Source organism: Niastella populi (genome assembly GCF_002078015.1).
Classification (GTDB): domain Bacteria; phylum Bacteroidota; class Bacteroidia; order Chitinophagales; family Chitinophagaceae; genus Niastella; species Niastella populi.
In genome coordinates, this window is sequence record NZ_LWBP01000199.1 from 230,687 (window position 1) to 288,357 (window position 57,671).

Annotated in this window: 46 protein-coding genes (2 of these 46 running past the window's edge); 22 read left to right on the forward strand and 24 right to left on the reverse strand. The window is 46.2% G+C overall.

Translation table 11 applies throughout. The features are described 5' to 3' along the window. The 5 genes from A4R26_RS22495 to A4R26_RS22515 form a co-directional block, all read right to left on the reverse strand. On the reverse strand, window positions 1-156 hold the 5' end (the start) of the coding sequence (locus A4R26_RS22495) for a PAS domain S-box protein (protein WP_081168743.1). The gene continues 3,222 nt to the left of window position 1, outside the view; the window shows 156 of its 3,378 coding nt (coding positions 1-156); it begins with the start codon at window positions 154-156; its stop codon lies off the left edge, out of view. Between the two features lie 336 nt (window positions 157-492). Beyond that, on the reverse strand, window positions 493-2,628 hold the full coding sequence (gene fusA2 / locus A4R26_RS22500; RefSeq protein WP_081168745.1) for an elongation factor G2: 2,136 nt from the start codon (window positions 2,626-2,628) through the stop codon (window positions 493-495). 251 nt (window positions 2,629-2,879) lie between these two features. Further along, window positions 2,880-3,260 carry a hypothetical protein gene (locus tag A4R26_RS22505; RefSeq protein ID WP_081168747.1) on the reverse strand — a complete coding sequence of 127 codons (381 nt, stop codon included), beginning with the start codon at window positions 3,258-3,260 and terminating at the stop codon, window positions 2,880-2,882. A gap of 266 nt (window positions 3,261-3,526) precedes the next feature. After that, entirely contained in the window at window positions 3,527-4,084 is a 558-nt protein-coding gene (locus A4R26_RS22510) for a hypothetical protein (protein WP_081168749.1), read from the reverse strand. 16 nt (window positions 4,085-4,100) lie between these two features. Continuing rightward, a complete protein-coding gene (locus A4R26_RS22515; protein ID WP_081168751.1) occupies window positions 4,101-4,340 on the reverse strand; it encodes a hypothetical protein in 240 nt (79 codons plus the stop codon). Window positions 4,341-4,435: 95 nt separating this feature from the next. Here A4R26_RS22515 and dnaG point away from each other — a divergent pair, with 95 nt between their 5' ends. Continuing rightward, window positions 4,436-6,445 carry a DNA primase gene (gene dnaG / locus A4R26_RS22520; RefSeq protein WP_081168753.1) on the forward strand — a complete coding sequence of 670 codons (2,010 nt, stop codon included), beginning with the start codon at window positions 4,436-4,438 and terminating at the stop codon, window positions 6,443-6,445. A gap of 213 nt (window positions 6,446-6,658) precedes the next feature. Here the strand turns inward: dnaG and A4R26_RS22525 are convergent, their stop codons facing one another. The 7 genes from A4R26_RS22525 to rpsO all read right to left on the reverse strand — a co-directional run bounded on the left by A4R26_RS22525 (window position 6,659) and on the right by rpsO (window position 15,513). Then, window positions 6,659-7,111, reverse strand: coding sequence for a hypothetical protein (locus A4R26_RS22525; RefSeq protein ID WP_081168755.1), 453 nt, complete (start codon window positions 7,109-7,111; stop codon window positions 6,659-6,661). Window positions 7,112-7,742: 631 nt separating this feature from the next. Further along, window positions 7,743-9,545: an RICIN domain-containing protein gene (locus A4R26_RS22530; RefSeq protein WP_081168757.1), complete on the reverse strand. Its 1,803-nt coding sequence runs from the start codon at window positions 9,543-9,545 to the stop codon at window positions 7,743-7,745. A 574-nt stretch (window positions 9,546-10,119) separates the two neighbouring features. Then, window positions 10,120-10,941 (reverse strand): M48 family metallopeptidase, encoded by an 822-nt coding sequence (locus tag A4R26_RS22535; RefSeq protein WP_081168759.1) that lies wholly within the window; start codon window positions 10,939-10,941, stop codon window positions 10,120-10,122. Window positions 10,942-11,254: 313 nt separating this feature from the next. Further along, window positions 11,255-11,908, reverse strand: a complete 654-nt coding sequence (gene plsY / locus A4R26_RS22540; RefSeq protein WP_081168761.1) for a glycerol-3-phosphate 1-O-acyltransferase PlsY — start codon at window positions 11,906-11,908, stop codon at window positions 11,255-11,257. Window positions 11,909-11,987: 79 nt separating this feature from the next. Beyond that, window positions 11,988-12,803, reverse strand: a complete 816-nt coding sequence (gene prmA / locus A4R26_RS22545; protein ID WP_081168763.1) for a 50S ribosomal protein L11 methyltransferase — start codon at window positions 12,801-12,803, stop codon at window positions 11,988-11,990. A 117-nt stretch (window positions 12,804-12,920) separates the two neighbouring features. Further along, entirely contained in the window at window positions 12,921-15,068 is a 2,148-nt protein-coding gene (gene pnp, locus A4R26_RS22550; protein WP_081168765.1) for a polyribonucleotide nucleotidyltransferase, read from the reverse strand. A gap of 172 nt (window positions 15,069-15,240) precedes the next feature. Then, the gene (rpsO, locus tag A4R26_RS22555) at window positions 15,241-15,513 is read right to left on the reverse strand and encodes a 30S ribosomal protein S15 (protein WP_081168767.1); all 273 of its coding nucleotides are present in this window, start codon (window positions 15,511-15,513) and stop codon (window positions 15,241-15,243) included. A gap of 440 nt (window positions 15,514-15,953) precedes the next feature. Here rpsO and A4R26_RS22560 point away from each other — a divergent pair, with 440 nt between their 5' ends. Further along, window positions 15,954-17,039, forward strand: a complete 1,086-nt coding sequence (locus tag A4R26_RS22560; RefSeq protein WP_242674990.1) for a glycosyltransferase — start codon at window positions 15,954-15,956, stop codon at window positions 17,037-17,039. Between the two features lie 3 nt (window positions 17,040-17,042). Next, window positions 17,043-18,164: a glycosyltransferase family protein gene (locus A4R26_RS22565; RefSeq protein ID WP_081168769.1), complete on the forward strand. Its 1,122-nt coding sequence runs from the start codon at window positions 17,043-17,045 to the stop codon at window positions 18,162-18,164. Here the strand turns inward: A4R26_RS22565 and A4R26_RS22570 are convergent. Further along, window positions 18,145-18,834: a cell division ATP-binding protein FtsE gene (locus A4R26_RS22570; protein WP_081168772.1), complete on the reverse strand. Its 690-nt coding sequence runs from the start codon at window positions 18,832-18,834 to the stop codon at window positions 18,145-18,147. The genes A4R26_RS22565 and A4R26_RS22570 overlap by 20 nt on opposite strands. Window positions 18,835-19,404: 570 nt before the next feature. Here A4R26_RS22570 and A4R26_RS22575 point away from each other — a divergent pair. Further along, entirely contained in the window at window positions 19,405-20,184 is a 780-nt protein-coding gene (locus A4R26_RS22575) for a hypothetical protein (protein ID WP_081168774.1), read from the forward strand. A gap of 70 nt (window positions 20,185-20,254) precedes the next feature. Here A4R26_RS22575 and A4R26_RS22580 read toward each other — a convergent pair whose 3' ends face one another. Next, window positions 20,255-21,418: an alpha-hydroxy acid oxidase gene (locus A4R26_RS22580; protein WP_081168776.1), complete on the reverse strand. Its 1,164-nt coding sequence runs from the start codon at window positions 21,416-21,418 to the stop codon at window positions 20,255-20,257. A 245-nt stretch (window positions 21,419-21,663) separates the two neighbouring features. Between A4R26_RS22580 and A4R26_RS22585 the strand changes: the two genes are divergently transcribed. The 3 genes from A4R26_RS22585 to A4R26_RS22595 all read left to right on the forward strand — a co-directional run bounded on the left by A4R26_RS22585 (window position 21,664) and on the right by A4R26_RS22595 (window position 24,028). Next, on the forward strand, window positions 21,664-22,488 hold the full coding sequence (locus tag A4R26_RS22585) for a LysR substrate-binding domain-containing protein (RefSeq protein ID WP_242674991.1): 825 nt from the start codon (window positions 21,664-21,666) through the stop codon (window positions 22,486-22,488). 74 nt (window positions 22,489-22,562) lie between these two features. Continuing rightward, window positions 22,563-23,564, forward strand: coding sequence for a YeiH family protein (locus tag A4R26_RS22590; RefSeq protein WP_081168778.1), 1,002 nt, complete (start codon window positions 22,563-22,565; stop codon window positions 23,562-23,564). A 23-nt stretch (window positions 23,565-23,587) separates the two neighbouring features. Next, window positions 23,588-24,028 (forward strand): hypothetical protein, encoded by a 441-nt coding sequence (locus A4R26_RS22595; RefSeq protein ID WP_081168780.1) that lies wholly within the window; start codon window positions 23,588-23,590, stop codon window positions 24,026-24,028. A 17-nt stretch (window positions 24,029-24,045) separates the two neighbouring features. On the opposite strand, the gene A4R26_RS22600 is transcribed toward A4R26_RS22595, so the two are convergent. The 8 genes from A4R26_RS22600 to A4R26_RS22635 form a co-directional block, all read right to left on the reverse strand. Then, on the reverse strand, window positions 24,046-24,804 hold the full coding sequence (locus tag A4R26_RS22600) for a ThuA domain-containing protein (RefSeq protein WP_081168782.1): 759 nt from the start codon (window positions 24,802-24,804) through the stop codon (window positions 24,046-24,048). Between the two features lie 174 nt (window positions 24,805-24,978). Beyond that, entirely contained in the window at window positions 24,979-25,872 is an 894-nt protein-coding gene (locus tag A4R26_RS22605; RefSeq protein ID WP_081168784.1) for a DUF1338 domain-containing protein, read from the reverse strand. 254 nt (window positions 25,873-26,126) lie between these two features. Further along, window positions 26,127-27,185: a saccharopine dehydrogenase family protein gene (locus A4R26_RS22610; RefSeq protein WP_081168786.1), complete on the reverse strand. Its 1,059-nt coding sequence runs from the start codon at window positions 27,183-27,185 to the stop codon at window positions 26,127-26,129. A gap of 454 nt (window positions 27,186-27,639) precedes the next feature. Beyond that, window positions 27,640-29,322, reverse strand: a complete 1,683-nt coding sequence (locus A4R26_RS22615) for an amidohydrolase family protein (RefSeq protein WP_107685882.1) — start codon at window positions 29,320-29,322, stop codon at window positions 27,640-27,642. 1 nt (window position 29,323) lies between these two features. Further along, window positions 29,324-30,109 carry a uracil-DNA glycosylase family protein gene (locus A4R26_RS22620; protein ID WP_081168790.1) on the reverse strand — a complete coding sequence of 262 codons (786 nt, stop codon included), beginning with the start codon at window positions 30,107-30,109 and terminating at the stop codon, window positions 29,324-29,326. A 661-nt stretch (window positions 30,110-30,770) separates the two neighbouring features. Continuing rightward, a complete protein-coding gene (locus tag A4R26_RS22625) occupies window positions 30,771-32,432 on the reverse strand; it encodes a glycoside hydrolase family 43 protein (RefSeq protein WP_081168791.1) in 1,662 nt (553 codons plus the stop codon). A gap of 302 nt (window positions 32,433-32,734) precedes the next feature. After that, window positions 32,735-32,989 carry a hypothetical protein gene (locus A4R26_RS22630; RefSeq protein WP_081168793.1) on the reverse strand — a complete coding sequence of 85 codons (255 nt, stop codon included), beginning with the start codon at window positions 32,987-32,989 and terminating at the stop codon, window positions 32,735-32,737. Window positions 32,990-33,053: 64 nt separating this feature from the next. Beyond that, on the reverse strand, window positions 33,054-33,524 hold the full coding sequence (locus A4R26_RS22635; RefSeq protein WP_081168795.1) for a DUF5991 domain-containing protein: 471 nt from the start codon (window positions 33,522-33,524) through the stop codon (window positions 33,054-33,056). Between the two features lie 473 nt (window positions 33,525-33,997). Between A4R26_RS22635 and A4R26_RS22645 the strand changes: the two genes are divergently transcribed. The 9 genes from A4R26_RS22645 (at window position 33,998) to A4R26_RS22685 (ending at window position 45,844) form a co-directional block, all read left to right on the forward strand. Next, window positions 33,998-37,027 carry a SusC/RagA family TonB-linked outer membrane protein gene (locus tag A4R26_RS22645; protein ID WP_081168798.1) on the forward strand — a complete coding sequence of 1,010 codons (3,030 nt, stop codon included), beginning with the start codon at window positions 33,998-34,000 and terminating at the stop codon, window positions 37,025-37,027. 131 nt (window positions 37,028-37,158) lie between these two features. Then, window positions 37,159-38,628, forward strand: coding sequence for a RagB/SusD family nutrient uptake outer membrane protein (locus tag A4R26_RS22650; RefSeq protein ID WP_081168800.1), 1,470 nt, complete (start codon window positions 37,159-37,161; stop codon window positions 38,626-38,628). Between the two features lie 116 nt (window positions 38,629-38,744). Next, window positions 38,745-38,912, forward strand: coding sequence for a hypothetical protein (locus A4R26_RS35120; RefSeq protein ID WP_165760380.1), 168 nt, complete (start codon window positions 38,745-38,747; stop codon window positions 38,910-38,912). 214 nt (window positions 38,913-39,126) lie between these two features. After that, window positions 39,127-39,981: an MBL fold metallo-hydrolase gene (locus tag A4R26_RS22655; protein ID WP_081168909.1), complete on the forward strand. Its 855-nt coding sequence runs from the start codon at window positions 39,127-39,129 to the stop codon at window positions 39,979-39,981. Window positions 39,982-40,368: 387 nt separating this feature from the next. Further along, window positions 40,369-40,902, forward strand: a complete 534-nt coding sequence (locus tag A4R26_RS22665) for a T9SS type A sorting domain-containing protein (RefSeq protein WP_081168804.1) — start codon at window positions 40,369-40,371, stop codon at window positions 40,900-40,902. Between the two features lie 102 nt (window positions 40,903-41,004). Beyond that, window positions 41,005-43,830, forward strand: a complete 2,826-nt coding sequence (locus A4R26_RS22670) for a beta strand repeat-containing protein (RefSeq protein ID WP_081168806.1) — start codon at window positions 41,005-41,007, stop codon at window positions 43,828-43,830. A gap of 6 nt (window positions 43,831-43,836) precedes the next feature. Then, window positions 43,837-44,220: a hypothetical protein gene (locus A4R26_RS22675; RefSeq protein ID WP_081168808.1), complete on the forward strand. Its 384-nt coding sequence runs from the start codon at window positions 43,837-43,839 to the stop codon at window positions 44,218-44,220. A 520-nt stretch (window positions 44,221-44,740) separates the two neighbouring features. After that, a complete protein-coding gene (locus A4R26_RS22680; protein WP_081168810.1) occupies window positions 44,741-45,115 on the forward strand; it encodes an HYC_CC_PP family protein in 375 nt (124 codons plus the stop codon). A 156-nt stretch (window positions 45,116-45,271) separates the two neighbouring features. Continuing rightward, a complete protein-coding gene (locus A4R26_RS22685; RefSeq protein ID WP_081168812.1) occupies window positions 45,272-45,844 on the forward strand; it encodes a hypothetical protein in 573 nt (190 codons plus the stop codon). Between the two features lie 188 nt (window positions 45,845-46,032). Here A4R26_RS22685 and A4R26_RS22690 read toward each other — a convergent pair whose 3' ends face one another. Further along, the gene (locus A4R26_RS22690) at window positions 46,033-46,530 is read right to left on the reverse strand and encodes a hypothetical protein (RefSeq protein ID WP_081168814.1); all 498 of its coding nucleotides are present in this window, start codon (window positions 46,528-46,530) and stop codon (window positions 46,033-46,035) included. 280 nt (window positions 46,531-46,810) lie between these two features. Beyond that, window positions 46,811-47,413, reverse strand: coding sequence for a DinB family protein (locus A4R26_RS22695; protein ID WP_081168815.1), 603 nt, complete (start codon window positions 47,411-47,413; stop codon window positions 46,811-46,813). Window positions 47,414-47,701: 288 nt separating this feature from the next. Here A4R26_RS22695 and A4R26_RS22700 point away from each other — a divergent pair, with 288 nt between their 5' ends. From A4R26_RS22700 to A4R26_RS22725, 6 genes are all read left to right on the forward strand, one after another. Then, a complete protein-coding gene (locus A4R26_RS22700; RefSeq protein ID WP_081168816.1) occupies window positions 47,702-48,277 on the forward strand; it encodes an RNA polymerase sigma-70 factor in 576 nt (191 codons plus the stop codon). A gap of 33 nt (window positions 48,278-48,310) precedes the next feature. After that, window positions 48,311-49,765: a PD40 domain-containing protein gene (locus tag A4R26_RS22705; protein WP_081168817.1), complete on the forward strand. Its 1,455-nt coding sequence runs from the start codon at window positions 48,311-48,313 to the stop codon at window positions 49,763-49,765. A 230-nt stretch (window positions 49,766-49,995) separates the two neighbouring features. Continuing rightward, on the forward strand, window positions 49,996-51,057 hold the full coding sequence (locus tag A4R26_RS22710) for a FecR family protein (RefSeq protein ID WP_081168818.1): 1,062 nt from the start codon (window positions 49,996-49,998) through the stop codon (window positions 51,055-51,057). A gap of 320 nt (window positions 51,058-51,377) precedes the next feature. Beyond that, a complete protein-coding gene (locus A4R26_RS22715; protein ID WP_081168819.1) occupies window positions 51,378-54,908 on the forward strand; it encodes a SusC/RagA family TonB-linked outer membrane protein in 3,531 nt (1,176 codons plus the stop codon). A gap of 19 nt (window positions 54,909-54,927) precedes the next feature. After that, window positions 54,928-56,808: a RagB/SusD family nutrient uptake outer membrane protein gene (locus A4R26_RS22720; RefSeq protein ID WP_081168820.1), complete on the forward strand. Its 1,881-nt coding sequence runs from the start codon at window positions 54,928-54,930 to the stop codon at window positions 56,806-56,808. Between the two features lie 112 nt (window positions 56,809-56,920). After that, window positions 56,921-57,671: the start of a VCBS repeat-containing protein gene (locus tag A4R26_RS22725; protein ID WP_081168821.1), read on the forward strand. 2,609 nt of this gene lie beyond the right edge of the window; only the first 751 of its 3,360 coding nucleotides appear in the window; the start codon lies at window positions 56,921-56,923; its stop codon lies off the right edge, out of view.

Consider the following 57,671-nt stretch of genomic DNA (forward strand, 5'->3'; position numbering starts at 1 on the left):
CGAATGCAATATGATACTGATGGTAGTGTGCAGTAGTTGCGGCCACGTTGCCGGTACTCCCGCCGGGCTGGCCGACCAGTTGGTCGACCTCATCAGTTGCCCTGCTTCACCGCCACCTGATATAAATTCTGGTTTATCCAAGGCGTTCACCTCCATACAAAAAATGATTTGTGCACAGGGCGCTGACCGGCTTTACATTCGTTTTTTAGGTTATAACAGCGTTCAGGGCCCTTTTCCATTACTCATTGAAAATAGCAGATATTCATGAATTCAGGTAAAATTTTTAATAACCTGCATGGGCAACGCTTACAAAAGCACATCGATGTTTTTATTGGAAAGAAAATAGCCACCCGGAGGTAGCTATTATTTATACTAGGGCCAGGTTGGTTCAAAAAGTCAATGTGCTGATTTGCTAATGTGCTAATGAGATGAAATCGCCAACCGCCATCTGCCATCTGTATTCAATTAGCACATTATCACATTAGCAAATTATTACACCAGTTCTTCCTTCGCCGTTTTTGAGTAATCGTCTATCAGCCTGCGCTGCTCATCGAACGGCACGGCAACATAGTCGTAAAACCTCATAGTGAACTTGGCGCGGCCCTGGGTTATCGACCTCAGGGATGAGGAATACCCGTCCATTTCGGCCAGCGGCACCTTGGCGATCACTTTCTGGAAATGGCCCTGGGTATCGATACCTTCCACTATGGCCCGCCGGCTTTGCAGATCGCCCATAACGGCGCCGGTCAAATCGTCGGGACATAACACATCAACCTGGTACACGGGTTCCAGTATCTGCGGGTCGGCCTGCTGAAAAGCCTGTTTAAAGGCCATTAAACCGGCTATTTTGAAAGAAATATCATTACTATCAACCGGGTGCATTTTGCCGTCGTAAACCGATACCCGAACGTCACGAACATACGACCCGGTCAGCGGGCCTGTGTGCATTTTCTCCATAACACCTTTTAAGATCGAAGGCTGGAAGCGATTGTCGATCGCGCCGCCCACAATACAGTTAAAATAAACGAGTTTACCGCCCCAGTCAAGATCATGCACATCGCGGCCGCGAACGGTCAATCCGTGCGGATCGGGCATGCCTTCATGCCAGGGCTCTATCCGCAGGAACACTTCGCCAAACTGGCCGGCGCCCCCGCTCTGCTTTTTATGGCGGTAGTTGGCTTCGGCCATGCGGCGAATGGTTTCGCGGTATGGGATGCGTGGTTTTACGAATTTTACTTCTACTTTATGTAAATGCTCTATTTTCCATTTGGCCACCGCAAGGTGCATATCGCCCTGGCAATGGATCAGCGTTTGTTTTAGTTCCTGCGATACTTCCACTATCAGTGTGGGATCTTCTTCCTTCAACTGGTGCAATGCCTGTGACAGTTTTTCCTCTTCCCCTTTCTTCAGCGTTTCTATGGCCACCGACATATTGGGTGGTGGAAATTCAATGGCAGGCAGTTCGTAATTCTTTCCCTTTACATGCAGGGTATTGTTAACATGCGTGTTTTTAAGTTTAAGCGTGGCGCCTATATCGCCGGCAACCAGTTCGCTGATGTTCGTGCGTTTATTTCCTTCTACCGAAAACAACTGGTTCAGCTTTTCTGTAACGCCGGTTGATTCGTTCTCCAGTTCCATACCGCTTTGAACGGTGCCTGAGTATACTTTAAAGAACGACAATTCGCCAACGTGCGGCTCACTGATGGTCTTGAAAATAAAGATGCAGGCCGGACCGCCGGCTTCGCAGGGCAATGGTTGTCCGCCCTGTGTTTTTTGCGCCGGCATTTCATTGGCGCTGGGACAAACGTTATCTATAAATCCCATCAGGCGGCCACTGCCCATATTCCTTTCTGCCGAAAGACAGAATACGGGGAACAGATCGTGATTGATCATGGCTTTTTTCAAACCGCTTTTCATTTCATCTTCATCCAGCTCGCCCTTGTCGAAGTATTTTTCCATCAGCGTTTCGTCGTTGCTGGCCACCGCTTCAATAAGTTCCTTGTGCAGTTCATCGGCGCGTTCCCGTTCATCGTCGGGTATGGGCAGTTTTTCGGGTTTACCGCCCGTGTCTTTGAATTTATACATGGTCATGCGAAGCACATCGATGATCTCGTGAAAGCCGGCGCCCTGTTGCCGCGGATATTGCACCACAGCCACCTTGCCGCCAAAATGGGCTTTGGCTTCGCGAATGGTTTTTTCGAAATCGGCATTGTCTTCATCGAGCTTATTCACCGCAAAGATCATGGGCGTTTTAAACTGTTCGGTGTAATCCCAGATGATGTCGGTGCCCACTTCAACACCCATAACGGCATTGAGCAGCATAACGCCGGTATCGGCTACCCTGAGGGCCGAGATCACTTCGCCAACGAAATCGTCGTAACCGGGTGTGTCAATGATGTTGATCTTATAACCCCGCCATTTGGTGTGCATTAATTTGGAGAAGATGGAGTTACCGCGTTCCTGTTCCAGTTCGTGGTAATCACCGATGGTGTTTCTTTCGGCAATGGAGCCGCGGCGGGTAATGAGGCCTGCTTCATATAGCATGCATTCCGCCAACGTGGTCTTGCCGCAGCCGGCGTGGCCCAGCAAGACTACATTCTTTACGTGTGAGGTATCAAATTCAGCCATAGCAAACAATTTTTTAAAATGAAGAATAGGTAGTTTTAAAAGGTATGGATGCGGTCCTTCAACTACGCAAGGACTTTTCGGCTGTATTCAGGGGAATGAGAAAAAACGGTATTACGTCTGTGAGGTACGAGGTTAGAAGTATGGGGTAAGAAGTTTGTGAGTTTTCCTGCTTCCTACTTCGTACTTCTCTTGCATAACTATTCATAGCCTGCTTCAGAACGAAAGCAGGTTTACATTATTTACTCTACTTTTTAGGCTATATGGCTCGCAAAGTGCGAGAACTCCTGCTTTACATCGTGCAGGGTATTTTCCAGTTGCTGATAATCGTTGAATAATTTTTCGTGATCGGAGGTCGTGTCGTCTGCCAGTTGCCCATTTGTTTCAGCCATTTCCGTGTTGAGCTTACGGTGGTGATGTTTGATGGCTTGCTTGAGGTCGTGAATGTTAATGAGCTGAATGTGGAACTGATTGTCGAGGTGTTCAATTTCCAGGAGGATGTCTCTGTTGGTTTGGTGCCCGGCAAGATCCTGGAGGCGATGTTTAAGTTGACCGAATTCATCTCGGTAAGAACGCAATGTCTCCCTCCAGGCATTGCATTCTCTTGATAGCTGTGCGATATCAGTAGTTACCATGGGAGAAAATTTATAAATGAAGAAATAAAAGAGCTTCTATTATAGTTGGTCGGTAAGGTGTACGACGGAGTGGTAATCTAATTTAAGAAACATTTGCCGAATAAAATGGGGAAAGGACATAAAAATTATAAACCGGTTGTTAACGGCGGGGAACCGGTTTCTGCTCTTTATTTTTAGCCATGGCGCTAAAGAATATATACAAATTTCTGAAATTCACCAGGTTGCCGGGGGGTAAGTTTTTGAGGATCTCAAGGCTTTGTATGCTGTTAAGGGTTGCACGGCAGGCTTTGGCCCGATTGAATATCCTTTTCAAGTTTTGACAGCTTTTCGATGGTATTCAGTTTTTTTTTATACCTGCCAATACCTAATTTAATTGAAAGTGTGGCCACCAGCCTGAGAAAAAAAATATAAACCCTGAACCGGCAAAAAGGTATTGCTTTGAAAAGCGTTAAATAACATTCTTTGATCTTCTCTTTATACTGGCCAGGTATGGAACCATTTTGAGGATCTGACGTTAACTTTTCTGAAGTGTATAACAATTTTGACGGCAGGCTTCTAACAGTACTGAATTTTATAAGTTCGGGATGGAGGAGATCGAAATATTTGATAATGGCATTTAAACTCATTAAGAACTGCTGATACTTTATGGCTTCTTCAAATGAAAGCTGTGTTTTAACATTGGCAGAAAGAAATATTGCCACCTCGGTTCGTAACTCGCGGAATTTATGTATTGACTGGCCTACGTAATAAACCCTGATAAAAGTAACGTACTGATAAATAAAGAATACGGTAAGGATAATTAATATGCTTATGAATAACCACATAGAATACTGTTTTAGTTTATTTCTTACGGTACCCGATTTCTTCACTGATCATGAATATAAACCTGTCAGAAAGCTTCTGTTCCCTGTCGACAAGCCTTTTTATTTCTTCATTTTTCGCTTTCAGCACTTTCCTAAACCACAGGAACTGCAGGATCAATGTTGCAATTACGAGGGTTAATACCAGGCCGATATAAGGCCCGTAATAGTGAACGATTTCAGATAAGGTTGGCAACCTCGCACTTAATCCTTCCTTCATTTTTACCCAAACATATTATTTTTTTTAATGCCTCTTTCCCTCATCCTCCATTTCTTGTCCAACATCAATTTCCAAATTATTAAATTTGCCAATCAATGATCAGTCAGCAAACCATACAGCAGATTTTAAGCCGCATAGATATAATTGAAATTGTAGGCGGTTTTATAAAATTGAAGAAGAGAGGCGCTAATTACCTGGGGCTTTGCCCGTTCCATGGTGAAAAAACACCTTCTTTCACCGTTTCTCCGGCCAAGGAGATCTATAAGTGTTTTGGCTGCGGCCGCAGCGGTAATACCATCAGCTTCATTATGGAGCATGAGAAGTATTCCTATGTGGAAGCCCTGCGCTGGCTTGCTGCAAAGTATAATGTTGAAGTGGAGGAAACAGCCGTCAGCCCCGAAGTTAAGCAACAGCAGATGGTGGCCGACAGCCTTTTCATCCTGAATAATTTCGCCCGGCAGTACTTCTCTAAAAACCTGTTCGAAAGCGAGGAAGGCCAGGCCATTGGTTTAAGCTACCTCAAAGAACGTGGTTTCAGGGAAGAGATCATGGAGCGCTTTCAACTGGGGTATTGTTTGCAAACCCGCGATTCCTTTGCGCAAACCGCGCTTGCCGCCCAGTACAGTATCGAGAACCTGCAAAAGAGCGGATTGGTAGTGGTGCGTGACGATAAACCGCTGGATAATTACCGCGGCCGTATCATTTTCCCGGTGCATAACCAAACGGGCAAGGTGATCGGTTTTGGGGCCCGCATCATTGGTAAAAGCGACCGGGCGCCCAAATACATCAACACGCCTGAGAACGAAGTATATATAAAGAGCAAGATCCTGTACGGAACATACTTTGCCCGGCAGGCCATCGATAAGTTCGATGAATGTTTACTGGTTGAAGGGTATACCGATGTGCTTTCACTGCACCAGGCCGGCATAGAGAACGTAGTGGCTTCGGGCGGTACTTCGCTTACCATGGACCAGCTGCGGCTTATAAAGAAGTACACCAATAACCTCACCATCATTTATGACGGCGATGCCGCCGGCGTAAAAGCCGCCCTGCGTGGTTTGGATATGGCCCTCGAAGAAGGCCTGAATGTAAAGCTGGTATTGATCCCCGATAAGGAAGACCCCGATAGTTATGTAAATAAAGTGGGCGCAGCCAGCTTCCGCGATTTTATCGATAAGAATAAAAAAGACTTCATCTTATTTCAACTCGAAGTACAGATGAAGGATGTGGGCAACGATGCCAGTAAAAAAGCAGCGGTAGTGACCCACGTAGCCGAAACCATTGCCAAGATCAACAAGCTCGAAGATTTTACCAAACAGCAGGATTATATCAAAAAGTGCGCTGAACTATTGCGTATAGAAGAGGGCGGACTGGTTAACCTGGTGAATAAATTCATCAGGGAAAAAGTGGCTAAGGACGAAGCGAAACATCAACAGCAACCTGCAGATTTCGGCCAGTATTATGAAGATAATGCAATGCAGGGCGAAGCTGGCAATTACAGTGATGAAAGCTTCAATCTCATCTTCAAACATGAAATGCAGGAAAAGGCGCTTTTGAAAATTTTGCTTGAACATGGCATGACGCCCTGGGACCATCAGCAAAAAATAGCCGAGTATATCTTCAATGAGGCCATCGTTGAAGAAATGCTGGAGAATCAAACGATCGCAAAGATCATGAAGATGTATAAGGATATGATGGCCAGTAACCAGGAGCCAACCGATAAAGACTTTATATTCTCCCAGGAAAATGATATCAGTACGCTGGTGGTAAGTTTATTGAACTCACCATATGAATTAAGCGAACGCTGGCAGGCTGAAGCGCAGCAATTCTCTTCACTGGAACAGGGCTTTAGAAAATACCTGAACATGGAATACAAGCACAAGCCCCTGACGAAAGAGGAGAAAACGTATAAAGATGATGTAATATCCACCTTGCAGCACCTGAAGCTGAAAAAGATAAAACACCTGATGGAACAAAACCTCGGCGACCTGGAAGCCAATAATTCTTACGAGAAGTTTCTGGAATTATTACCACCGCATCTGCACATCAAGGAAATGGAAATGGAGATCACGAAGATGACGGGTATAGTATTTAAAAAGCTTTAAAGGCAAAAGAGAGATAGAAAGCCTGAAATTAATCAGCGACTCCGGATTTTAGCCATTTGCGTGTAGCGTTAAGCGTTCGGCGTTGAGCCCTCCCTTTTAACGAATTAACCCCGCTCCGGACTTCATCCTGGCGGGGTTAAAAATTAATTTAATTTGCTGTCGTGATGAGACAGTTTACATGCTTAGTTAAAAATGCACGGGAAAATGTTGATCTTAATTTACCATTGCAGGCGCAGGAGCAACTGATCTCTTTCTGCCACCAGCACTGGCTTTTACTGTGGGGGTGGCCCTGTTGAACCGGACAGCGGTCCATACATGGTCTAAAGCCACTTCACCAGCGTTATCAAAGCCGGCGTTTTTTACGCCATCCCAACTGCATCCCCTGCTGAGGTCGGTAGCAATTTTTGAAGTGCTTTTTGGATAAGCAATCCAGAACTTGCTTTCTTCCTGGAGGGCGGGAAGAACATCCCTTAAAATGCAGTTTAATTGATTTTCGTTTACTGCGAACACCAGAGCAAAGTCAATCTTACGGGTTTTTAACAGTGGTGTTACATTTTTGGCAAACGATAATTTGGCAAATTGCTTCTCAATAGAGGAAGGCAAACCCTGAATTAAAACGTTCTTTTCTTCCTGTAATTGAAGCTTTTCTAACAAATTTTGCGACATGCCGAAGGTTTTTGTAATAAGCTTTTCAGGTTATAAAAAATAGACGGGATTGCAAAGGTATGAAATGTTGTTCACGGGATAAAAAAAAAATAACAACATTGGTGCAGCGTATTAAAATCTGCACCAAATGCTGTTAAAATTTATAGGATGGGTTTAATCTAAAACCGTCAGCCTCAGGCTGCAAGCCGTTATCGCCTGCAAATACCGAGGTTATAAAAAATATTGGTGAACAGGTGTAGCTAAAGTGTTTTGCCACTCAAAAAAACCGCTAAACCCCTTCATATAATGAATTGTATTATGTGTACTAATGACAAAAATGACATTCCATCAGCTTGCAACACCGCCTGAACTTAAAGCTGTATACTTCATCTCGCCTCAGGCTTTAAACTTTAACCTTTAGCCTGCATTGTATTAGCGTGCGGCGTGCAGCTGTATTTCCCTGTATTTGTATTCGCTTTAGGCTTTGGGCTTTCTCCTTTCGCCTGTATTTGTATTCGCGTGCAGCTTGCAGCCGTATTTGTATTCACTTAGAACTTTAAACTAAGAACTGCGAACTATGAACTATAAACTGCGAACTGCGAACTATGAACTATAAACTGCGAACTGCGAACTATGAACTGTGAACTATGAACTATTCCAGATTTATCTTCCTGAAACGGTGACTATCATTATCGGTAACATTGGTGTTCACTGCAAATAATGTCCATTGCTGACGGCTTTTGCCTGTATAACCGGTTTGCAATACTGCCGCGCCATTGTTAGCCGAACCGGCAAATACGTCAAGCACTTTGCCGCTTGCTTTATTAACCAGTTTGCATTCGCCTTTATTACCAACTTCGATTAATCGCCACAGTTGGCTGTCATTCTCTTTTGTATCTTTTAAACAGATCTGAACATGTTCTTTGGTTCCGCCCGGCACATCGAGGGCGCGACCGCTTACCATACTGGTGATGCGGTACCACCCCTCCCCTGCATAATCGAAACGCCAGCACTGACAGTTCAACCCGCTCCAGGCCGTTTGGGTAACCTTAGCCAGTTGATTGCCCGAGCAATTGCGGGTGTTCAATACTTTTTTACTGCTCACATTGGTAATGCGGTAAACGCCATTGGCAACGGTCATGAATTTTATTTCCTTTCCATCCTCTATCGTTTCTTTCTGCATAACGAAGTCGGCATACTTGTGCCAGTTCCAGTATTTACCGGGGTCTGTATGGGTTTGACCATTGAAATGCTGATGTCCTTTTATACTGAAAGCTGCCGACAGCAGGTGGGCCCCGGCCGAAGCAGCGCCGCGGTAACAGGTTGTTTCATCGATGGAACGCCGGGCACAGATATCACGCACCAATGCAGCCGAAGAGCGGTATAGTTTGTCTGTGTACCATTTATTACCGTTCTGAATATATCCTTCATGTTCGATCCCTATTGTATAAGCATTGGCATTTTGTGCATGCAATGCCATATCGCCTTCTTTCACCATTTGCGTTATTTGTCCATCGCCCGACCGTACAATGTAATGCGATGATCGGTGTGCGCCGCTATTCCTGAACCAGGAAATAGTGGCGGCATAACTTCCCTGCGTAGTATGAATGGTTACATGGGTGATCTTGCTGCCATTGCGCCCGCTTTGGTAATTGCTGTTGTTTGCTTTTACGTACAGCGCCGGCTTATAATCTGCCTCCGTTACTACAGCCTCATGAGTGCTGACTGCAGTTTCTACATGCGTAGCCGGGATGATAGCGGTGGTAAAGGGTTGCACCGTTTTGTTATTGCCGTATGCAATGCTGTCCTTCTCTACGTTGATCTCGATGGCCGGTGATCGTAGTTTTTTCAATAAAGGCGCCGGGAAGATCTGTTCCATCCCGATCTTAACCGGCGCTCTTTTCAGCGAAGCGGTAGTAAACCCGTTTCGCAAGTGATCATATATATCATATTTGTACAGGGCCAATGCATACCTGTTGATCACCGAACTGTCGTTGGGAAACTCAGCCAGTTTATCAAATATCTCCGCAAACGCTTCCGGGCTGAGCTTTACATCAATTTGTTTGAAGCTGGCTTCACGGCTCAGGAACTTGGCTACCGCAAGGATCTGTAACCGAACATCTTTGTTGTATTGCTCAGGTGTAATGTTGCTGCTGTTGCAAACCGTTAGCAGGTTGTTTTTGAAATAACCGCGGCCGTTCTCAACAAGTGCGAACAACCCATACCGTTGTGGCATCCCGGTGCAGTTACCGGCATCGGTTGCAGACGGCTGCAGGTTCGTCATGCGTGAGGCAGAATAAGCTGCCGCTTCCAGTACGCCGTTCGGAATGTTTGGATAGCGCCAGTAAGCCTCTTCAAAATATGTTTCCAAACCTAAAATGGTTTGTTGTGCCTGTACCAGCAAATGAAACATGATTCCCACGGTAGTTAGTGCAAGCAATTTCAGCTTTCTCATAAATACACGGGTTTATTTTATACTAAGTTTTAAGTAAACTTTCCTGCTTTATAGATGATGGTTTGGTTACACTTTTATAACGGCGGTGTGCCGCAATCGCCCTTAACGAATGCAAGATCTTACTGCAAACTGTTGGCATTGCCAATAGCAGACCCGGTAATCATTGCCGATTAACGATTGACGATTTACGATATAGCGGATATATGGACCTTTCCGACGGTGCTGTTATTCTAAGATCCGGTGTGGGGTAAACGTACCGGTAGTGTAAAACGGGTAAGATAAATCAGACGATAACCGCGTATACATATAACAGCTTGTTCAGGCTAAGATGCTGTTGCGAAATTACAGGGGGGTAGAAAACAAGCTATGTGCCACTTTTATGATTACAAATCATAAAAAAGGTTAGAAAGCAGTTAGATTATGCACATTCAGATAAACTGTATGCGATTATTACGGAAAACCATAGTAAATATACCCGGCAGACCCATTCATAAGAAAACTTGCAGTATTTTTTCGGAACATAAAAAAAGCGCTCCCACAAAGTGGAGCGCCCTGGTAATATTATAAAAAACCACTATTTGCCAACAGGTTTGTAGTATTTCATAGCTTCAGGCATCAATTCACGCAGCCTGGCTATACGGGTATCTTCGGCCGGGTGGGTGCTCAGGAACTCTGGTGGTTTAGACCCTCCTGAGGCGGCCTTCATTCTTTCCCATAAAGGAATAGCTTCCTGTGGATTGTAACCGGCCATTGCCGAGAATATAAGGCCATAGCGGTCGGCTTCCAGCTCCTGTTTACGGGAAAAAGGCAATAAGGCGCCTACATTGCTGCCGATACCATAGGCGCTCAGCAGAATGTTCTGCGCAGCGGCGCTTTTATTGGCAATGGCAGTTTGTAAGGCCACACCGCCCAACTGCTGCAGCGAAGCCTGGCTCATTCTTTCATTACCGTGTTTGGCAAGGGCGTGGGCAATTTCATGGCCAACCACCACCGCCAGCGCGGCTTCGTTCTGTGTAATGGGCAATAAACCGGTATATACTACGATCTTACCGCCGGGCATACACCAGGCATTCACTTCTTTCGAATCAACCAGGTTGTATTCCCATTTATAGCCCTCCAGTTCTTTTGTCAGGCCTTTCTGGGAATAATACCGATTGATGGCCTGTACAAGCCTGGCGCCTACCCTGCGCACCATTTCAGCGTCTTTATTGGCGCTGGCGCTTACTACTTTATTCTCGGTTAAAAACTGCTGGTATTGCTGGGCGGCCATTGACTGAATGTCGGCTTCATTGTACAACGATAATTGATTCCTGCCTGTAATTGAGTTCTGCGAGCAGGAAGCTATGCCTGTTGCCAAAACAGCGGCAAACATAACTTTATACATGACTTGTTTCATTTCCTTGTGTATTTACTTCATTTTATTTAAACAATCCTTATACCAACCTGTTCGGTGAAACAACAAATTCCTGTGTTGACCGCAGAATGTAACTCATTCTTTTACAAACTTATAAAATCAAAGCAATACCATCAAATTAAGAAAATCAACAAGGTTATTTTTAAATAATAACAATTATTGATGTGTAGGTGGGAATTAATTGCCACAAATAGCCTACCGCCCGCTTACCGTGTAACGGCAAACTGAACAACTGAACAACTGAACAACTGAACACTGAACAACTGAACAACTCAGGAATGCCTATGAATTATGTCTATTTACTGCGTCTCCGTTCTTTACGGCGATCGCGGTACTTTAAGATAGGCACTTTGCTTTCGCTGCCGCGCAATAAACGGGTGATGTTCTTTTGATGAGTGAGCACTACCAGCAGGGCCACAGCAATGGCAAAAGCCCTGTACAATGGTTCTTTTTCATTGAAGATGACGAGAATGAAAACCGCGAAGGCTATGCTGGCTAAAATAGAGCTGAGTGATACAAACCGGGTAAGGTACAATACCACCAGGAAAATGCCCACACACAGTACAGCCACCAGGGGCTGAATGGCGAGGATCATTCCAAACAGGGTGGCAACTCCTTTTCCGCCCCGGAAATCGGCCCAGATAGGGAATATATGACCCACTACGGCGGCCAAACCAAGACCAACCATAAAGTTGGTTCTTTCCAACTCGCTGTGCGTATAATATGGGAGAAGAATGTATAAACTGGTAGCGGCTACGCCCTTGAGCATGTCAATGATCATGACAAATGTGCCCCAGCGGGAGCCTAAAACACGGAAAGTATTGGTAGCACCGGCATTTCCACTGCCGTAATCACGGATATCGATTCCAAAAAATGCTTTACTAACCCAAACTGCTGTTGGAATAGAGCCGATCAAATATGCTATTACAATGAGTAAAGCTTCTTTCATTGAATAGTTGGTTGAAGTTAGATAACGAAAATATGGAAAAAAAGTTAATTAATTGATAACTATAAGGTTCCCGGAGTTATTATTTTTTAAACAGCAGGCACATCCAGTCGCCTTTTGCCTTATAATCAATCACTCTCAATCCATTGTCTTTTGCGCACTTTTCAATATCAGGCCTGTCACCCGTTAAAAGTCCACTCATAATTACAACGCCACCCAGTGTTAAATGTTGTTTAATTCCGCCCATATTTGCCAGTAAAACATGTTTATTGATATTGGCCAATATGATGTCGAATTCGGTAGGCATTTGTAAGCTGTCTGCCCGTGAAAGTGCAATGTTCGAACAGTGATTAAGCGCTATATTTTCTTCGGCATTGGTGATGCTCCATTCGTCGTTGTCGATAGCTGTAACACTGCCGGCACCCAGCCGTTCGGCCAGTATTGCCAGTACGCCGGTGCCGGTTCCGAAATCAAGTACGTTCTTTCCCTTAAAATCGTATTGCTGCATGTTTTGGATCATCAGGTGCGTGGTGGCGTGATGACCGGTACCGAAGCTCATTTTAGGCGTAATGATAATTTCATGCTGCACCTTTTCCAGCGGCGCATGAAAATGGGCGCGGATACCACAAAAATCATCGATGACCACCGGTTGAAAATGCTGCTCCCACTCCGCATTCCAGTTCCTCGGCGCTATCACCTCTTTGGTTATGGCCGTACCGGTACCTGCAACCAGTTGGTAAGTGTCTGCTTCGTTGTATTGGTCGTCAGGGATATAGGCAGAAATATGATTCACGCCTTCTTCAAAACCTTCGTAATTAAGTTCTGTAAGTTGCGCCAACAGTATCTCCTGTTGTTCCTTTGTTACCGGTTGAAATTTGATATGAATATAGTTCTGCATTTACGTTAACTCGTTGACAAGTTAACTAGTTAACGGGTTAACTCGTCAACTAGCTTAAATAAAAGAAGGTCTGCATTTTCATTACAGACCTTCTTTATATTTCAATAGTTTGAATTACTATGCTGTCGGCCCTTCCGGTTTCTTTCCTTCAGGTTTTGGCATCAGGATCTTACGGCTCAGTTTGAACTTGCCGGTCTTGTGATCGATACCGATCAGTTTCACTTTCACCTTCTCGCCTTCTTTCAGCACACCTTCCATTGTTTCCAGGCGTTTCCAGCTTATTTCACTGATGTGTAACAAACCTTGTTTGCCAGGCAGGAATTCAACGAATGCGCCGAACTCTTTAATGCCTTTAACAGTGGCTTCGTATACCGAACCTACTTCAGGAACGGCAACAATGCCTTTGATCCAGGCAACAGCTTTGTCAAGCCCTTCTTTGGCCGGACTAAAGATGCTGACCTCGCCGTAGTTACCAACTTCTTCAATGTTGATGGTAGCGCCGGTTTCGCGTTGAATTTCCTGAATGATCTTGCCCTGGGGCCCTATCACCGCACCAATGAATTCCTTGTCGATAAACAATTTCTCCATTCTCGGTGCATGAGGTTTCACCTCGCTTCTGGCTTCGCCGATGCTCTCATACATCGCTTCAACGATGTGCAGGCGGCCTTTACGGGCCTGCTCCAGCGCTTCACGCATAGTGTTCATGCTTAAGCCATCGATCTTGATATCCATTTGCACCCCGCAAATACCATCGCGGGTACCGGTTACTTTAAAGTCCATATCACCAAGGTGATCTTCATCGCCAAGGATGTCGGTAAGAATGGCGTATTTGCCATCGCTTGCGCGGGTGATCAATCCCATAGCCACACCACTTACGTGTTTTGGAATGGGTACACCGGCATCCATCAACGCCAGTGAACCGGCGCAAACAGTGGCCATGGAAGAAGAACCATTCGATTCAAGAATATCGCTCACGATACGAACCGTGTAAGGATACTCATTGCCGGGCATCATTTTCTTCAGCGAACGCATGGCCAGGTTACCGTGACCAACTTCGCGGCGGCCGGGGGCGCGCATCATTTTCACTTCACCGGTTGAGAATGGCGGGAAGTTATAGTGTAAAATGAATTTTGTGTAATCAGACACAGCCGCGCTCTCTACCAGCAGTTCATCCAAAGGCGTACCTAAGGTAACAGTGGTCAGCGACTGCGTTTCGCCACGGGTGAACAGCGCAGAACCGTGTGGTGAAGGCAGAACGTCTACTTCCATGTTGAGCGGACGAACCTGGTCGAGCTGACGGCCATCCAAACGGATACGGTCGTCGAGGATCATGTTACGAACCACTTCCCATTGCAGATCGTCGAAATATTTTTTAGCCAGCTTTTTCACATTGTCTTCCACTTCTTCGCCGAGGCTGGTGATCAGTTCATCTTTCAATGCATCGATAGCATCGCTTCTTTCGTGTTTTGCAGAAGCAGAGCGGCTGATCTGGTAGATCTTATCCTTTGCAAAGTCGGCCACTTTTTGTTGCAGCTCGGCATCCTGCTCGGGTTTTGTATATTCCCTTTTGCCGGTTACCCCTTTTTTAGCCCGCAGTTCTTCCTGTGCTTTGATCTGAACGCGGATGGCGTCGTGAGCAATTTCCAGGGCCTTTACCAGGTCTTCTTCGGCACATTCTTCGGCTTCACCTTCCACCATCATCAGGTTTTTGTCGGTAGCGCCAATGATGAAATCCATATCGGCCTTTGCCAGCTCGGTACGGCTGGGGTTAACTACGAACTGACCCTCGATGCGGGCAATACGCACTTCAGAAATGATCTCCTTAATGGGAACATCTGAAACGGCAAGCGCCGCAGAAGCAGCCAGGCACGCGAGTGCATCGGGCATTACTTCCTTATCGCTTGAAACAAGTGTAATCAATACCTGAACATCGCATAAATAATCTTCAGGGAAAAGCGGGCGTAAAGCACGGTCGATCAAACGGCTTACCAGTACTTCATAATCGCTCAGTTTACCTTCGCGTTTGAAGAACGAACCGGGAATACGGCCGGCAGAAGCAAATTTTTCATTGTAATCAACTACCAGGGGAAAGAAAGATTGTCCTTCTTTAGGCTCTTTGTTGGCAACAACAGTGGCCAGAATTATACAATTGCCCTGGCGAACTGTAACGGCTCCGTCGGCCTGACGGGCCAGGCGGCCGGTTTCAATAGAAACCTCGCGTCCGCCCCCTATATCAAAAGTTACGCTAATTGGTTGAGAGAGCATACTAAAAATGTAGTTTAATGGTCGCTATTAAAGCCTGCAATAGGTGGGATGTAGCGCCGGCAATAAGCAGCAACCGGTTATTTAAAACAACAAGTTCAGAAAAAAAGTATAGCAAAAACAACTATTCCCAACCGGAAAACAGTTGGGAATAGTTGTTTATTATAATATAAACTTATTTTCTGATTCCAAGTTTTTCGATTAAAGCACGGTAACCTTGCAGGTTATGTTTGCTCAGGTAAGTGAGCAGGCGCTTACGTTGACCCACCAGTTGCATTAAGCCACGGTGAGTAGAGAAATCCTTCTTATTTTGTTGAAGGTGTAAAGAAATACTGTTGATGCGTTCTGTCAACAACGCAATCTGGCCCTCAGTGGAACCTGTGTTTTTAGCATTGCCACCATATTGTGCAAATACGCTCGAAACTTTCTCTTTAGTTAAATAAGGCATCTCAATTTTTTTAAAAACATCCAGAAATTATCTTCTTAATTTGGCGGCAAAGGTATGTAAAAATTATAATTGAGTGGAATTTTTTAGAAAGAAAAACCTGTTTTTGCCTGTTTTACAGTACTGAAATCAAGCAGTTTGTGGTTTATGGTTTGTAGTTTCTGGTTGACTCCTCATTTTGAGGCTCGCCTTCAATTGTTTAGACTCAAAAAATGATAAAACATAAACCGATTGCCTTATTTTGAGGCTCGAAATTACTCAGAGATCTGAAAGAAAGAACTACAAACAACAAACCACAAACAATAAACAAGTGCTATTTTGAGGCCCGAAATTAGTTATACATTCCAAAATTGAACGAACCATAAACCATAAACTATAAACCATAAACGCTAACTAATTATCTGTCAGCTACATATAGTAAAAAAGTTACCCTTACAAACCCAATGAAACGGCTTGTTTTCGCAGTTACAAATGATCTTAATTACGATCAGCGGATGATTCGCATTTGCACATCTCTGGCCGAAGCCGGTTATGCGGTAACCCTCATCGGCCGGCGATGGGGCAACACCCCGGCCCTGGTGCCCCGCCCTTTCGTTCAAAAGCGGCTGTTTTGTTTTACCCGCACCGGCAAATTAAGTTACCTCGAATACAACCTGCGGCTGTTTGTCTATTTATTGTTCAAAAAAGCAGACGCGGTTTGCGCCATCGATCTCGATACCATTCTCCCCTTTTATTATATTTCCAAACTAAAACGCCTTCCCCGCGTTTATGATGCACACGAGCTGTTTTGCGAAATGAAGGAAGTGGTTACCCGGCCGGCGGTATACCGGGTTTGGAAATGGGTAGAAAAACATACCGTTCCTCATTTTAAATATGGCTATACCGTAAATGAGGCCATTGCCGCGGAATTTAACCGGTTATACCAGGTGCAATACGATGTGGTACGAAATGTGCCCGTGCTGCACCCGATCGCAATACCCGATAAACAGGAAAAATATATTTTGTACCAGGGAGCGGTGAACGAAGGCCGGAGTTTCGAAACGCTGATCCCCGCAATGAAATATGTAAATGCCCGGTTGATCATTTGTGGCGACGGCAATTTTATGGAGAATGCCCGCCAACTGGTGCAGGAACATGGGTTACAGGAGAAGGTTATATTCAAGGGTAAAATATTACCTGCCCGGTTAAGACAATACACATTGAATGCCTGGGCGGGGGTTACGTTGTTTGAAAATAACGGCATGAACAATTATCATTCACTTGGTAACCGGTTCTTCGATTACCTGCATGCCGGTTTGCCGCAATTGTGTGTGAATTACCCGGCTTATTCAGCAATAAACAATCGGTACCAGATCGCTGTTCTTATTAATGATCTGTCGCCCGAAGCAATAGCCGGGGGACTAAATGAATTATTAAATAACATAAAATTATATAACCAGTTGCAACAAAATTGCTTACAGGCCCGTGAAGCCATTAACTGGCAGCAGGAAGAAAAAAAGCTATTGGAGTTCTATAAAAACATATTCTAGCCAGTGGAAAAGCATGTACATATCATTTCATTCGACGTACCCTACCCGGTTGATCATGGCGGCTATTTCGACCTTTTTTATAAACTGGTAGCGCTGTATCAGCAGGGCATCCGTATCCATTTACATTGTTTTGAACACAAACGCAGCCAGCAGGAGGAACTGGAGCAGTATTGCGCCGAAGTTTTTTATTATCCGCGTCAGTGCGGTCACAAAGGTTTCTCCCATAAACTGCCTTACATAGTAGCATCCCGCACCAATGCAGAACTGGAAGAAAGGTTACTGAAGGACAGTCACCCCATTTTGCTGGAAGGTGTACATTGTACCTACCTGTTACAGGACGAACGTTTCAACAGCCGCAAAATGGTGCTTCGCCTGCACAATGTGGAATATAAATACTACAAACAGTTATTCCATTCAAGCCATTCCCTCTTCAAAAAAATGTATTACCTGAATGAGAGCAGGCTGCTGAAACAATACGAAGAAAGTATTGCCAATAAAGCGCTGGTACTGGCCGTATCGGAACAGGATTCAAACACCTACCGGAAAGAATTTGGCGCAAAACAGGTAGCTACCCTGCCGGTTTTTTTACCATTTAGTGAAATTTCGGCGCCTGAAGGCGTAGGCTGCTTTTGTTTATACCATGGCAACCTGTCGGTAAACGAAAATGAAGAAGCGGCCATTTGGCTAATAAAGAAAGTGTTCAACGATCTGAAGATCCCACTGGTGATCGCAGGCAAGCATCCTTCACCCAGGTTACAGCGTATAGCCAATAAGTATGGTAATGCCTGCCTGGTGGCAGATCCATCTGAACAGGAAATGCAGGATATGATCGGCAAGGCGCAGATAAACATACTGCCATCCTTCAACGTAACAGGAGTTAAGCTGAAATTGCTGAATGCCCTCTTCAACGGGCGGCATTGCCTGGTAAATGAAGCTACGGTACAAAGCACGGGACTTGAATCGGCCTGCCATATCGGAAACAATGCTACGGCTTTCAAAAGCCAGATCGTTCAGTTGTACCGGCAGCCATTTGCGGAAGAAGAGATCCGTTTGCGAAAAACGTTACTGCTTTCCACATTCGACAATAAACGCAACGCACAACGGCTTATTCAATGGTTATTTTAGCATTGTCAATAACCCGGCCTCTTTCGGTACGTACCGTACGGGCCGGGTATTTATTGATAACGATGTAGTCGTGTGTAGCCATTACGATAGCGGTACCATAATCGCGGCTGATGTGGAACAACAGCTGCATGATCTCATCGGAAGTTTCGGGATCGAGGTTACCGGTAGGCTCATCGGCCAAAATCAGCTTGGGTGAATTGAGCAGGGCGCGGGCGATATCAACACGTTGTTGTTCGCCGCCGCTTAACTCGAATGGCATTTTAAAGCCTTTGGCTTTGAGGCCGACCTTATCGAGCACATCGAGGATCTTTTCATCCATCAGCTTTTCATCCTTCCAGCCGGTGGCGCGCAGCACAAAACGCAGGTTATCGTTTACATTACGATCGGTGAGCAACTGGAAATCCTGGAAAACCACGCCAAGGTTACGGCGAAGGAAAGGAACTTTTTTCCAGTCCATATCACGCAGGTTAAAACCTACCACGGTACCATCTCCTTCTTTCAGGCGCAGATCGCCATACATGGTCTTCAACAGGCTGCTTTTGCCGGTACCTGTTTTACCAACCAGGTAAACGAATTCCCCTTTTTGAACTTTAAAGTTTACATCCTGTAAAACAAGATTGTTCCCCTGATAGATATTTACGTGCTTTAGGTCAATGATGTTCTCCTGCATACTGATCCGTTAAGTTGTAACAAAAATAAGCAATTCGGGCCAGTTACAAATTTTGGATTATACCACAATTGAAGGCCCCAATGTGAATAAGCTCAGCGATTTAGAAATTTCAGCGTTTGCCCCACCCTAAGCGGGGTTTATGAGCACCGTCAGGCTCAGGTATTATCAGCGGATAAAATACTGGTTAGCAATGACCGTAGAACCCCACTAATATATTGTTAATTCCCGATATAGACAAGGAGGAGTTGTAAGGTCGATAAGTTGACCAGGCGCCGGACACCGTAACTTCCTTACAGTATCCGGCTTGATTTCGCAAAATAAGCCCGGCAGGGTTCCGCCCTTGCCAGGTGCGGCTTTCAGCGCAAATACATCCTGTCTTTCATAGGGAAGGTGAATAGATATCCCGGATATATTCCCGATATATTACGGAGATAAGCCCGGGATATTGCGGATTTATTTAAGGCTGAAATATCACCGGGATAGTACCGGAACACTGTTTATTTGTTTTTATAATATAGATGCATTGCCTGTCAATGTAAATCTTCGTCATTCACCATTAAACCCAACATTATGGCAAAACTCGACGGTACTATTCAATTCACCGGTTCTCTCCAAAACCTGAGCGCTTACAAAATGCGCGGCTCAGATAAATTAATACTGCGTAAAAAGGGCGGTCCTACCAAAAAACAGGTAAAGCATTCACCAAACTTTGAGCTCACCCGCAGGAACAATATGGAATTTGGCGGCAGGGCAATATCTGCAGCCTTTATAAAAAGGGTATTGCACCCGTTGCTTTTTTTGGCCGATCACAACATTACGGCACCGTTCAATGCGCTGCTGCGGGCCATTCAAAAAATGGATACTGAAAGCGATTATGGCAAACGGCATATTATGCTAACCAGGCAACCGCGGTTACTGGAGGGTTATACGTTGAACCGCACTTTTTTGTTTGAAACAATAGTAAGAACACCGGTAATCTGCCATCTTCAGGAAGAAGAGATCTATATCGACCTGCCGGCGCTTGAGCCAGGCATCAACTTTATGGCGCCCGGTAATTTTGCTGTATATAAGTTTATCGCCGTGGCCGGACTGGCACCTGATATTTATTATACAGAACATGGTTACCAGCCGGGAGTGAGAGATGGGTATTTTTTCAATCATACCGAAAGTGACTGGCTGCCGGTGAACGCCTCTGCTCCCGCCCGCCGGCTAACGCTGGAGGCGCCGTTAAACAAACCGGCCGATTGCAGTACCGTGATTGCGCTGGGCGTTGCCTTTGGAGTAATAAATGGTATGGAAATAAAACCCGTAAAATATGTTGGCGCGGCAAAGGTGCTCATGATGGCCTGACGAAGATTGAACCCATATAAAAAGCCCTCCCGATGTTTTGGGAGGGCTTACCCATTTTATACGGAAAGTATTATTTAATGATATGCTTCGGCAGATCAACGATCTGCTCACAGCAAATTTGCTCCATTACCTGTTGCAACTGGGTTTTCAGCATGGCGATCACATGATCGCCGCCGGCATCGCCCAGTGCAGCCACGCTGTACATAAATGAACGGCCCATAAAGGTAAAATCTGCGCCGGCAGCCATTACCCTTGCCACATCGGGTCCCGAACGCAGGCCGCTGTCCATCATGATCTTTATTTTTCCTTTATAACGATCGATGATCGGGTGCATCGACTGTATGGCCGACTGACCTGCATCGAGCTGTCTGCCGCCGTGATTCGATACCACAATGCCATCAACACCCAGTTTGATACACATTTCGGTATCGGCCTCGGTGGCAATTCCTTTCACTACAATTTTCCCTTTCCATTTATCGCGAATGGGAGCAATTTTGTCGGCATTCAACCGGCCGGCAAACGTGCGGTTCATAAACAGTCCCAGCTGTTTCATGTTTAACCCTTTTGGCATATAGGGCTTCAGGGTGGCAAAGTTAGGCGTACCGTACTTCAGGGTTTTCAATGCCCACTCAGGCCGCGTCATGATCTGAAGAATATTCTTCAGCGTCATGCGGGGCGGCATGGCCAGGCCATTGCGAATATCCCTTGGGCGGAAACCAAACGAAGGCACATCGCTCAGCAACACCAGCACCGGGTATTGGGCGGCTTCCAGGCGTTTTAAAATATCGTCACGCACTTCATCGGCGGCGGGATGGTACAATTGGTACCAGGCCCGGCCTTCCGTAATTTTACTAATGGTTTCAATATCGGCCGTAGTAACCGTACTAAGTATAAAAGGAATATTATGCTGCAGGGCCGCCTTGGCAAGGATCTGCGGCGAATTGGGCCAGATGAGCCCCTGTAAACCAACGGGCGCAATGCCAAAAGGCGCATCGTATACATGGCCGAACAACTCGGTTTGCAGGTTAGACCCCCTGTGTTTGCTGAGGTAATAGGGAGCCAGTTCAACCTCCCTGATCTCTGCCGTGTTCTTATACAGGTTTACGTCTTCATTACATCCGCCATCGAGGTACTCGAAGGCAAATTTCGGGATCTTTCTTTTGGCCTTATTGCGCAGGTCTTCAATGGAAGGATAACTGGTATTATACTTCACCTGGGGAACTTGTTTGCTCATTGACTGTTTGATTTCAAATGCGCAAAAATAGTTCATTATTGAAGGAATGCATCCTGCTCCATATGCTCTTTGTTCATTCTTTTATTCAAAACAGGGCCGTCAGGGAATATTTTCATACCTGGCGGTGCTGCCGGAAAGCTTGCAGGAAAACGGCAATTGTGTATTTTAGCGTTCCATGTTCGACTTTCGACTAAAAGTATTTTATACTGTTGCCCGTAGATTGAATTTTACCAAAGGCGGAAGAGTTGTTTATTACGCAACCGGCGGTAACCAAACACATTCATGAAATAGAGACTTATTACAAGACCCAATTATTTCAGCGCAACGGTACAAAAATAAAACTCACCCCGGCAGGTACTACCCTGCTGGCACATGCTGAACAGCTTTTTGCCATTTACCGCAATATAGAAGTTGATCTGGCCGCTATCAACGAAAACGTAAAAGGAACCCTGCGCATTGGCGCCAGCACCACCGTTGCACAATATGTGCTGCCCAAATACCTCGCTTCATTCCGGCAAAAGTTTCCTGAGATCAATATCGCACTTACAACAAACAATACCGAGTATATCGAGAATGCCCTTATAGCTGGTAAAATTGATTTCGGTATTATTGAAGGACAATCAAAACGCCTACAGATCAGGTATACGAGCTTCCTCAAAGATGAAATAGTGCTTTGCACCCGCACCGGTAACCCCTTGATAAAAAAACAAACCATGTCGCTGCCGGCAATAAAGGAACTGCCCCTGCTGATGCGGGAACAGGGATCCGGTTCGCAGGAAGTGATCGCCGCTGCATTAAAGAAGGCCGGCGTTAAGCTGTCGCAGTTAAAGATCGAAATGGTGCTGGAAAGTACTGAAAGCATAAAATCATATATCAGCAGTTCCGGCAGCTTTGCATTCCTTTCCATTCATTCGATCCTGAAAGAATTAAAAAGCAACGAGCTTACCATCATCGATATAAAAGACCTGCATATTGAGCGGAATTTCTTCTTTGTAAAACAACAGGGCGATAACCAGCCCCTTACCGGGTTGTTTATGAAATTCATTTCCTCCGATAACTTAAAGTTATAGCAGATTAAAAGAGGTCATTTCTCTTTCGGCCGGCCGTTCATCAACTTTGTGCCCGGAATAATTATATGCACAAAATGGAAACGGATAAAATCAGGCCAAAAGAAGAACAAAAATTCCTGGACAAAAACCTTGCCCCTGCAACCTTCGGCAAAACAGGCATTACTACCCGCGAGCTGGTGTTTCTACTGGCGCTTGTATTTTGTATTTCTCCCCTCATTTCCCCGCCATTTGCGTTGCTGGTGGGACTGATCATTGCCCGGTTTATCGGTCACCCCTACCTGCATTTGAACCATAAGGTATCACATGTTCTATTGCAAATTTCTGTAGTGAGCCTGGGTTTTCGCGTGAACATTGGTACCGCTTTAAAGACCGGGAAGGAAAGTTTTTTGATCACCATAGTAACCATACTATGCACATTGCTTACCGGGTATTTGACCGGTCGTATTTTTAAAACCAATAATAAAACCTCGTACCTGATTGCGGCCGGTACTGCTATTTGCGGCGGAAGCGCCATTGCCGCCATTTCACCGGTTATAAGGGCCGAAGAAAAACAGATAAGCGTAGCGCTGGCCACCACGTTTATTTTAAATGCTATTGCCCTTGTATTGTTTCCCCTGATCGGGTATTATTTGCATTTGAATCAGACACAGTTCGGACTTTGGTGCGCCATTGCCATCCATGATACCAGTTCGGTAATAGGTGCTGCGGGGAAATACGGCGCCCAGGCGCTTGACATTGCGGCAACCGTAAAGCTTACCCGGGCCTTGTGGATCGTTCCGCTAACGTTCATCAGCACTTTTATTTTCAGGAACCGGGAGGTGCGTATTAAGATCCCCTGGTTTATCGGGTTGTTTGTAGTGGCTATGTGTGTAAATTCTTTTTTCCCGGCGGTTCGGCAATACAGTGCATATATTTCCGGCATTTCAAGGTCGGTATTGACGGTTACGCTTTTTCTTATAGGCTGCGGCTTATCGGGCAAACCGGTAAGAAGTATAGGGTTGAAACCCGTTTTGCAGGGGCTGATATTGTGGGTGATCGTTTCCGTAGCGACGCTGCTGGTGATCGTATACTTATAAGAATTGTATTATATTGGCCTCATATGAAGAGATCACGCGTACTGATCATATCTTTTCTGATTTTGCTGCTGGCGGCATTATTGTTCTTTTTTGGTGGTGCCATGAGCATGGTGCCGGGCTGGCATACGGTCATTTACCCACCCTGGTATGCCTGGGTGCTAGTAGTGATAATGACACTGTTTTTCGGAACCATCGGTTACTGGTTATATATAAAACGCATCAGCAGGTTGAACCGGTTGTTGTTCATTATTTATGCCGCAGTGACAACCGTAGTTTACTTTTTCCTCAAGTTCCCGCATCTGCCATTACAATTTGTGCCATACGGCAGTGAAACTTTTGACAACACCGCCCTTACCATTGTACGGTTATTGCCTGTAGCCAATTGGGTGCTGATAAGTACCCAGGTACTGCTTGTGGGTTATGTTGCCGGAATAATATTGATAAATAACAGAAAACGCACATAACCGTAATTACAATAAACTTACTTCACCTTCCCCATAGCATACTGAATGCCGCCCCATAAATGCTGCAGGAACAACGGATCGGCGTAAGATTCGTCGGTATGTCCTAACCCGGTATAAAAGGCGCGGCCGCCATCGTAGTTGTGGTACCAGGCCATATGATGATTGGCGCCATTGCTGCCGCCGGTATAAGAGCTTTCGTCGATGGTGATCAATACTTTCAGATCGGTGGCCACATACTTGAAATTATACCATTCATCGGTACGTTTCCACGGCCGGGGCAAATGTTTGGTGGCAATATTCGTACTGTCGTTGATCACCAGCACAGCTTCCTGTATTTGAGGATGTTTTACAAAGTAAGCCCCTACCAGGTTGCCATACCAGGGCCAGTCGTATTCGGTATCGGTAGCCGAATGAATACCAACAAATCCGCCACCGGCCTGAATGTACTGTTGAAACGCTTTCTGCTGCTCATCATTCAGCACATCGCCGGTAGTGTTCAAAAAGATCACCGCAGCGTATTGTTTCAGGTTGCTGTATACAAACTTTGTTGAATCGGTGGTGGTATCTACTTCAAACTTGTATTTTACGCCCATCTCCTTCAGGGCTTTTATACCCGCATCGATCGACTTATGATGGTAACCTGCAGTTTTTGAAAATACCAGTACCCTGTCTTTTGCCAGGGGATCGGTTGTGCAGGACATTAAACAGAACGTAGTTAAAATAGAACAGAACGTAGTGAATACTATTTTCATTTGGCAGGCTATCGCTTTCTTCATGATATGATTGATTTTTACATATTATGTCCGGTCTGTAAGATACAGAGAAGTCGGAATTAGTACCTGAAAAATTGCATAGTTTATGCCAACAAAAGGTGAGCCGCCGCCAGTTGGCGGGAACTCACCATTTATGAGGGTGAGCCGCCCTGCAAAGGCGACCCACCCAAAGAAGGTCTATCGTTTTGTTTGCGAACTATAAGTGCTCTCGAAGATCTTATCCGCATTGCCCGCTTCAAAGCCTTCCCGCCGGTGTATTCGCTGGATCTGGTCTTTCGGCAAATGCGCAAATTGCGCCAAAACCCGCCGCTCGGCAAATTCAATATACGAACCCGAAATCGAATGTACTTCCCCGCCGGCAAAGGTAGCATCGATCATTTCGGCAACGGTGGAGCTTTGTAACAAACCGCCATCGGGACTGGTCTTAATTTTACCACCGGCATTGTTCAGCTTAAAACCATTGCGCTCGAGGAACTCGTTGAACCGGGCTATGGTATTATAACCATCTTTGAGGTTATGTACACTGATGGTAAAATGATTCAGGTAATACCGGTTGTAAATTACCCAGGCGGCATATTCGCTTTGTTTTCCCAGCGTTTCAAAATCGTGCCAGGTAGGTAAACGCCAAAGCCCGCTGTGCAGGAACTGGTCTACCGCACCGGCATCATCGAGGTTGAGCGCATCAACCGGGTCGCCTGTTACTTCGTTTGTATAACTGGTTATGATCTGTTGTATTTCGGGCGACAGGTCTTTTACCCGCAGCTCGCTGATAAAGATCCTTGGGTATTGAGGCGCCGGCGGCGCATACCAGTAAGCATCCAGCTTCTTTTCAGGAAAGTGATAGTAATCCCTTTTCTCGTACCCGTAATGTAAAAAGATCTTTTCGAGCGATTGAACGCCCAAATGCGGCACACCCATAGTGCGAAATGCAATATGGTCATTTTCAATATCACCCGCCTGTTGTATGATATTCTCCTTTATCATGGCGTTGATAATACCCGATACATCGGGAACGCGTTCTTTGTAACGTGTCATCAGGCCGTTTAAAACATTCTCAAGTACTATTGACATGCTTTATGGTTTATCAGTAACAGTTTATTTGTTTGTAGTTTGTAGTTTATGGTTTGTGGTTCTTTTGTTCCGGACTTTAAATTAATAGCTGGCCTGGTCAGGGTTGGAAGGATTCTTTTATTCGAAACCCGCCCAGGTAGCAGGCCCCGCTTTATTAAAATGCTTTAATTTTCAAACTTAATACCTGAACCCCAGCACTCAGAACTTACTACTTACTACTTACTACTTACTACTTACTACTTAAAACTTAATCCCTACTGGCGTTTCCCGTACAAACTTCCGTTCTTCGTTTTCAGGAACTTCTCAAAAGGTATTTCTTCCTGTTTAATAAATCCTTTCTGGGGCAGCTCTTTATTGGCCACCATTTCCACTACGGCGGCTACAGATGCGGCGGTTGTCCAGGAAATAGCGCGCCACTCTTTGCCATTGATCGTAATGGGATGATATGCCTGGTAAAATTCTTCCCTTGCCAGCTCCTGCCCCTTCCAGCCTTCCACAACCGCATACACATACACTACATCTTCCCTTACCGGTGGTTTGGCTTCCGTTAGTATTTGTTCAGTCAACTCACGTTTATCTTTCAAAATCAGTTCATATAATAAAAATCGCATCAACCGGGCATGACCGGGATACCGGATGGTTTTGTAGTTCAGCGTATCTACTTTTCCTTCCAGTGTTTCGCACAAAGTGCCCAAACCACCGCTGGTGCTGAAAGCTTCGAACTCCTGCCCTTCTATATTGATCTGTTCAATACCATCGAGCGAGGGCACCATTTTACGGATGCCATTGTGTATCACCTCCGCATCGTTTATATATTCATTGATAACACCGGCCGGCGACCAGGTGAATGAATAGGCCATTAAACCATTGGGAAAACGGGGCAATGCACCTACGCGCAGTTCCACATCGCGCAATTTGGTAAAACGATGGCACAGATCGGCGCCTACGATACCGATAAAACCCGGGGCCAGTCCGCATTGCGGAGCCATAACGCCCTTTGAGGTTTCGGCCATTTTGCGGATAGCGCTGGTAGTGGGAACATCTTCGGTAAGATCGAAATAGTGAATACCGGTTTTGAACGCGGCTTCGGCAACAGGCAGGTTCAGGTTGTAAGGCAGACACGATACCACGGCATCCTGTTTTGACAACAGGTCTTCCAGGAATTTAGCGTCCTGGATATTTCCGGTAACTACTTTGAATGGCAGATCAGCGGGTGATTTCTGGTCAACACCGGTAACAGTAAATACATCGTTCAGCAATGTGGCTACCAGTGAACCCACCTTGCCCAGTCCGATAACGGCAATATTTTTCATATCTTTTTATGAGTTAATACAATGAGTAATAATATAATTAATCAACCAGCCTGTTTATTAAATGCAGACGGAATGTCAATTAAATATACAGCAACAGATCAGGATGGAGTACCGGCGACATCCAGTACTATGAACATGAATATTATGGCACGTTGGCACATGCGCTGCGCAGAAATGCCAGGTAGGAGTAGAATATTTTTACGTTGTCGTTCACTATGCGAATGTAATAAAAAAAGCTAAAAGCACAAGGCTGAAGGCTGAACGCTAGCTCACTATTGAGCTACCTGCCTACTTTCCGAGGCTTATCGCAATGGGGCATGCAGGTGCAGAAAACCGCAAATAGAAAAGGTTAACGCCTATTCGCGAGCCAGTATTTATGTTAAGCGTTTAACGTTCAGCATATTTCGCGAGCCTGTATTAGCCTTTGGCTTTATGCCTTCAGCTTTTAGCGTATTTAGAGATCACTATACATCTTCTTCAACCCCGTTTTTATATAATCAGGCAAATTCATTTGCCCTGCTACTTTCTTAAAAAACGAGCTATCACCTGCAACGGTAAGAGCATCGAGTTTTATGGGCACCAGCACATCGGGCGTTATTTCCATGGGCGCCAGTTTTTTCAATGGCAGGCCATGTTTTACCATGGGGTCGAAGTTGGGTCGCACCGCCTCGCCTTCATCTTCATTATGATCGAGCACCAGCACCCATTCGGGTTCGGCAGTAGCCTCCAAACGATCTTTTAAAGGCACCAGGAACCGGTTCCCCTCTTTATCCAACATCCCGCGCAACGGCAATGAACGGGTGGCCAGTTTCCTGATATTAAGCAAACCATCCTTTACACGTTGCGTAGCTGCTGAAAGGGTCAGCGTGCCAACCACAGGGTCCTGCGTTGTCTGCTGCAGGAAGAAAAGTTTCGCTTTTTTATTGATCGTCTTTTTTTCCATACCGCTGCTGCTGCCGAACTTTCGCATCAGCGTGGCATCGCCATAACGTGGGGTACCGTTCACCGCTACCAGCGTTATGCTTTTTTCTGAAGCCTGCAAAAGCGTTTTGTATGGATCGTTCCCCTGCCCTTTTATTACTATAAGATCGGCGCGTTTGCCTTTCTGCAGCGTACCCAGCTCTTTATCCCACTTTATAATTTTGGCGGCATTCTTTGTAGCCATGGCCACCAGTTCATAGTCGGTGAACAATTTACCATTGGCTTCATTGTACAGTTTGGCCACTTTCAGTTCGCCCAGTAAATTCTTGCTGCCGCTGGGCGACCAGTCACTGCCCAGCGCAATGGTAATACCACTTTCCTTTGCGCTTTTGATATCGGCTGTTTGTCCGTATAACAACAGGTTGCTGAATGGCGACCATACCATGGATGCGCCTTTCTGTTCCATGATGTTGAAGTCCTGCTTTTGCAATGCCACACAGTGTATACCGCACAGTGAGGGTCCAATGGCCCACTCGTTGGCACGGAATTGCAGGTTCTCGAAATGCCTGCGGGCCGATGCATTCGTACCCTCGCTCAAATGCAGCAACAGGCAACTGCTTTTCTGTATTTGCCTGGAGAACTTTTCCGCATCGCGTGCAGTAATATCGGGAATACGCGCAACTACGTTCGGCAGGTCGGTATCGGCGGTCTCTTCCACATTGCGTACGATGCCGCGGTAATATTTTTTAATACCTGCATTGCTGAAAAGCATAATGCCCTGTGAAGTGGTAACGCCGCCGGCAAGGCATTTACATTCCACATACCGCACAATGGCTTCCACATACCCCTTTGTTTTCCCCAGCAGGTTCATGGGATAGCTGATGTTTTGTTTATACGGGTCAATGCCGCTCCATTGCGCCCGGTTCTCGTACCGTTTGGGTACGTTCCACATGGGCAGACAATTATAACTTAAGTGATTGTGCAACTCGATAAACCCGGGGAAGATGGTGCCCTTTGTTTTGTATACGGGAACACCGGTGAGTGTATCCGGTACAGGTTTACTATCGGGCACAATGGCCTCTATACGGGCGGCATTGATATAGATGGTGCCTTTTACAATTTCGTTGGGGCCGGCCATGGTTACAATGGTGCCATGTAAACCATAACGGGCGCTTTCCAGTGGATCTATCGGGGGCTTTGAAGGTTTCTTAGCCATATCAGTTGAATTTAGGGGCTTTCCATTCAAGGGTGTGACGGTCATCGGGTGAAGGCCTGCTAACACTGTTCATACCACGCTTTTTTCTAAAGAAGGCGTCGTTCCCGAACCATTCGGGTAAACCAAACGGCAGATCGGCATGGGGAATGGCCGCATAATCCTGTTCGGCGAATTTGGCGCCATACAGTGGTTTATTGGCCGATGCGTCATCATCGGGTGTAATGATCTTGCGGAGTTCGGTCACAACGCGGTTCCAGTCGGTGAGCATTTTCTTTTCACCGGCTGCACCGCCGGAGTGATAACTGGGGTGATAGGTTTCAAAAACAGGGATATTGCCTTTTTTATCCCACAGGTCAACCGCTTTTTGTGCAACGGCGCCGAATGCCACCACCGCCTGCAGCGAAGGCTTCTTTAGCATATTGAATAACCTGTTGCGCCAGGCGGTAAGATCGGGGCGGCTTAGCAGTTTTATCCCATCGCTCAAATGGCTGGGGAATAATGCGTAGGAAAAGCCATTGAGCAGAACATACGATTGGGTTAGCCCGATCTTATTGAGAAAACCCTGCACCCGTTGTCCGGCATTGCCAACGAGGTTTCGGCCGGCTATACGTTCGGTTGGACCGGGATCTGAAGCCACACAAATGATCTTTGCGCTGCCATCGAGGCGGCCGCGATAGAATACCGGGCCCCAGTCGTACCAGAAATGTTCTTTGATTTCATCATGATCGGGCAGGGCTGCAAAGTGTTTGGCAAACGCAGCGCCGGGCCCTTTGTCGAACCGGATCATTGATTGTCAGGTTTAACGGTGAATCAATAATGTGGGTGCGGACAGGGTTATCATCGGGAATCGTGAATGCACTCGCGAAACGTGAAACGGCAAACCCCGACTTCATCGGGCAGGCTGTGAAGGGGCTCGCGAAATTCCGGAGTTATTTACGACCTCGCGCCGCCCGATATTCAAGCCGGTTGCCCCGCCTTCGCTTACGCTTCGGATGCCGACTTGTTCGCCGTAGCCTGGCGAAGACGAATTGCCGATTGCCGACAAAGGCCGCGCTGAGGCTTGCCGATTGCCGGTTCACGATTAACAACAGCCGCCTGGTCAACCTTAGCGAACAGGTACGGGAGAATTAGTTCATCAACAGTGAAGTCAGTTGCGGTGGGAATCTCAAGTAACTAAAGCTACTATATTACCGGTTTTATTTCAACCGTAGTTTTACTGATTTTCGTTATAGTTTGTATTAAAAAGTATACCGGTTCAGCTCCTTAAGCGCTTTTTCAACGTCGGCCTCCTGCCACCAGCCCACTTCTTTATATTTTTTTGCTATCACGTCAGCCATCTCTTTTTTGCTCAGTTGTTTACATTATTATTAAAGTATGATCATGAACAATTATGTAAAAACGGTTAATTGTTACTGTTACAAGATAAGCATAGTAGTTGCCATGAGTTGTCAATCGTCATTTCCTTTACTTTCGAATGAGCTGAACACAGCGCTATTGGTAGTGGGCGCCCCATTCGACGTAGCATACATCGCGTACATACAACCTGTAAAACCACCGGCGGTTTGCGTGCTCAGGAAACTGGCGTCAACCCCTTCCTTCATCAGGCGCCAGTTGGTGCTCCCTTTTTCTGCATAATAAAAAGAATAGGCATTACCATTGGTTTGAATTCTCAATTTCAAAGGCTGATTGCCGGTTTGAATTTTAAACACTTCCAGTAACTGCGGCTGGCTCTGGTTCCTCCCGGGGCCTTTGTAGAGTTGCAATACCGGCTGTCCGTTATCAACCGACTGGCAGAGATAGTAATAATGTCTTTCGTTCTGGAATACTATCAACCCGGCTTTCTCCTGTTCACTGGCCGGGGTAAACGATAAAGCGGTGGCGGCATATCCCTTCAGGTGCGACTGCCTGAAACCGATAAATGCGGGATTGGCCTTTTCCTGCACCGTGGCTGGTTTTAGTTTTACAGTGAGCAACCCTTTTACGCTGTTGATATGATACCACGGCTCACGAACGGTACGCAGGAACTGGTACCGGTAGCTGAGGTTGGTGTTTTTAAAATCGTCTTTGAAATGAAAATCGCTGTTATAAGGTAACGGGCTTTTGGCGCTTGCACCGGGAATACTCAGTTTATCCGGCACCGGTTCATTTGGTTTCAGTATGTTGGGCCAGCCATCTTTCCACTCAACTTTTGCCATAAAGGTTTCGCGGCCGGTATTGTAGTGATCGCCGGAATAGGGCCGACAACCGAGAAATACGGCGTACCAGTTGCCATCGCTTGCATTCACAAAATCGGCATGACCGGTTGAGGTAACCGGGTGCCGCCGGTTTGCATCCAAAGTGCGCTGGGTAAGTATGGGATTGCCTTTATAGCTTTCATAAGGCCCGTCCACTTTTTTACTTCTGAAAATAACGGCGGAATGATTGAACGCGGTGCCGCCTTCGGCACATAACAGATAATAATAACCGTTGTATTTAAATATATGCGGCCCTTCTATCCATACAGGCTTCTGCGTTATATCGGTACCACCATCGATCAGCAGTTTTTCCTCTCCCTTTGTTTGCATGGTGGCGAGGTCCATCTCATACATCCTGATGGTGCGGTGGCCGTCGTACTGCGGTTTATCATCGGGCGCCACGCTGTTGTAGATGATATATGCTTTTCCATTATCGTCGAAGAACATGGACGGATCTATTCCCTTTACCGCCGGCAAATACACGGGGTTACTCCAGGCACTTTTGGGATTTTTGGTAGTAATGATAAAGTTGCCGCCTTTATCGATATTGGTGCAGGTAATGTAAAAAGTGCCTTTGTAGAAACGAATGGCAGGCGCGAATAACCCGCGCGACACCCCGGCCTCATCCAGATCGAGCTGTTCGGGGCGGTCCATGGCAAACCCCAGCTGTACCCAATTCACCATATCATTGCTTTTAAACACCGGCAACCCCGGATAGTACGCAAAGGTGGAATTCACCAGGTAATAATCGTTGCCGGCACGGCAAATGGAGGGATCGGGATAAAAGCCCGCCAAAATGGGGTTGTCTATTTTTGCTGTCTGCGACTGAATGGTTTGGGCAATAAACAGGGTTGCTATGAAGAATATTCTTTTCATTGGTGAATCGTGGTGTTGTGTTTTTTGAAGTAGGAAGTATGATGCAGGAAGTATGAAGAGCCCGGATCTCCTGGCTCAAAATCAATTTCGTCATATTCCTGTCCCAGACTTTTACCTCTTAAGAAGCTCTAATTTAAGAAATTATCATCAACTGTATTTCCTACTTAAAATAAGAAATTGTTTTATACATTTTTACTCCCCTTCGCTTTTTTGGCATTAATCAGCCCTACTGCACCCGTAAAAAAAAAAACTGCACGCTGAAATTCAGCGTGCAGCATAAAAGTTATCTATAAGAAATCAATCTAGCGCAACCAGGTGATCTTGCCATATTTTGTAGGTCTGTATTGCTGCGAAGCCTCATCAAAATAATACGTACACACAGAAAAATGGTCCCACTCACAAACATAATCATATCCTTCAATGCCGGCGGGATAAAACTTGTCGCCTGATTTGTAATATTGAGTAACCTGAGCCTTTGGAGCTTTTGAAGAAGCGATAGCAGCAGCGGCGCTGATAATGATAGCGGATGCATGCAGGATAAGCGTTCTTTTTCCCATAGAAAATTTATTAAGGTTTAATAATGATCTAAATATACGTAAATAACCTCAATGCACAATCGCATTAAAATTCTTTGTATTTAGCTTTCTTTAGCAGTTTGAAACAGGCACCTGCTGTTTCGGGATTTTCTGCCAGCATCGGATGAAGTTGTTTCCAGGTAGTGATGATGTGGCTGCTGTCCCTGTGCAAACTGAACAACACATCACCGGGCTCGAAATCCTGCGAACCGTCGAGGTATTTGTTATATACGACATCTACCCCTGATGAATCGCCTGAAAGTGTGGTGAGTAATTTTATATATGTTGTGAGGCCTGTTATTTCGAGTGTGCCGAAACAGGTATCGCTTGTTTGAGCAACCGATAATTCCCATTCCATGATCTTGTTAATGCCGGTTGCCGTAGGCACGGGATCTTCGTGAAAAACATAACTCCCTACCCAGTCAGAACAATGGATAAATGTGTTTGTTTTTGAACAGGAGCACATATTTAGCAATAACAACAATACAGGCATTACAATAAGTAACGATCTTTTCATAGCGTCAGGATATTTTAAAGTTACCGGTTGCCGGGTTTAAACCTCATGATCCGGTTCCGAATTTGGCGTATCCGCGCTTAGCGCTAAGCGTTTTGCGTTTACTGCTATTCGTTTTGCATTCAGCTTTGTGACCGGTTATTGAGTTTTGAGATACTTCCGGCTATGGGTGGAGGCTTTTACAAATGCCGATTAATTATAATAGGAGCATTGTATTGATACGGGCAGCAATTTCATAATTTCTCCGGTATTCACTGATGGTTTTTCGGTGTTGTGGATAAAATAACAGATCAACGGCCCGATAATTTCGATTTTCAGTAAAGATGAAGGAATACTATCCGCCTGTAAATAACCTACCGGCGACATCATATAATAATTCATTCATGATCACAACGGAAACGTTTCCGTAAATAAAGCGTGCATATATATGAAATTGGCTTAAAATTACTTATTGCTATTTACCTAAAACAATTGCTATGCCTACAGCCAAACTAACGCTTGCCGTGTTGGTAATGAGCTGGTGCTCTGTTGCGTTTGCACAAAACAAACAGTTCACCGGTAAGGTTACCAATCCGCAACAAATGCCCCTGGCCGGGGTCTCCGTTCAAATCAAGAACAGTAAAACGGTTACCGCAACCGCCAGTGATGGCAGCTTCACGATCTCAGCACCCGACGACAAAGTGGTGCTTGTATTTTCCTCTGTTGGTTTTGAAAAGAAAGAACTGCTGGCAACCGCCGGTGTTCCTGTTGAGTTACAGTTAAAAGAAGAAGCACAGGGTCTTTCAGACGTTGTTGTGGTTGGGTATGGCACCCAGCGCAAAACGGAACTGACGGGCGCGGTATCTTCCATACGAAACGAAAAGCTGCGTGAAATGCCGGTTGTAAGCGTTGAACAGGCAGTATCGGGCCGGCTGGCCGGTGTGCAGGTGCAACAAACCTCCGGGCAACCGGGCGCCGGTATCAGCGTACGGGTTCGTGGCGTATCGTCTATTGCAGGGGGTAATGAGCCATTATATGTTATCGATGGTTTGCCCCAGTTCAACGATGATGTGCGTGGCGCCAACGGTTTGGCCACCATCAACCCAAGCGATATTGAATCGATAGAAGTTTTGAAAGATGCATCGGCCACCGCCATCTATGGTTCACGCGGCGCCAATGGCGTGGTAATGGTCACTACGCGTTCGGGCCGGGCCGGACAGGCGCGCATCGTGTTCGAAAGTTCAGCCGGCATACAACAGGTGCGTAAAAAGCTCGAGCTGATGAATGCCGATGAATATGTCGATTTCGCCAAACGGTATTATACCAATTCGAACCAGGCGCTGCCCGCCGACCTCGCAGCGTATACACCCGGTGTAAGTACCGACTGGCAGGAGGAAGTGTTCCGCACAGCGCTTCTTGCCAATAATAACCTGAGCATTTCGGGCGGTAACGATAAAACGCGTTACTATATTTCTACCGGATATACCAGCCAGAACGGGATCGTGCGTAACAGCGGTTATAAACGCGGTTCACTGCGGTTGAATGTCGATAGCCGCGTGAACGACCGGTTCTCCATCCAGTCGCGCATGACGGTTTCCCGCGCCAGGCAGAACGGCTTCTCCCCTTCCGTTGGTGATAACACGCGCAACTTTGGTAAATCGGGCATCGGTTCGGTTATGCGCGCCGTACCTACGGTGGCGGTAAAAAATGCCGATGGAACCTATACCGATGTAACGCCTTTCACCTTCAATGGTATCGACGCAGAAAACCCGGTAGCCATGGCCGAAGAAGTGCTCGATCAGAACACTACTACCCGCGTACAGGGCGGTGCAGACTTCAAAACCATTATCATAAAGGGATTAACCAACACCACCCGCCTTTCGGGCGATTATTATCACATTCGCCGCGATCTGTATTTCCCGCGCATTTTACCGCGCCTTGGCAATAACATCGGTTCTGCCGAGTTGGGTAATTACGATAAAACTTCCTTACTGGCTGAAAACTTCCTCGAATACAAATACAATCTCACCCCGGGGTCGTACATAGAAGCTATTGGCGGGGTATCGTATCAAAAAGAAAGGCTGAACACCATCGACCTCGCCGCTTCGGGTTTCGGTACCGACCAGTTAAAGAACTACAATTTCAACTCAGCCAACTCGGTGAGCAAACCACTTACAAACGTAGTTGAAAACTCAATAGTTAGTGCGTTTGCACGTGTACGGCTGAACCTGAATGACAAATACATGTTCGCCGCCAGTATTCGCCGTGATGGCGCTTCGGTATTTGCCGAGAACAACAAATACGGGGTGTTCCCATCAGTATCGGCCGCGTGGCGCATTTCAGAAGAAGCATTCCTGCAGAACGTTACCTGGTTATCGGGCCTCAAACTGCGTGGCAGCTGGGGGCAGGCAGGGAACCCCGCCATTCGCCCCTACCAGTCATTACTGTTAGGACAAACCGTAAATACCGGGCAGGGCGCCGGAACCGGCCTGGCTGTTGGCCTGGCGCCTACGTTCCCCAACCCTGATCTGAAATGGGAAACCACTACACAAACAGATATCGGCTTTGACGCCGGACTGCTTAACGAAAAGATCCGCATCACTTTCGACTATTATATCAAAACAACTTCCGACCTGCTGGCGCTGGTGCAGTTACCGCCAAGTGCCGGTGTTGGCGCCGGTATTGGTTCAGGCCCCGGCCAGATCATCGATAATGTAGGTGAAGTAGAGAACAAAGGCTGGGAACTGACATTGGGCACCAACCTGCTGAACAATGGCGACTTTACGATCGCCATCGATGTGAACCTGTCGCAAAACAGGAACAGGGTCACCAAAACAAAAGACGGTAAAGACATACCTACCATTGCCGGTGGTAATGATGCGTCGGGCTCAAACAGTATTATTCGTCCGGGTGAACCGCTCTCCGCTTTCTACGGGCCTAAATTCACCGGCCTCGATAAAGACGGCGTTGCGCAATATGAGAACCTGAATGGCGATAAAGACGCCAATGGCCGTGATCTCATCAATGCGCTTGACAACCAGATCATCGGCAGCCCCTACCCCGATCTCTATTATGGCATCAACCCAACCATCCGGTATAAACGTTTTACGTTATCATCGGTATGGGCAGGTGTAAGCGGTTCACGAATCAATAATGCCGCGTTGTTCGATATGACCATTCCTTCGCCGGTAGGCCAGTATAACAAACGGAAAGCGCTGAATGATTTTTATCCCAATCCGAGCCTAACAGTGAGCAATTATCATTTCCGCAGTAATCGCTATATGGAAAACGGTTCATTCTTCCGGCTGCGCAATATCAGGCTCGACTATAATGTCGATCTGAAAAGCAAGACCGTCAGGAACCTGAACGTATATGTAAGCGCACAGAACCTGCTCACCGTTACCGATTATTCAGGATATGATCCCGAGGTGAACACCTTCAACGGCAACGACCGCCGCCAGGGAGTTGACCTGGGTGCATATCCCGCTGCTAAAACTTACAATTTGGGTTTAGGTATTACTTTTTAGACAACAGTGAAGTCTGTAAGTTATTCAGTTATTGAGTTATTGAGTCAGGAGTTTTTAAGTCAAGGCAAACTGAACAACTGAAGAACTGAACAACTGAAGAACTGAATAACCTGATAAAAAATACTTGAAATATGAAACTAAAATTATTCTATATACTATCAGCCGTCACGTTGATGGTGAGTTGTAAAAAGTTACTGGAAGAAGAACCGAAAGCAACCGCCACCCTGGGCGAACTCGATCCCACCACGCTCGATCAAACAGTGATCGGGGTATACGAACCGCTTACCCGCAGTCGCGGCCGGTTATGGGAATCAACCGCCGGGCTTGGCCTCGAGCTCATGAGCGAATATGCCGACGGCGGATCGAGCCAGGCAAACTGGAGCAATTACAATAACGTAATGAACCTGCCCAATAGCTTTGCACAAAGCTGGACAACGTTATACGAAGCCATCGGTCGCGCCAATTTACTGATCTATAACCTCGGCAGGAATACAACGCTCAGCGATGCCGTAAAAATGAAAGCCTATGGCGAAGCTTATTTTGTACGGGGCTATTGTTATTATTTTGCCGTACGTGTTTGGGGCAAGGTACCATTACGGCTGCAGCCTGTTGTAAACGCCAATGATGTGGCGCTGGCTTTGTCGCCGGTGAACGTTATTTACGATTCTATCATTAAGGATATGAAGTTTGCCGAAACCGCGTTGCCCAATACCACCACCTTACCCGGCAGGGCAACCGCAGGCGCCGCCAAAACCGCACTCGCCGATATTTATCTCACCCTCGGCCAGTTTGCCGAGGCCCGCGACAAGGCAAAAGAAGTGATGGACAACAAAGCCACTTATGGTTACGACCTGGAGCCATCACTGGCAACAGTATACTCGCCTGCACTGGCCACCAATAAAGAAGATATCTTTTCCCTGAAATTCTCGCAGATCGTTGACAAAGGCGCTTTCATGGCTTCCTATTGGGCCGATTCAAAAGCCAGGGCAGCCGGCTTTTCGGTAAGCGGTAATAAATTCGGCGGCATCATTTCACTGGCCCCATTGATCAAAAACTGGGACGACAATGACCTGCGCAAAAAATTCAGCACCTATAACAGTTACCTGATCAATGGCGTGGTAACGGCCGCTGAAATTGAAAAAGATATTTATGACCTGCGTATGGGTAAATACAAAGATCCCGATGCGCCTATCGATACCGGCAATGGCAACGATTTCTATCTGTATCGATTTTCCGATGTGCTGCTGATCTTTGCGGAAGCGGAAAACAAAACCAATGGAGCCACCGCTGCGGCTTACAATGCCATCAACCAGGTACGCCGCCGCGCGTATGGTGTACCCGTCAATACACCCAATGCCACGGCCGATCTGCCGGCCGGGTTAAGCCAGAGTGAGTTCGATGACATGGTGTTCCGCGAAAGAGGTTATGAATTTATCGGGGAAGCAAAACGCTGGTTCGATATGGTTCGCACCAACCGGGTTGCACAAACCATCAATGGCGTAAATGCCGTGATCAAATTCCCGAATCGTAAACCCGTGCCGAACAAGGTTATTTTTGCCTTACCCGATGTGGAGTTGCAGAATAACCCGTTGGCAAAATAATGAATATCGAATGTAGAATGTTGAATATCGAAGGAAGAGAAATAAAAAATGAGGAATGAAGAATTAAAAATGAGAAAGTAGAAAATACAAGAAGAATCTCGAATGTCAAATGTAGCATGTCGAATATGGAAGGTTGGGAAATTGCATTTCCCACTTCTACATTCGACATTGAGTATTCAATATTCGATATTCTGTATTTCATTTTTCATTTCTCCAAGGGAATTTCAACCACAAACAAAACAGGCGCTGCCGCTTCCCTTTCTTTCCTCAATGTAAATATTTAGTTATGCAGCGTGATCAATGTTCCTGTGACTTTAATCAGATGTAAAGTTTAAACAGGTTTTGCGCCAGAATGGCTGTTCCCCGGTGAAAAAAGGAAATTGTGTCGATGAATTTGAGCGGGCGATCAAAAAAAAACGGGCTAAAACCACAAATCGTTATCGCAGTCAGGGTATTTACTTAACCATTCGAAACTGGCAAACCTTATCTTTGCACAACATGTCGCTGTTTATTGCATCGCTGAATTCCGGAAGTAATGGAAACTGTTACTATGTAGGCAACGGCCAGGAAGCCATCCTGGTTGATGCCGGTATCTCATGCCGCGAAACGGAGCGGCGCATGAGCCGGCTTGGCCTGTCGATGCAAACGGTGAAAGCTATTTTTGTTTCGCACGAACATACCGATCATATCAGCGGTATTCCGGTGCTGGCAAAAAAATACCAGCTCCCCGTATATATCACCGAGGCCACTCATTACCACGGCAATTTATCTATTCAAAAAGAACAGGTATTCGCATTTAAAGCATATGAACCCGTGCAGGTCGGCAGCCTGGCCATTCAGGCATTCCCCAAAAAACACGATGCCGCCGAACCACATAGTTTTATCGTCAATGGCAATAATGTGAACATTGGCGTGTTCACCGATATCGGTTCCGCCTGCGATCATGTGATAATGCATTTCAAACATTGTCATGCCGCTTTTCTCGAAGCCAATTACGATGAAGAAATGCTGGAGAAAGGGAGTTACCCGCGGCATTTAAAGAACCGCATCCGCGGCGGTCATGGCCATCTCTCCAACAAACAGGCGCTGGAAGTATTTACCAAACACAAGCCGGCGTATATGAGCCATCTGTTCCTCTCCCATTTGTCGAGAGACAATAACTCTCCCCAACTGGTACAACAGTTATTTAATGAACATGCCAACGGCACGGAGATCATTGTTGCATCGCGGTTCGAAGAAACCGCGGTTTACCGTGTGCAGGCAACACAGGATGCAGTACCGGCCGGCCTTCCTGTAAAAACGGAAATGCAGGTAAAGTTCAGGCCTTCATACACTCAATTGCGTTTATGGTGAATGGGTAAAGTTGTGCAATCACCCGTTTTGGGTATAGGAAATTTCATCCCCCGCACTACTGCTGAAAAAGATATACTTACAAATTACATACTGTTGAACCAGCTCACTGAACCGCTTACAATTGATAAATTTTCATATACCACTAAAAGAGTATTGTACAGGAACACAGCAATATTATTTTTGCATGGTCAAATCTATAGTTAAGGAAAGATGTTCGTTAAAATTCATCTCCTGAAAAGCCCTTTCCTAAATTATTCCTGGAAGCAAATGTTCGGCAGGCACTGCTCACCAAACGTATACTGATGACATTCCAGTAGCCCCAATGTATACCCGGACCATCAGGCCCAGGCGGATATGCCATCTATTTAAACTTTTAAAAGCATCACCATGAATGGATCATTTACACAATTGATTCTATTGTTATTGCTATGTCCTTACTTCTCTCCTGCCCAGGAGATCACTCCAACAATTATCAACGTCACCGGCGGTTCGGCCATCAAAGGTTATTACCGGTTTGACTGGAGCGTAGGCGAAATGTGCCTCATCGACAGTTATACAAAACCCAATTGCATACTGGAGAACGGCTTTTTACATCCGGGAACGGAAAGGCCATCCCCGGTAAAGCCCATTGATTTTTTTGCCACCGGCGATATCATGATCTTTCCCAATCCGGTTTATACGATCACTGAATTGAATTTAACTCTTTCACAACCGGGTAAGGTAAACCTTCGCCTTATGGATATTATGGGTAAGCTGGTGGAAGTAAGACAATTCGATTACAACGGCACAGGCCGTATAGAAAAGATCGACCTGCAGCGATTCCCTGCCGGAACTTATATGCTGCATGTTTTGTTGAAACCAACCGATGAATCGATGCCTACCCGTAAAGGCACTTATAAACTCGTACACATCACCAGATAAAATCATTGCTGATCTGCGATTTAGGGATTCCGGAATGGATACGACTCCCAAAATCACGCAATCTCAATACTATTCCTACTACCTTTTACAAATCACTGAACAATGAAATCACTATTTACAACACTCCTGTTGTGTGTTGCTGTTATTTCCATCGGCCGGGCGCAGGCGCCGGCTGTGATCAATTACCAGGGTATAGCCAGAAACCCGGGCGGCAATGCGCTTCCTTTCAAGAACATTAAGTTACGGCTGACCATTCATGATGGTACGCCAACCGGTTTAACCGTTTACAGTGAAACCCGTTCGCTTTCCACCAATGGCTTTGGTTTATTCAATGCAGGCATTGGCAGTGCTGGCGGTACAGATATAACAGGCAATATGACCACCGTGAACTGGGGCGGCGGCAGTAAATATTTGCAGGTTGAAATAGACCCCGACGGCGGCAGCAATTTTACGAATATGGGCACCAGTCAGTTGCTGTCGGTTCCTTATGCTTTATTTGCCGCATCGGCATCCCCGGGTGGAAATGCCGGCGGTGACCTTACCGGCACGTTTCCCAACCCCACCATTGGCAATGGAAAAGTGACCGGGGCAAAGATCGCAGCGGCCACTATCACAGCCGATAAACTGGCGGCAGGGGTAATACCAGCCACCTTACCGCCAACCGGAGCAGCCGCGGGCGATCTCGGTGGCAACTACCCCAACCCTACAGTTGTTGGGTTACAAAACCAGCCGGTAGACAATACCGCGCCGGCAAATGGACAGGTGCTAAAATTCAACGGCACCAGTTGGGCGCCGGCATCGGATAATACCGGTGGCGGAGCACTCAGCCTGCCTTTTATTACCACCGTAAATGAAGCCGGCACTGTGTTCTCCATAACAAACGATGGCGATGGCACATCGATCGAAGGCGTGAACAACACAACCACTTCAAATATCAGTTCCATCCGCGGTATTGTATCAAATGCTTCTCCCGGCGGTTTCTCCTCGGGTGTTCGTGGTATCAATAATGGTACCGGCGGGTTAGGTGTTGGCGTATATGGCTCGCAAAACGGCAGCGGCTGGGGCGTTTATGGCGTTACACCAAACGGATTGGGCGTTTATGGAAATGCATCTGACAATGGTTTTGGAGTATATGCCAATAGTAATACAGGTACCGGTTTACAGGCAACAAGTAATAATGGCATTGCGGCCAGCTTCAACATCTACAACAATGCCAATAACAACAATGTGGTGAGTGCAAGTACAACCGGCAGCGGCACTGTTATCAATGTAACCACTACGGGCAATGGTGCAGGTGTGCGCAGCAGCACGGGCGCCGGTTTTGGCGTGCATGGCATTTCTTCCGCCCAATCTTCGGCCGGCATCGTGGGCGATAATAATGGCGGCGGCGAAGCAGTGGTAGGAAGAACCACCAGCGATATCGCTGGCGCGGTTGTAGGCAGAAACGACGGCGGCGGTTACGGCGTGCGTGGGTTCGTTTCCTCCAACAACACAGGAACAGCTGTGGGCGTAATGGGACAGGTTGGGTTGAATAACGGCACAGGACGCGCCGGACGTTTCGAGAACCTGAATGCCACCAATACAGCCGGCAATACCCTGGAAGTGGAAACGAATGGCAATGGCAACATCCCTGATAATACACAGGGTAATGCTGCTTCTTTCCTGGTTGACAATACCAATAGTGTGGCTGCTGCAGTACGTGGGGAAGTAAAGACCATCTTTGGCAACTTTGGTGCAGCGGCCATTTTTGGAAAATCCAGCGGTACTGGTGGATTTGCCGGTCTGTTCCATGCTTCCAATTCGGCAGGCAACGGACATGCGCTGGTATCCATTACCGATGGCAACGGGAATGCCGTTACAGCCAATGCCAGCAAAGATGGCAACGGCGTGGAATCATCTGTAGACGGTGCAGGCAATGCCCTGTATGCATGGGTGCCGACATTTGCCACCGGCCGCGCCGGACGCTTCAATATTTACAACCAAAACAATACCAGTGATGCTATAACGGTAACCACCGTAGGCAATGGCGTTGCCGGTAATTTCAAAGTAGATAGAGTTACAGGAACAAAAGCGGCGGTAAAGGGCGAAGTGAACAGCCAGTTCTCCAATTTTGGAACTGCAGGTATCTATGGCATTTCTTCAGGTACGGGTGGATATGCCGGTTTATTTCATGCAAGCAATCCGGCAGGTAACGGTCCGGCCCTGATAGCGATCGCTGAAGGGAACGGGAATGGCATCACCGCCAACGCAGGCAATACCGGCGATGGTGTTGAAACCACGGCCGATGGTACGGGCAGTGCGCTGTATGCATGGACGCCAAATTTCAGTATGGGAAGAGCGGCGCGCCTGGTGAATTATAATACGTCAAATACACATCCGGTGCTTACCGTTGAACAACATAGCAGCGGCAGCCTGGCTGTTTTTAAATCGGGCAACCCGGGCACAGTAAATGTTGCCCGTATCAATGCTGCGGGCAGGGGCTTTTTCAATGGCGGTACGCAAAACAGCGGCGCCGATGTGGCCGAAGCATTCGATGTGGAAGGCAATATAAAAAGTTATGAGCCGGGTGACGTGCTGGTGATCTCACTCGATAAAGACCGGGCTGTTGCCAAATCGAGCGAACCCTATTCTACCCTTGTGCTGGGTGTATACGCTACCAAACCCGGCGTGTTGCTTACTGAAGAACACATCGATCATTCACTGGAAGATAAAGTGCCCATGGGCGTAATTGGAGTAATACCAACAAAAGTTTGTATCGAAGGCGGCGCTATTCAAAAAGGCGATCTGCTGGTCACTTCTTCAATACAGGGAGTGGCCATGAAAGCCGACCTTGATAAAGTAAAACCCGGACAAATAATTGGCAAAGCGCTGGAAAATTACAACGGCGCCGGTATCAGTAAAATAAAAGTATTTGTAAACTGTAAATAAACAACAATGAAAACAAATTATATAAGATCATTAATACTGCTGGCATTCGCCATCGGCACCGGCAATATTCTAAACGCGCAAACAGAGAACACCGGCGAACGGCTGATAACCCAATTGAAGAATGGGACCGCGCCGGGATTATTGTTCAGTAATGAACGGCCCGCGCCGGCACCTGCACAACAGGTAAAACGCAACGAAAGAGAAAGCCTGATCGCCCAAATGAGGAAAGGTACTGCGCCGGGCATGCAGTTTAAACAGGGCGGCGGCGCAGGTTCAGCTGCTGCAGTCCGTGTTGCCACAAAGGCAACCGGTGAGTCCCTGCCCAGTGAAAAAAAGCAGGCGGTTGAACAGGTGAAGGTGGCGCCAGTGGTAGTGCCGAAGCAGGAGTGAAGAAATACAATATCAAACATCGAATTTCCAATAACGAATGATGAAGAGGAAAGCAAGGGAAAGAGAAATGAATTAAGAACAGAGAAATAAAAAAGTAAAGACCTGTCAGGGTTCATCGGGTAACTTGCGCGATGAATTATACCTTCCAGGTCTTTATACATTTCCAGGCGAAGGTGCAGCATCATTTATGGCAGAAACCTGAATAGGGCCCGGTGCAGGGGACCGGGAAGGCGGGTAAACAATGACTAATATTTTGGGGGCTTAAGAATGTGTGTTCAATCCGGAATTAAAATTTCGGTTGAAGCCCCGCATATTTCATCTGAAACCGGCCTTTTTTTATAAAAAATACATAAGCATAGGCCATTTTTCAATGGTCTTGGCCAACAAACAGACATAACTCAATTTTATTTATATAATTTACTGAAAAGTAGATTGTTAACGAAATTATAAAACAAAAACAGCTGTCAAACTGTCTATCATAGATACAGCTAACAATGATTAGTTTTGCGGCATATAACCAATGAAAAAGTTCCTGGTAACCATATTAGCCCTCGTTTATCTTACCAGCACCTTTGGTGCTACGGTGCGGCTCGATTGTTGCCTTGAAAAACTGGTTTCCGTTGCCATGGGAACGCCCGTCCACGAACTGGAGGGAAGTGAAAATACAGGCAATTGCAAAGACGATCACAAACAGACCAAACTGGGCCATGAGCAGAAACGCAACGATGCAAAGATCAGGGTTGCGAAATATGCTCCGGCCTCCATCAACACCAGCTTTTCTGAATATTCATTTCATGCTGTTTCTACTTTAACTGAAGCATATCCGGTAAACAACGCACCACCGCACCATGCGACGATCCCGCTGTTTATTCTTCATTGCGTACACCTTATCTGACCGGAGACCTCTCGCCCGCCCATCACCATTGTACGGGCTGATTTGTATTGAACAATACCTTCTACAAGCATTATTTACCGACTATTACAAGTAACCGGCAGCCATTGGCTTATCCAGGATTTAAGCAATAGTATTTAACTACTAAAACATAAGATCATGAGAACGATTTTTATGGCATTATCATTTATGGTAACAGGAATGGCATTGTATGCACAAAGCGGAGTTTATCGCACACTCGATGATTTTGAGAACAACAGACTTACCTATGCCACCGATGACGGATCAGATGAGAATAAAATCCGGTTCAATGAGTTTATTGCCAAACCTTATTTGATCGTAAAACACAATGGCGAAAAGATCCATGTTTTTAAAGATGAGATCTATGCATACAAGAACAAAGGCAACGTTGTGCGCACCTGGAATTTTACGCAGTATAATTTTTTAGAAAAAGGACCTGTCTGGATCTATTATAAAGACATGTATACGTCGCAACCAAAAGGAACGCAACGGGTACGGAAATATTACTTCTCCACTTATGGCAAGGGTGAAATAGTACCCCTTACCGTATACAACCTGAAGAAAGCATTTCCGGATAATGACCTGTTCCATATTTACCTGGATGCGCAGTTCCGTAATGATCGTGAGTTGGCGCACTATGACAATTACGCCAACAAATTCAAAGTGAATAATCTTTTGGAGAAAACCAGTACGGGGTTATCTAAAAGATAAGTGGGAAATGAAAAACCAAAGATAGATTGTGCACAATTTCGGGGTACATCACAAAGCCTGCAGCGGTATGCTGTAGGCTTTTTTACTGTCTGACATTTATAATGCAGCGCAATGTTAAATCCGGATGAGCTATCATGCATTTTTAATGCAGCAACGATTTGTAAGATTGGTAAATGCTGTTTGCTTAATTATCTTTCACATCGCTTAAATAAAGCAAGTACCTCTTGAGGAGTAGACAAATAGCCGGAGCTGCATTTCGCTTTTCCACCCTTCATAATAATGTAATATGGCTGGGTAACGGCCTGAAATCTATCCATCTGATACATCAAATTCCTTTTACCAACAGTTGTTGAATCTTTTGTATCCACAACAACCCTGTCATCAACATAAAGCGTAATTATCCTGTATTTTTTCAGGCATCTGACTATTTCGGCATTTTTTAAATTGTTGCTGCTCAGCAGCCGTTTTGCCCAGTTAACCCATCCATCGAAGATCAATAAAACATTATCCTGCTCATTTCCAATGATCTGTTCTACTTCTTCCGGCGTAATATTGACCTGCGCATTCAGACAAACAGAGTCTTTTTCATTGACAGGAAAATAAGTGCAGGAAGTTCGAACTACATTTTGACCCCATGTGGTTGAAGCCAGAGTTATCAATATTAGGCAGCAGTAAATATGTTTCATAACAGAAGTAATGTGGTTATAACTATTTGCAAATACTGTCTGCAAACTTTCAGGCACATATAAGTTATAACCAAATTGAGCAGTAAAGTGACTAAACTAATGCCGTTTCATTCAGAAGAAATTGATTTTGATTAAGTATACTGTTAAAATAACTAGATACAAACTCTTACATTGAGTGCCAGATCTGAAAGTATCACCCATCAAAAACGGCCAAAGAAACCATAGTTCCTTCAGCCGTTCTAACCTTTCAACCTATAAACTCCTGTGACCAGTGTTTAACTCATTTCGGAAAATTGGGATCAGCCTTCACCTCCATGATCTGCTGCGTATGACGATTGGTGTGAGCCGCTGTAAATAAGATCAACTGGTAACTGTCTAACATGCCCACAGGCGTTGTTGCCACGTGATTACGCAGTTCATCTTTGGTGCCTTTTACATATTCCATCAGTTTATCGCGGTCTTTTTTGAATGACTCAAATGCCTCGTCAGTGTCTTTGTATTTTAAATTTTCCGGCATTAACTTTTCGTTTGTTTTAACCTTCGTACTCCTGTCCCCAATTGCCTGTATCAGCTGATCGTCTGTCATACCTATCTCGCCGCGTTTTTCCGGATTGGCCGGTGATTTTACCGTGCCCTCCATCATTTGCCAGAACATTTCTTCACTTGCCGCTATATGCTTAACACATTCTTCAATACTCCAGCTGTCAGGAGCAGGTTTAAATTTCAACTGCGCCTCGCTCAAGCCCCTGATCTGGTCTTTAACGCCTTTCTCCGTTTCTTTCAAAAATTTGGCAGCATAATTTCTTTCCTTTTTAGAAATAGGATCAACAACCAGGAAAGAAAGCATCATAATAGCTGATGCCAGTAAAAACACTCTTTTCATATGCAAGCTTTTAGTGGTGAATAATACCGGGTACTGTTTCTATAGAGCGGGACAAATTCGAAGTCGGTAAAATTAAGAATAAATTTAATAAGTATAGTGCGGAAAATACGGTATTCCCGCTTCGGCCGGCTCTTATCTTATTTTAACTAATACATATCGGCAATTAGCAGGTTGTTATAACCGAAACGGTATGCTTTATAATCGAACTTACATTACCCATTGTTATACAATTTCTGCTATGTACATTTTCACATGTGCTAATTATTTATATTTGTATAAGCCAGCCATATGAACTACAAGTTATTTGACGATGCGATACTTCTAAAACTTCTCAAAGCCGGTGACGGATCTGCTTTGGAAGAAATTTATTTGCGGTATAGCGAAATGGTCTTCCTCGCTGCTTATAAAAAGGTAAGGTCGAAAGCCGTTGCCGAAGAACTGGTTCAGAACCTTTTTATCAGCTTATGGGTAAAACGCGAAACCGCTCAAATTCAAAACCTGCCCTCCTATCTTCAATCGGCCATCCGCTACCAGGTTATCGATTATATCCGCTCCCAACTCATTCGTGAAAAATATTACCAGTCGGCCAAAGAACAAATGGCTGTTCAGGAGAACCTCTCCGAATCACGGTTATTATTACATGAACTGTCTATAGCCATAGATAATACCATCAAAAAATTACCGCAGAAAACGCAGGAGATCTTCCGCCTTAGCCGGTATGAAAAACGTTCTACCAAAGAGATCGCCCAGCACATGAACCTTTCTGAAAAAGCGGTCGAATACCATGTTACGCAATCCCTTAAATTTATGCGGCTGCACCTGAAAGATTTTATCATCGTGGAATTATTCTTGATGAGCCTTTAAGTGCGTTGCTTTAATATAAACCCTTTCCTTGCGATGAAATACAAATACAAGCTTCAAGCTGCAAGCTTTAAGCTGCAAGCTAATACAGGCGAAAGCCTAAAGGCAAAAGCTGAATGCGAATACAAGCTTCACGCTGCAAGCTTTAAGCTGCAAGTAAATACAGGCGAAAGCCTAAAGGCAAAAGCTGAAAGCGAATACAAGCTTCACGCTGCAAGCTGCAAGCTGCAAGCTAATACAGGCGAAAGCCTAAAGGCAAAAGCTGAATGCGAATACAAGCTTCAAGCTGCAAGCTTTAAGCTGCAAGCAAATACAGGCGAAAGCCTGAAGGCAAAAGCTGAAAGCGAATACAAGCTTCACGCTGCAAGCTTTAAGCTGCAAGTAAATACAGGCGAAAGCCTAAAGGCAAAAGCTGAAAGCGAATACAAGCTTCACGCTGCAAGCTGCAAGCTGCAAGCTAATACAGGCGAAAGCCTAAAGGCAAAAGCTGAAAGCGAATACAAGCTTCAAGCTGCAAGCTGCAAGCTGCAAGCAAATACAGGCGAAAGCCTAAAGGCAAAAGCTGAAAGCGAATACAAGCTTCAAGCTGCAAGCTTTAAGCTGCTAGCTAATACAGGCGAAAGTAAAAAGCGCTCTTTTATCTTGTTATTCGCTATAGCTTTCTGCCTCGCCAGGTGCACTGACAACAAGGCTCAATTCAACATAACTTATCCCCAACCGGCGCCGGATTCTTTACCGCTGGTATTTTTACCGGGTATTGTTTCAACAGATACGCTCGACTTCAATTCCACCTTCTCCGTTGACGGTAAAACCTTTTATTTCTCCCGCTCGTATAACCGCAGGTATGTAATATATGAAACCAATTATAAAGACAATAAATGGCAGGAGCCTGTTATGAGTCCGCTGTTCGACACGCTTTACTCAAATACCGACCCATTTATCGCCGCCGACAGCGCCCTTTATTTTATCTCGAACCGGCCAAAAGACAAAAGCGACACAATTGCCGACTATGATATTTACCGCCTGGTAAAACAGCCCGGCGGCTATAGCGCCGCAGAATACCTAACCGGCGTCAATAGCGACAGTACCGAATATTATGTTTCAGTATCCCGTGCCGGCAATGTATTCTTTTCATCTTACCGCAATGGCAACCTCGATCTGTATATGAGCACGAAAACGGCCAACGGCTATGAAAAACCCGCTACGCCTGTCCCCGTTGTCAATTCCCCATACGATGAGCACGATCCGCTGATAGCGCCCGATGAATCATTCCTGGTATTCACGAGTGACAGGCCCGGCGGCAAAGGCGAAGCCGACCTGTATATATCGCACAAAATGAACGGACAATGGCAAACGCCCGCTCCCATGGGCCATGGCATCAACACCAATCGCTATGAATACTGCCCGTACCTTTCACCCGATGGCAAATATTTCTTTTTTAGCAGTGAGTTTAATGTCAAGTGGGTTAGTAGTGTTGTTTTGAAGCAATAGAACCAGTTGAGAGAAAGCTTACAGGCAAAAAGAGAGGCAACAGGTAATACAGCCGATGAAAATACAGGCAGCCTGTTTTCGCCCCGGCTTTACTTTATTCCTTTCCCCTCGTTGCCTCGCAGCCTTGTTGCCTTGTTGCCTTGTTGCCTTTTTTTTATTCCCCCGTTTAGGGTTCTTCTTTTCTCAACCGACTAATTAATACCTCTGCCTGCAGAGACAAACAAAACTACATGAATCGAAAGGCCTTTTATCATTTGCTGAAACGGTATGTGGAGAACGATTGCACTGAGGAAGAACGGAAACTGGTTGAACAATGGTATGAATTACTGGGCGACGAAGAAGGCATCGATACCGGGTTACAACCCGAAGAAATAAAGGATTCGTTGTCACGCCTTTGGCCCAAAATTCAAGAATACACCCTGGTTGCAGAAACCGGGAAGCTGGTAAAACCGCCAGCGAAGATCATACCTGTATGGGTACGCTGGCTGAGCGCCGCTGTTGTCGCCGGGAGCATTATCACCGCGGCCTGGTGGTTCCTGGGTGATAAAAGAACACAACATGCTCACCACCAGGAAGCCATTGCGGGGTTACGCCAGGTCACAAACGAAAAGCTCTTTAATGATACCGTGCTCCTGCCCGATGGGTCACTGGTGATCCTGGAACCAAAGTCAATTGTACGTTACAGCGACCGGTTCACCGGCCCAAAACGCGAAGTATACCTCGAAGGAAATGCCTTTTTTAAGGTGACGCGCAATACCAGATCGCCCTTCTATGTATACAGCAAGAACATCGTTACACAGGTGCTGGGCACCAGTTTCTTTGTAAAGGCCAATCCACTTACAAAAAATGTTGAGGTGGCCGTGCAAACAGGTAAGGTAGCAGTCTATGAATATGGCCGCGAAACGGTGCAGGAAAGAAAGAACGATGAATCGAGCGGGGTAATACTGAAGCCCAACCAGAAAGTGATCTATAACGATACCGATCATCATTTCAGAACAACACTGGTTGAAATTCCATTACCGGTCGTTGCCGAAAAAAATGCTGAAGAAAGAATAACGGAACTGAATTTTGTATTTGATGAAACACCTATGGCCCGGGTTTTGACATACCTCGAACAAGCGTACCATATTGAAATGGTGCTCGATAACGGAAGCCTGGCCAAATGTCTTTTTTCAGGCGATATCAAGGGGCAGAACCTGTACGAGCAACTGGAGATCATTTGCGAATCGGTTCAGGCTACCTATGAGATCCGCGGCACAAAGATCCTTATCAAAGGCTCGGGCTGCGAATGACAATAGCTATGTTCTTTTTAAAATAAAGTATTTAAAAACATCCAAAACGATTGTCGCATGAGAATAAATCTTTTCATCACGTAGTCCCGCATACGGGAGCAACTCTCAACACATATTATTATTGAATGATCGCTGCATTTCCGGTGAATTTCCGGTAATGACCGGAACGGGCTTTTATTGCCAATTGTCAGGCGTATAACCTTACTACGGTTCCACTGACAATGTATACGTTCCCCGGCCATACTGGTACACACTGTAATACGGTTTGCTGATTCACCATTCACCATCGACCATTCGCCATTTTCACAACAGTCTTATTTATGAAACAAAAAAGATTCGTTGCAATGACTGCTATTGCCATACGTATAGGATTGCTGCAAGCATTACTTATTCTGGTATTCAACACGTACGCTTATTACAACAGCGCTGAAGCGCAGGGAATTCTCGATAAAGTAGTAACGGTGTCTGTAGAAAAAGGACAACTGAAAGATGTTTTTAACCTGCTTAAAAATCAAACGGGCGCCCGCTTCGTGTACAGTTCAAAAACCATCGAGGCCGGCCGCAAGGTCTCTATCAAAGCCATGCAGAAAAAGCTGAGCGAGGTACTTGAAGAATTGCTGGGCCCGTTCGGGATCTCATTTAAACTGGTAAAAGACCGGATAATATTATACAAGGTGTCATCATCGGCGCTTGCCGATCCGCCGGGGATCAACGTGTTGACCGTAAAAGTCGATGCCGGCCCCCTGCAGGAGATCAAAGGGCAGGTGACCGACGACAAAGGCAATCCCTTACCGGGTGTAAGCATTGTGGTAAAGGGCACCGCTGTAGGTACCAATACCGATATCAATGGCAATTTTACCATCAACGTTCCTGAAGGTAACGGCATTCTTGTTGTTACCTCCGTTGGTTTTCAAACCCAGGAAGTGAATGTTGCCGGAAAAACAACAATTTCGATAGCCATGGTTACCAGTTCCGGACAACTGGGTGAGATCGTAGTGGTAGGTTATGGCACGCAAAAGAAAGTAACCGTTACCGGTGCCGTTGCACAGGTTAAGGGCACTGAACTGGCCAAATCGCCTTCAGTGAATTTATCCAATGCGTTGGCCGGCCGTTTACCGGGTGTTACCGCCATTCAATCGAGCGGTGAACCGGGTTACGATGGTTCTACCATCCGCATCCGCGGTTCCAATACACCCAATAACAGTGGCGCGCTGATCGTAATTGACGGTGTGCCCGACAGGGCCGGCGGCCTCGAGCGTTTGAACCCGGCCGATATAGAAAGTATGTCGATATTGAAAGATGCAGCCGCCGCCATTTATGGTTCGCGCGCTGCTAACGGCGTTATTCTCATTACCACCAAAAGAGGTAAAACCGGTAAGCCGCAATTGTCGTACGACTTCAACCAGGGCTGGGCACAACCTACCCGCATACCCGAAATGAGCAATGCCACCGAGTATGCAACCATTGTGAACGAACTTACGCTGTTCGATCTGCCCGCTGATCAGTGGTCTGCCGCCTCTAATGCCTTCAAACAAAACGGAACCTATACGCGTACCGATAATGGGTTGAAAGTAGATGCCCCCTTCTCCCCTTCCGACTTTACCAAATACCGGGATGGTTCCGATCCCTGGGGCCACCCCAATACCGATTGGTTCGCCACTACATTGAAGAAATGGTCGCCACAATCGAGCCATAACATACAGTTATCGGGCGGGAACGATGCAGTAAAATATCTGGCATCTATTGGTTATGACAACCAGGACGGCTACTATAAAAATTCGGCTACAGGGTATAAACAATACGACATGCGTTTGAACCTCGATGCCAAAGTGAATAAATATATAACCACCAATATCGGGTTAACAGCCCGTGAAGAATTCAGGTTCTTCCCAACCGTTGGCGCACAACCGATCTTCCGCATGCTTATGCGGGGTAAACCTACCGAACAGGAAGTATGGCCCAACGGGTTACCGGGACCAGATATCGAGAACGGACAAAACCCGATCGTGATCACAACCAATCAAACCGGTTACGACAAAGACCGCCGTGACTATTTTCAAACCAATGGCCGTGTAGATCTGCAGGTGCCGTTTGTCGAAGGATTGAAGATCTCCGGTTTTGCGGCTATCGATAAATATTTCCGCCGTACCAAACGCTGGGAAACACCCTGGTACCTGTACTTTTGGGACAAAGTAAGTTATGAACCGGATGGCGTTACACCTAAACTCACCAAATCGGTGCGTTCTACCTTTACCGACGCCCGGTTAACTGAATCGCTGGAAGATCAGCTGAACATCAACCTCTCGGGTTTTATCAATTATGACCGCACATTCGGTGTGCATAGCGTTAACCTGATGGCTGCCGTAACAAGGGAAACCATCGGCAACCAGAACTTCAATGCATTCCGCCGCAATTATATCTCCACCGCCATTGACCAGTTGTTTGCCGGCGGTGATCCGCAAAAAGACAACAACGGCAGTGCCTATAACCGCGCGCGTTTAAGCTATTTCGGCAGGGTGAATTATAACTATAAGGAAAAATACCTGGCCGAATTCCTGTGGCGTTATGACGGGTCGTACATGTTCCCAGAAAACAGCCGCTTTGGTTTCTTCCCCGGGATCCTGCTTGGCTGGCGTTTATCGGAAGAAAAATTCTTTCAGCCGGTGTCGTTTATCAATAACCTGAAACTGCGCGCTTCCTGGGGACAAATGGGGAACGACAACATTCTCTTTGGCGGCGTATTGCAGGAATACCGGTACCTGTCGACCTATGGGTTCAACACCTACGTTGTTGGCGGCAATGTCGTAAAAACGCTTACAGAAACCGGCGTGCCCAATCCGGGTTATACCTGGGAAGTAGCGAACAATTCAAACATTGGGATAGAAGGTTCTGCACTGAACAACCGCATCACTTTCGAATTCGACTTCTTCAATAACATCCGCACCAAGATCCTGATGCAGAACTCGGCAGTAGTACCTGCTTCAGCCGGAATTACCTTGCCACCCGAGAACCTGGGTAAAGTAAGCAATAAAGGTTTTGAGTTCACAGTTGGTTACAACGACAATTTTGGTGATCTGCGGTTCAGTGTAAGCGTGAATGGCGGGTATGCCCGTAATAAAGTGATCAATTTACCCGAAACGCCCGGGCTGAAACCGCATCAGTTATCGAAGGGTAAAACCTTTGGTACCGATGGCGCCGCCTTCCTTGTGTATGAATATGATGGGGTTTTCATCGATCAGAACGATATCGATAAAAACACTATCGATTATAGCGCTGCTACCGGAAAATTGTTACCGGGCGATATGAAAATTAAAGACATAGATGGTAATGGTAAAATTGATGCCGACGATCGCATTCGCCTTGAAAAGAACCGCGACCCCTGGTTTACCGGCGGCGTCAATTTCAATTTGCAGTATAAAAACTTCGACTGCTCCATTTTATTCCAGGGCGCTACCGGCGGTTTATTGTTCATTGGCACCGAGTCGGGCACCATTGGCAACTTCCTGAAATATAGCTACGATCATCGTTGGACGGTTGAAAATCCCAGCAGCGTGGATCCCCGCCTGGTAAACCGGGGCAACACCTATTTTGCCGGCGGCGCTTTCGGGTTCAACACCTACTGGCTGCGGAAAAGCAATTACCTGCGGTTAAAAAATATCGAGGTCGGTTACAATTTGCCGGCAAAGATCGGCCAGAAAGCAGGTATTACCAATCTTCGGTTATATGCCAATGGTATCAACCTGTTAACGTTTGACAAAATGAAGATCTGGGACCCCGAATCAACGAGCGGCAACGGCCAGTACTACCCGCAATCGAGGATCCTGAATGTGGGTGTGAGAGTATCATTCTAACAATAAAAAATTACTATAGATGAAAAAGATCCTGTTTTGTGTGCTCATCATGGCGATTGCCGCAGCCTGCGAACGCGATTTTCTCAATACAAAACCCCTGGATAAAGTTTCATCGGCAGATGCCTGGAAAGACGGTGCGCTGGCAGAAGCTTTTGTTACCGGTATTTATGCCGGGCTTGGCCAGGGTGGTTTTGATGAACAAATGCTTGCCTCCCTGTCTGACGAAGCTGTATTTACCCATCCCAGCCGCGGAATCAATATTGTAAATGAAGGAACGCTCAACCCTTCCAATATCGGCTGGGTGAATGTAAACTACCGCTGGGGAAAAGATGGAAGCAACAACGATATGTATGCCAAGGTACGGCAAACGAACCTTGCCATAGAGAATTTGCGTATTTCAACTTTTGACGACAAAGCGCTTAACGACCGCCTGAAAGGAGAAGCGCATTTTATGCGTGCATTCTTTTATCATCAGTTGGTTCGATATTACGGGGGCGTGCCCATCGTCGACAGGTCGTACGGTCTTGGTGAAGACTACAGCGTAACCCGCAATACCTGGGAAGAGTGCGTGGACTTCATTTTAAAAGACTGCGATACGGCCATACAATTATTGAAAGGGATATCGATGGCGGCAGGCCGGGCAAGCGAACTTGGTGCAATGGCGCTAAAATCACGGATGTTGTTATATGCCGCCAGCGACCTGCACGATATTCCTACCGCCAAATCGAAATCTGCCGTGATCAGTGGTTTCGGTAATCCCGAGTTATTGGGTTATGTGAGCGGAGACCGCATTGCGCGGTGGACGGCCGCCAAAAACGCCGCAAAAGAACTGGTAGATGCGGCAGCCACAAAAGGATACAAATTCAACCTTACCTCACCCGTATCGCCAACTGAAGGCAAAAAGAATTATATGTCACTGGCCATGGGCGGCGGCAGTAAAAGCGGCGATATAGATAAAGTGGCGGAAAGCGAAATACTCTTTGGCCGTTACTGGACAAACGCAAAGGATGAATATGCCGGTATGTATGTTGGGCTTACCAACGGCCCAAACGGGTATCATAACTGGGCCGGCAATACGCCTGTTCAACAACTGGTTGATGATTATGAAATGATGGATGGCACCAAATTCAGCTGGAGCGATCCCGTGCAGAAAGCGCAACCTTACGCCAACCGCGACCCGCGTTTTTATGCTTCGATCTTATATGATGGGGCCGACTGGAAACCGCGGGATAAGATCTCGGGTAATGTAGACCCGGCCAACCAGATACAAACCGGTAAATACGACCAGGGCGGCGGTACCTTCCTGCCCGGCCTCGATACCCGCCAAAGTTCCATTGAAAACTGGAACGGCAGCTGGACCGGTTACTACATGCGTAAGTTCATAGATCCCGATCCGAACATCGTTGACAATACCACGCGGCAAACCATTCCCTGGCCATTCTTCCGCTATACCGAAGCGGTAATGAATTATATAGAAGCCTGTATTGAACTGGGTGATGACACCGAAGCAAAACGCTGGCTGAACCGCATACGCTACCGGGCCGGAATGCCCGAAATTACCGAAAGCGGTTCGGCGCTGAAAGAACGCTACCGGAATGAACGCAGGATAGAACTGGCGTATGAAGACCAGCGCTACCATGATACCCGCCGCTGGATGATCGCACCTGCAACACTCGGGCGTAAACTGGTATACATCGATGTGGTAGGTACGTTAAAAGCGGGCGCTACACCGCCATCACCTTATAAACACGATGAAACCAGGTACAATTATACGTATACGCCGCTTGAAGTAAATGCGCAGGAGAACCGCCGCTGGGACGATAAAATGTATTTCAGGCCGATACCGCTCGATGAAATGAATACGAATCTGAAGCTGGTACAGAATCCGGGGTATAACTGATTCAATTGATGATGCTGATTTTGAGATTTAGGGATTTTGAGATTCATTTAGTTTTTGCCTTCCGACAAATCTCAAAATCTCCAAATCCCGAAATCCCTAAATTAATTCAAATATGATTCGCCTTTTAACAATCATATGTTTTACTTGTATAACCGTCGCATGTACCAATAACACACATAACAAACAGGCAAACACTTTATTCACACTACTACCGGCCGACAGTACCCGCGTGCAGTTCAGCAACACGTTAACGGAGGGGTTAAACACAAACGTGTTGATGTACGAGTATTTCTACAATGGCGGCGGGGTGGCTACCGGTGATGTGAACGGGGATGGACTTGCCGATATTTATTTCACGGCCAATATGGGCCCCAATCAACTGTACCTGAACAAAGGCGCCATGCACTTTGAAGACATTACAGTTGCCGCCGGCGTTGCCGGCAGGCCGGGCCCGTGGAAAACCGGTGTTACCATGGCCGATGTAAATGGCGATGGCCTGCTCGATTTGTACCTCTGTTACTCGGGTAAGTTGCGTGGCGAGAAAAGAACAAACGAGTTATTCATCAATACCGGCAATGATGCAAAAGGTCAGCCGCATTTTAACGAACAGGCGCATCAATACGGATTGGCCGATTCCGGCTACAGCACCCAGGCTTATTTTTTCGATATGGACCGTGATGGCGATCTCGATGCTTTTTTACTCAATCATAACCCCAATTCATTACCGGTACTCGATGAAGCTGCCACGGCGGCCATCCTGCAAAAAGAAGATCGGGCAATTGGTGTACGATTGATGCGCAACGACAAAAACTACTTTACCGATATTACCGGCAAAGCCGGTATCAGCAGCTCTTCCTTAACGT

What these genes read in the sequence shown, in the direction of transcription:
- fusA2 (WP_081168745.1), bottom strand. Translation starts at nt 2,628, where the DNA reads ATGGCTGAATTTGATACCTCACACGTAAAGAATGTAGTCTTGCTGGGC.
- A4R26_RS22505 (WP_081168747.1), bottom strand. Translation starts at nt 3,260, where the DNA reads ATGGTAACTACTGATATCGCACAGCTATCAAGAGAATGCAATGCCTGG.
- A4R26_RS22510 (WP_081168749.1), bottom strand. Translation starts at nt 4,084, where the DNA reads ATGTGGTTATTCATAAGCATATTAATTATCCTTACCGTATTCTTTATT.
- A4R26_RS22515 (WP_081168751.1), bottom strand. Translation starts at nt 4,340, where the DNA reads ATGAAGGAAGGATTAAGTGCGAGGTTGCCAACCTTATCTGAAATCGTT.
- dnaG (WP_081168753.1), top strand. Translation starts at nt 4,436, where the DNA reads ATGATCAGTCAGCAAACCATACAGCAGATTTTAAGCCGCATAGATATA.
- A4R26_RS22525 (WP_081168755.1), bottom strand. Translation starts at nt 7,111, where the DNA reads ATGTCGCAAAATTTGTTAGAAAAGCTTCAATTACAGGAAGAAAAGAAC.
- A4R26_RS22530 (WP_081168757.1), bottom strand. Translation starts at nt 9,545, where the DNA reads ATGAGAAAGCTGAAATTGCTTGCACTAACTACCGTGGGAATCATGTTT.
- A4R26_RS22535 (WP_081168759.1), bottom strand. Translation starts at nt 10,941, where the DNA reads ATGAAACAAGTCATGTATAAAGTTATGTTTGCCGCTGTTTTGGCAACA.
- plsY (WP_081168761.1), bottom strand. Translation starts at nt 11,908, where the DNA reads ATGAAAGAAGCTTTACTCATTGTAATAGCATATTTGATCGGCTCTATT.
- prmA (WP_081168763.1), bottom strand. Translation starts at nt 12,803, where the DNA reads ATGCAGAACTATATTCATATCAAATTTCAACCGGTAACAAAGGAACAA.
- pnp (WP_081168765.1), bottom strand. Translation starts at nt 15,068, where the DNA reads ATGCTCTCTCAACCAATTAGCGTAACTTTTGATATAGGGGGCGGACGC.
- rpsO (WP_081168767.1), bottom strand. Translation starts at nt 15,513, where the DNA reads ATGCCTTATTTAACTAAAGAGAAAGTTTCGAGCGTATTTGCACAATAT.
- A4R26_RS22560 (WP_242674990.1), top strand. Translation starts at nt 15,954, where the DNA reads ATGAAACGGCTTGTTTTCGCAGTTACAAATGATCTTAATTACGATCAG.
- A4R26_RS22570 (WP_081168772.1), bottom strand. Translation starts at nt 18,834, where the DNA reads ATGCAGGAGAACATCATTGACCTAAAGCACGTAAATATCTATCAGGGG.
- A4R26_RS22575 (WP_081168774.1), top strand. Translation starts at nt 19,405, where the DNA reads ATGGCAAAACTCGACGGTACTATTCAATTCACCGGTTCTCTCCAAAAC.
- A4R26_RS22580 (WP_081168776.1), bottom strand. Translation starts at nt 21,418, where the DNA reads ATGAGCAAACAAGTTCCCCAGGTGAAGTATAATACCAGTTATCCTTCC.
- A4R26_RS22590 (WP_081168778.1), top strand. Translation starts at nt 22,563, where the DNA reads ATGGAAACGGATAAAATCAGGCCAAAAGAAGAACAAAAATTCCTGGAC.
- A4R26_RS22595 (WP_081168780.1), top strand. Translation starts at nt 23,588, where the DNA reads ATGAAGAGATCACGCGTACTGATCATATCTTTTCTGATTTTGCTGCTG.
- A4R26_RS22600 (WP_081168782.1), bottom strand. Translation starts at nt 24,804, where the DNA reads ATGAAGAAAGCGATAGCCTGCCAAATGAAAATAGTATTCACTACGTTC.
- A4R26_RS22605 (WP_081168784.1), bottom strand. Translation starts at nt 25,872, where the DNA reads ATGTCAATAGTACTTGAGAATGTTTTAAACGGCCTGATGACACGTTAC.
- A4R26_RS22610 (WP_081168786.1), bottom strand. Translation starts at nt 27,185, where the DNA reads ATGAAAAATATTGCCGTTATCGGACTGGGCAAGGTGGGTTCACTGGTA.
- A4R26_RS22615 (WP_107685882.1), bottom strand. Translation starts at nt 29,322, where the DNA reads ATGGCTAAGAAACCTTCAAAGCCCCCGATAGATCCACTGGAAAGCGCC.
- A4R26_RS22620 (WP_081168790.1), bottom strand. Translation starts at nt 30,109, where the DNA reads ATGATCCGGTTCGACAAAGGGCCCGGCGCTGCGTTTGCCAAACACTTT.
- A4R26_RS22625 (WP_081168791.1), bottom strand. Translation starts at nt 32,432, where the DNA reads ATGAAAAGAATATTCTTCATAGCAACCCTGTTTATTGCCCAAACCATT.
- A4R26_RS22630 (WP_081168793.1), bottom strand. Translation starts at nt 32,989, where the DNA reads ATGGGAAAAAGAACGCTTATCCTGCATGCATCCGCTATCATTATCAGC.
- A4R26_RS22635 (WP_081168795.1), bottom strand. Translation starts at nt 33,524, where the DNA reads ATGAAAAGATCGTTACTTATTGTAATGCCTGTATTGTTGTTATTGCTA.
- A4R26_RS22645 (WP_081168798.1), top strand. Translation starts at nt 33,998, where the DNA reads ATGCCTACAGCCAAACTAACGCTTGCCGTGTTGGTAATGAGCTGGTGC.
- A4R26_RS22650 (WP_081168800.1), top strand. Translation starts at nt 37,159, where the DNA reads ATGAAACTAAAATTATTCTATATACTATCAGCCGTCACGTTGATGGTG.
- A4R26_RS35120 (WP_165760380.1), top strand. Translation starts at nt 38,745, where the DNA reads ATGTCGAATATGGAAGGTTGGGAAATTGCATTTCCCACTTCTACATTC.
- A4R26_RS22655 (WP_081168909.1), top strand. Translation starts at nt 39,127, where the DNA reads ATGTCGCTGTTTATTGCATCGCTGAATTCCGGAAGTAATGGAAACTGT.
- A4R26_RS22665 (WP_081168804.1), top strand. Translation starts at nt 40,369, where the DNA reads ATGAATGGATCATTTACACAATTGATTCTATTGTTATTGCTATGTCCT.
- A4R26_RS22670 (WP_081168806.1), top strand. Translation starts at nt 41,005, where the DNA reads ATGAAATCACTATTTACAACACTCCTGTTGTGTGTTGCTGTTATTTCC.
- A4R26_RS22675 (WP_081168808.1), top strand. Translation starts at nt 43,837, where the DNA reads ATGAAAACAAATTATATAAGATCATTAATACTGCTGGCATTCGCCATC.
- A4R26_RS22680 (WP_081168810.1), top strand. Translation starts at nt 44,741, where the DNA reads ATGAAAAAGTTCCTGGTAACCATATTAGCCCTCGTTTATCTTACCAGC.
- A4R26_RS22685 (WP_081168812.1), top strand. Translation starts at nt 45,272, where the DNA reads ATGAGAACGATTTTTATGGCATTATCATTTATGGTAACAGGAATGGCA.
- A4R26_RS22690 (WP_081168814.1), bottom strand. Translation starts at nt 46,530, where the DNA reads ATGAAACATATTTACTGCTGCCTAATATTGATAACTCTGGCTTCAACC.
- A4R26_RS22695 (WP_081168815.1), bottom strand. Translation starts at nt 47,413, where the DNA reads ATGAAAAGAGTGTTTTTACTGGCATCAGCTATTATGATGCTTTCTTTC.
- A4R26_RS22700 (WP_081168816.1), top strand. Translation starts at nt 47,702, where the DNA reads ATGAACTACAAGTTATTTGACGATGCGATACTTCTAAAACTTCTCAAA.
- A4R26_RS22705 (WP_081168817.1), top strand. Translation starts at nt 48,311, where the DNA reads ATGAAATACAAATACAAGCTTCAAGCTGCAAGCTTTAAGCTGCAAGCT.
- A4R26_RS22710 (WP_081168818.1), top strand. Translation starts at nt 49,996, where the DNA reads ATGAATCGAAAGGCCTTTTATCATTTGCTGAAACGGTATGTGGAGAAC.
- A4R26_RS22715 (WP_081168819.1), top strand. Translation starts at nt 51,378, where the DNA reads ATGAAACAAAAAAGATTCGTTGCAATGACTGCTATTGCCATACGTATA.
- A4R26_RS22720 (WP_081168820.1), top strand. Translation starts at nt 54,928, where the DNA reads ATGAAAAAGATCCTGTTTTGTGTGCTCATCATGGCGATTGCCGCAGCC.